Origin of the sequence: Streptomyces sp. NPDC058257 (genome assembly GCF_042881845.1) — a bacterium.
Classification (GTDB): Bacteria; Actinomycetota; Actinomycetes; order Streptomycetales; family Streptomycetaceae; genus Streptomyces.
Genome location: NZ_JBHVXJ010000002.1, coordinates 560,677 through 616,529 on the forward strand (window position 1 = coordinate 560,677; position 55,853 = coordinate 616,529).

The following is a 55,853-nucleotide window of genomic DNA, read 5'->3' on the forward strand; positions in this document are numbered from 1 at the left end:
CGCTACGACCCTGCCCCTCGCCGGAGGCATCAAGTGACAGACCTCCTCGACCTCACCCCGCTGTCGGCGATGTACGAGACAGTGCGCCGTCCTCTCTACACCGAGACGACCACCAGCCAGGCCCTGTACCTGCCCATCGCACCGCCCACCCTTGGCACCGCGGGCGCGATCATCGGCCGCGAGTTGTACAGCGGGAAAGCGTTCATCTACTGCCCCTTCAGCGCCTTCGGCGACGGCCTGCCCGGCGGCAACATGATCGTGATGGGCGACACCGGCCGGGGAAAGTCGGCACTGACCAAGACGTACGCAGCCCGGCAGATCCGCCTCGGGCGTCAGGTCGTCGTCCTCGACACCAAGGAACAGAAGGAGCGGGAGGAGGGCGAGTGGGCCGCGCTCGGCCGCTCGCTGACCGGCAAGGCCCCGGTGAAGTTCGCGCCCGGCGGCGGCCGGGCGGCCTCGTGCATCAACCCGATGGACCCGGCCATCGCGGGCAAGCGGCAAGTCGAGCTGGTGCGCACGATCGTTGAACTGGGTCTCGGCAAAGCCCTGGACGAGTTCGCCGGCTCGGCCCTGCGGATCGCGATCCGCAGGGCCCACCAGCGGGCGGGAGACCTCGGCCGCACCCCGGTGCTGGCCGATGTCGCCGCCGCGCTGCGGTCCCCGGAGGAGTCCGACGCGACGGCCAAGAAGCGTACGCGGGACGAACTTCTCGGTGACGGCCTGGAGGCGTCCTACGTCCTGGACCGGCTGTGCGGCAGCGAACAGGACGCGACCGGCGACCTGACGGGCATGCTCGACGGCCCGACCAGCCTGGGCGTGGACCTCGACGCCGACATGATCGTTTTCGACCTGACCAAGGTCCCGTCCGGCGGCGTCGCCATGACCATCCTCGTTGCCGTGATCTCGGTCTTCCTCGAAGAGGTCTGGCTGCGCCCGCTGTGCGAGTGCGGGACGGAGCCGGGGCAGCACAACCGCGTCGTGGTCGACGCGAATTCCGGAGCCTGGGAGCTGGGGCCGAACCCCGCCTCCAGCTGCCGCCGCTACACCCAGCGCAAGCGAATCCTCGTATGCGAGGAAGCCTGGCACATCCTAGGCACGCCCCAACTCGCCTCGCTGCTTGAGAAGTTCCTCAAATTCGCGAGGGGGTACGGGCTGTCCTGCATCTTCATCGTCCATCACCTGTCGGACATCGACGACAGCCCGGAGACCCAAGCAGCGCTGAAGATGGCCGACACCATCGTGATCTACAGCCAGAAGAAGGCCGAGGCGGAGGCGACGGTCGCCCGGCTGGGCCTGCCGTCCTGGACGGCCGAGCACATCATGCGTCTGCGCCGCGGAATCGCGCTGTGGAAGGTCGGCGAAGTGATCTACCCGGGCGTCCAGCACTTGTTGGTGGAAGCCGAACAACACCTGTGCTTCTCCTCCGGCTCGATGACCGACCTGACCAGCACCTCCCCGGACTCCGAATGAGCGGATACCGCCACCTCTACGCCGCCGACTCCTTCCAAGCAGATTCGGAACGAAGCCTCGCTATGACCGTCACCACCGACCACACCACGCTGCCCGCCGACGAACGCGCGGTGCGACTGGACATCGACCAGCTGCACGCCGAAGCGCTCGACCTCGCCCGACGTATGAAGACGCTGGCCACCGTGCTGGACCGCGGCGACTACTCCGCCGCCGGAGGACGCGTACGTACGGCTGTCACCCACACCTGGCGAGCCGCCGAGGACCTGCACAGCGCCTTCCACACCGCGCCTCCGCGCTGCGCCGGGCCCGACGCTTCGATGTCGCGGCTGTGCGGCCGGCGGATGCGCTACCTGGCAGCCCGGGTCGCCCGGAGGGCCGAGTAATGGACATCATGCCCGGCGGAATCTCGCTGGTCCTGTACGCCGTGACCGCCGTGTTGGCGCTGGCTCTGGTGACGCTCTGGTTCCTGCTGAACCGCGGACGGCGCAACGCCGGATTCGCGAGCAAGGGACAGCTCAAGCGCCAGATGTCGGCCAAAGCAGTCCTCAAGGCCACCGAGATCAGGCCCTCCCTCACCAGCGACGACGGCCACCACAGCCGCGCAGCCGGGGTGAGCTTCACGAAGAAGCGCCCCGCCACTCGCTGACCCTCTCGCCTCGTCGCCCACCTCGCTCCGGAGTACGTCATGCACCACCCCCTCGATCCTCACGATTTCGGCTACTCGCTGGGCACCTCGCAACGCCCGAAGGGCGTCGATCTCTGGTCCCGCGCCGACAAGGCATGCCGGGTCATCGGCCCGATGGGCAGCGGTAAAACGATGAGGTTCTTCGCCCCACTCGTCCGCCGCTGGGCCGGTCCGGTCTTGGCCACCTCGACCAAGCCCGATCTGGTCGAACTGACCCTCGACGCGCGGCAGCGGGACGACCGCCCCGTCGCGGTCTTCGACCCGCAGAACATCGCTCCGAGCCTCCCGCGCTTCCGGTGGACGCCGATCAACGGCGCAGCTGACACGGAGGTGGCGATGATGCGCGGGAAGGCGTTCGTCGCGGGCTCGCGCACCCCCAACGGCGCGGCACAGTCCAGCGAGGGCAGCGCCTTCTACAAGGGGCAGGCTTCCAAGATCCTCGCTGCCTTCTTCCACGCCGCCGCCCTCGACGGCGCCTCCCTCGACTGGGTGCTGCGGTGGGCCCGCAAGCTGACCGACCCGGCACCGCTCGGCATCCTCAACGCCCACTCCGGCGCGGGCCCCGGCTGGGCGGACATGCTCCGCACGGCTACCACCGGCGACAGCCGCACCGTCGGCAACACCGCCTCGACCCTCGACGCGGCTCTCGAACCCTTCATGCACCAGTCGGTGATCAACGCCCTCCAGGGAGACGGAGAGGACCCCACGGACTTCGGAGCGTTCCTCGACGCCGGGGGCACCCTCTATCTCCTCGGCAAGGACTCGGAGGTGAACAGCGTCGCGCCGCTGACCACCGCGATAGCCGAAGACCTCCTGGATCTCGCGGAGGCGCACGCCCTCGCCTCCCCGTCCGGGCGGCTCGACCCCGCTCTCCTCGCGGCCCTGGACGAAGCGCCGAACATCGCGCCGATCCCCTCTCTCCGCCAACGCGTCGCCGACGGCCGGGGCCGTGGCATCACGGTCGTCTACGGCCTCCAGGCGTGGGCGTCTGCTCGCGCCCGTTTCGGCGAGGACACCGCCAAGGAGCTGGCGGCCTTCACCAACAACGTCATGGTCCTGCCCGGGGACAAGGACCCCGACTTCCTAAAGGACATGTCCGACCTGTGCGGTCAGGTCGAGCGAGAGCGCACGACGAAGACCACGGCCGGCGGAGACCGCGGCGGCCACTCGACAGCCACACACATGGCGCTCGAACCCGTCCTTCGAGGAGATGAGATCAGGGGACTGCCCGAGGGGCACGCCCTGGTCCTCGCGGACAACCTCCCGCCGATCGTCACCCGGCTCGACGGCATGTGGACCTGGGATTCCTGGTCCGAGATCGAGGGCCACGTCCGTGACCTGCGAGCCGCCAACGAAGCTGAGCGGAACCGGCGGGCCACCGAGAAGAAGAACCAGGCCAAGGCCCACGCGGCGGCATGGGCCGACCGTGAAGGAGCGGCTGCCGCATGACCAAGACCCTGACCCGCTTCGAGCCCTTCCCCGATCCGCCGGCACTGATCCTGGAGTACATCGCGGAGCGGAGCACAGAGGAGTCTGTGGCTGCCGACGGTCCCACTCCCTGGGACATCGGCGCCCTGTCAGCGGAGCTGATCGAGCCGATGCCTGCGTGGCTCGATTCCGTGTGCCGCTGGCTGAACAGGACGTACGCCTGGCAGCCTCAGGACGTCATCCCGCCCTGCTGGGCGAAGCACGAGGGCCTGGTCTATGAGATCGCGGCCCTGGCCTTCGCCAGGGGAGACGCATATGCGGAGGCGGGCTCGTCCGTGATCTGGCACGAGCAGTACGACCGCTTCCTCACCCGAATGAACAAGACGTTGGGCAAGGCAGGCGACGAATGCCGCGTCGGCCAGCACGACGAGCGTCCGGCGCGTTTCCAGCTCGCGGCCTGGCCCGCGGCCAAGGACGAGGAGACGGGATCTGCGGGACGAGTCGAGGAGATGGCCGGATGATGATGGACCCGAACATGGTCTTCTCGACGGACCCTCGTCACGGACTGGTGGCGCGGAGCGGCTGGGAGCAGGAGGAAGCCCGGACCGTGCTTCGTGATCTCGGTTGGGAGTGGGCGGAGGAACTGCACGCCCTCGTCCCACCGGATGACGTGCCGGAGGTCGACGCAGGCCTTCAGGCAGTGGAGGAACTGCACCTGCACGGGCACCGGACCGGGTACGCCGTGGGGCCTTATGGCACGATGCGGTTGACCCTGGATCGCGCGGAGCAGGTGTTCACGAAGGTCGCCGCTCGGGAGCCTGGTGAGGTCACCCTCGACGCGGGCGCGAAGAATGATCAGCCTGCAAGAGCGGAGACCAGGCGGCCTACGTACGGGGGCGTATCCGCTTCAGAAGGGCCGGGTGAACCCGACGGGCCCGAGTCCCCAGCCATCTAGAACGCCCGCCAGCAAGAGCCCATACCTGCCCTTCAGCGTTCGAGGAGCCCTAGAGGTTCCTCGAACCGGGCGTGTGTGTCACTGGCGTAGAGGAAATGCGCTGTCCCCGCCCGTTCTGTCCCCTGCCGGGGGAGGAGGGTGGGGGGTAGGACGTTCCGGCCGTGTCGAGCTCCCCTCCATAGCCGGTGCAGTCCGACCGTGGGTGTCGACGTCGCGGGAATGCGCCGACACCCACGGACTAGGGACGGGGCAAGGACAGGAGCGGGGGCCCAGACCGTGTCCGCTTACCCGCTTTCACCTGCTGAGCTCGGCTGCGGAAGCGGCTCAGCGCATCGTCAACGCGGCAGCGCGTGAACCGGAAAGTCCGACCGTGGTCTCGGAGTTCGATGATCGGGCCGGGGTGCAACAGGGTGAATCCGCAACCCGGATATGGCATCGCGCGGACATGAGACAGCGGCGGTGGGACGCTTCTTGTGCCCGGCCGCCGCCGCACCTGTGCGGCGGCGGCCGGGGCGCGAGGGACCGAGGCTCCCCTCGATCGGCCTCTCGCGAGGTGCCCTCCGGGCGGCAGTGGCTGCGGGAGTAGCCCTGTTGGCCGTCACGCCCGGAAGGGCGGCGGCTGGAGCTGTGTTGTCGGCGATACGGCTCCAGCCGGGCTCGTGAAAGCGTGCGAGTCTGTCACGGCTCGGGGGCTGGGAGCCTGGGTGTGGGCCAGAGCCCAACTTCACCTGGTCTGATGGTAGAGGGCGACCCGGGTTGAGCGGAACCCGTGCCAGGAGCCGACGTGGGCAGTTCGCCGGTGCCGCCCCCAGCGGGGGCAGTACACCTCATAGCCCCACCGCACCCCCCGACTGACGTTGCAAACAAGGGCTCTTGGCCACTTCGTGTGGAGCCGGCCGAAGCTACGGTGCCCGGGCGGCAGGCAACTCAGTACCACGCAGGTCAGGCGCCTTCGTCAGAAGCACACGACAGCGCGCCAGGCTGGCACCACACGAAGTGGACCAGAACCCCAACTGACGTTCATAGCCAGCGTGATGTCCCCGGCGAGCTGTTTCGCTCTGTTCGTTCAGGCGGGAGCGGGGTCGAGGAGAAGCGAGTCGAGGATGGCAGCTGTACCGGTGGGATCGGTCGTGTGGTGCACAGTGCGGATGCCCAGGGTTTCGGCGGGCGGCAGGTTCTCCGCATGGTCATCAACGAAGACGCACTCAGGGCCGGTCAGGTCCAGGGCGTCAAGCGCGCGCTGATAGATGAGCGGGGACGGCTTCCGCGCGCCCTCCAGCTCCGACAAGATCACGGCATCGAAGAAGTCCGTCCACATGCCCTTGTCCTCGTACGGGTTGTAGGGCTCGATTCCGAACGAGTTGCTGAGCATGGCCACCTTGATCCCTGCCGCGCGAGCGCGCTTCGCGGCAGCGACGATCTGAGGCTCCGGGTGGAGATTGGCCAGAGCGCGCCGCATCAGGTCGGTGGAGTCGATACCGAGGATGCCGCCGATGACACGGTTCCAGTCCTCCTGGGTTGCCTCACCGACCTCCAGCGCTGCGTAGATCGCGACGCCGTCGGGATGCTCATTCAGCGCCGCGAAATACGCGCCTGGAGTCAGTCCCTCCGTCCTCTCGAACGCCTGCCCGTTCAGTCGCATCCGCGTGGTGAGCACACCACCGAAGTCGAGAATCAGGCCACGGTATGGGGCTGGCAAAGCGGCCTCCTTGCCGATCTTTCCTACGTGTACGCGGTCCCCCGGCCGCAGGGCGACAGGGGGACCGTTGAGTGCCCTCCCCAGAGGGAGAGACCCCCAGTATCGCCCCTCCCCGAAGCACCTGGGCCTACGCTTGACACGAGTGCCCTGTCCACTACGGCGAACGGTCAACCCATGGTGTATGACGGAGAGTTGTTCAGCATCGGCCAACGGATCAAGTGGTGGCGTGAGCGCCGGGGCTTGTCCCAAAGGATGCTGGGAGACCTAATCGGCAGGTCAGAGAACTGGGTCTACAAGATTGAGAACGACCGGATGCCCCTGGACCGGCTTCCGATCCTGATCGCCCTGAGTAAGCAGCTGCGATGCAGTCTGGAGGACCTGACGGGCGGCTACGTGTCCGGAATCGTTACGGCGGGCACGGAGCACGAGCACGTTCCGCTCATCCGACAGGCCCTGTCGCTGCCCGCCTCTCTCCTTCCGCAACGGATCGGGGCGGTCACCTCCGACGACTTCGAGGCGTCGGTTACGGACGCCTGGAAGGTCTACGAGACGCAGGCTGATGACCGGTACCGCGATGTCGGCGAGCGGCTTCCCACCCTGCTGCGGCAGGGACACGCCGCTCTGCGCGACGCCTCGCCTGAGCAGGAGGCCACCGTTCTCCGGCAGCTCATCAGCCTCTACGGCCTGCACCAGATCTGGCTTCGTCGCGTCGGTGAACCGACCCTCGCCCGCATTGCGGCCGACCGCGGCCTCTCCCTCGCGGACAGCGCCGGTGACCCGGCCCTCCTCGCCGCTGCGGCATGGAACCTGGCCTGCGTTCTCACCTCCGCTGGAGATGTGGAAGACAGCTACGAACTCGCCCAGCAGACCATCGCCCAGTGCCGGCCGCACGACGACTCCAACCCGGAGTACTGGTCCGCGTACGGCGCACTACACCTGCAAGGTGCCGTCGCCGCCGTACGCGCTACAAAGGGACCGAGGGCGTGGGACCTGTACAACGGGGCACAGCAGGCCGTAGACCGGGTCGGCGCGGACCTCAACCACTGGCACACGTGCTTCGGTCCGACCAACTTCGCCATGCACGAGGTGCACCTGAAGGCGGAGGAGGGCGACACCAGCGAAGCGCTTCGCGCCGCCGATCACGTCCTCGTCAACGAAGAGGTCCCGCTCGAACGTCGGACCCGGTACCTCATCGAGGTAATGAACCTCAACCGCATCCAGCGAGACGACTACGCGACGGTGCACATTCTCGGCAAGCTGCTGAAGCAGTCTCCGGAGGAGATCGTGTTCTCTCCCCTGGTCAGGGAGGCGGTGGCCGACCTGCTGAAGCGCGAGAAGCCGATGTGGCGCGACGATCTTCGTGCGGTAGCGAAGCACATCGGGCTCGCCGCATAGGCATATGCCAACCCTGAGCGTTACTCAGCCCTGATTTTTTCTCAGGGGTGGGGTTCCGAAGTGGCTCTACGTTTACGGGTCATGACGACAAGTCACGCTCAGACGGAAGCTGGCGCGGCGCCCTTACCGCCCGCCAAGCGCCACCTCCGCCTTGCTCGTGAGGCCGAGGTCGCGCACACGGAGGCCGGTCGTTTCGCGGTCCCCCTCGATCTGCACGAGGGGGATGCGGAGCCCGCGACCATTCCGCTGGTCCTGACGGCCGATGAAGCGGTTGCTTTGCACGGCAGGCTCGGGGCCCTCTTCCCGTTCGCGGAAGGGGACACCCGATGACCGCACGAACTCCCGCTGATCGTCAGCGCCGCCGCAGCCTCGCGGACGCTTCGAACACACCATTGCCCGCCTTTGCCGGGCTGCTCCGGCACGTCCCGGGCCAGCAGCGCCGGACGGACCCGCTCGCTCCGCTCGACGACCGGGACGCCCCTGAACACGGGGCCTCACAGATCGGGACGGAGCGGTGATCGGCCCGGCGTCGCAGCGCCCGACCGCAACTCGTACCGGCGGCCTGGTGGAGGAGCGCTTCCCCATCACCAAGCATTCCCCGGGTGAGAGCCCCCCTCCCTTAGACGAGTCCCGCGTCCGCGCCATGAGGCTCGTGACCCGCGAACGTCTCACCTCCCGCGGTCTGACCTGCGTCGCCGACGACGCAACACTCGTTGTCTCTGAGCTGATCACTAACGCCATCGTGCACAGCGGTGGCAGGCAAATCCGGCTGACCCTTGACGTGTGCGATGGCGTCCTGTGCATCCGTGTCCATGACGGCATGCCCGGACCTCGCCCCACTGCTCAGTGCCCCGGGAACGACGACGAGCACGGGCGCGGCCTGGTGCTCGTGCAGGAGATCGCTCGAAACAGACAGGGTGGGTGGGGTGTCAGCGACGACGGCGCCACCACGTGGTGCGAGCTGAGTTTGGTGGCGTGCTGATGACGAACACCGCATTACGTGAGGAGACGACGAGCCCGGAGATTATGCCGGTCCGCGTCAAGGACCCGACGGTCCCAACGACCCCCTGGTCAACGCCGCTCGGCAGACTGGGGCTCCATGACCTGTTGAGCGCAGTGCGCAATTGGGAGCCTGTGGACTGGGACTCGGTCTACGACGGCCTCGACACCGTCCTGAACGAGGAAGTCAGCCACCACGCGGCAGGTGCAAGCGGCAGCGGCCGGCCCGGGGCCGCTGGGCTCGGGTACGACGAGACCGAAGAACTCGTCCAGCGCTTCCGCGGGGCCCTCATGCAGCTCGTGAACCGAGGTCTGCGCGACGACGCCCACAAGAAGCATCCGGACATCGCCGACCTGATCGAGCGAGCCCGTACGTTGCGTTCTCAAGAGCTGCCCGGCGACGAGCGCCAGTCCCTGACGTTCCTGCGGAAGCTGGGCCGCGTCACCTTGGAACTCGCGGAGCGCCTAGACGAAGTCGGCATCGTGAAGGGGCTGGTCGAATGCTGACCACCACCACAACGCTGACGGGTCCTCCCACCATCTCCCTTCGCCCCGCTGCCGAAGCGTACGACTACGAGTACTTCCGCAGCCGTCTCGCCGAGCCCTCTCTTCTTGCTGACGCCGTAGCAGTCCGTGTCTTTCGGGCGCCTCTCCTCGCCGTTCCCGTCGGCGGGCCGCGCCGCGGCGGATACATGTCCTTCGACCTGCTGACTCTGGCGACGGCAGCGGGCTTCCTCCTCGCGGATCAACCCGGATTCCCGGACCTGCGCGTTCGCTGGTCGCCGTACCGCGACACCCGCCACACGGTCGAGTGGGGGGACGCCGCTCCCGAGTGTTGGGAGGACGACGCGGTCTTCGGCCGCTTCTACGGCTACTGCGAGTCCGCCATCACCTCGTTCATACGTGAACGCCCACAGACACCCTCTTCGGCAGCCTCCGCTCCGTGTTCCCCCACGGCTTCGTAGTCGCCGAAGAGGGCCCGACTTCCCCGCACTGCCTTGAGAGGACGACGAGTACGATGTGCCAGCACACCCCGCTGTGTCCCACGGCCGAGGCTTCCGACCGAGAGGCCGCCCGCCCCACGGCGGCCCGCCCTGAACAGGGCTGGAGCCTGCTGTGCAACGGGGTGCTGCTCTTCGAGGACACCGGCGAGCTGTTGCCGGACGGCCAGATCGTGGCTCCGCACCGGCCGGTCGCGCTCGCCACCGGGAGCACCGCGTGACCATCGCTCCCGAGATCGTCGTGCCTTACATCACCGCCCGGGAGGGTGCAGAGGCCGACTCATTCTTCAACCTGCGCATGGGCCGCAGGCCGGACGGCCGGCCACGTCTCCGATACGTGGATGAGGCGCCGCCGGACCGGGACCTCAAGGACGTGCTTTGGGCCCGCTACTCCACGTCGCTCGACACCTTCGGGCAGCCCTGCGGGACGCCGCGCTGGCGGATGGTGCACTCGCACCGCCAGCGCGTGACGATTGCGCTGCTGCCAGTGCCAGGTGTGCACCGTCCACTTGAAGCGAACCAACGGCACCTTCTCCCCTACAGGCACCCCCAGATCGGCATGTTCCTCGCCTCCCACCTCGTACGGGAACTGCGGGACCACAAGGTCGTCAACCTGGATGATCTCGTGCCCGCCGCCTAGACGGCCGCCCGGCGGACCGGATGTGACGGGCCGGTCCGTCGGGCGGTTAACCACCCCGGCGCGGCGCCCCGCGCCGGTCCGTAAATCCGCTCAACCAGCCCGGCGCAAACTCGCCGAGGAGGAGAACCCGCGTGGATAACGTCCCCGACATGACGACCAACACCGATGTCCAAGAGGCCCCAACGGAACAGCAGTTGCGCGACACCTTGGCGGAAAAGCTCATCGAGATCGGAGCGGCCCGCAGCCCCCGTGTCGTGGCCGCATTTCGTACGGTCCGCCGACACCTGGCCACGCCCGAGGCGGACATGGCCTCGACGTACAACGCCGAGGTCGCGACGATCACCAAGACCGACGAGCACGGGGTAGACATCAGCTCCGTCTCCGCGCCCCGCGTCCAGGCCATGCAGATGGAGCAGGGTGACATCGAGCCTGGGATGTCCGTGCTGGAGATCGGGTCCGGCGGCCCGAACGCCGCACTACTCGCCGAAGTCGTCGGCGAGGACGGCCGCGTGGTCACCGTGGACATCGACCCGGAGGTGACCAGCCGCGCCACGGCCTTCCTGAAGGAGACCGGCTACCGCAACGTCACCGTGCTCACTGCCGACGCGGAGCACGGCGCCCCCGACCACGCGCCGTTCGACCGGATCGTGGTCACCGTCCAGGCCGCCGATATCCCGCCGCCCTGGATCGCCCAGCTCAAGGACGGCGGACGCCTCGTCGTTCCGCTCCGGATGCGCGGCCTGACGCGCACGGTGGCCTTCGTCCGCGACGGTGACCGGCTCATCAGCGACGGGTTCGAGCTGTGCGGTTTCGTTCCCATGCAGGGCGTCGGAGAGAACCGGGTGCGCCTCGCGGTCCTGCACGACGAGGAAGGCGCGGAGGTCGGCCTGCGCATCGATGGGCACCCCGAGCCGGACACCGCCGCCCTCACCAAGGCACTGGCGATGGCGCGGAACGAGCAGTGGTCCGGCGTGACGCTCGGAGGCAGCGAGTCCAACGAACACCTCGACATGTGGCTGACCACCGCGCTGGACAACCTCCCGTTGCTGGCTGCGAAGCCCGGTGCGCGCTCGCGCGGGTTGGTGGCCTCGGCCTCGCCGCTCGGCATCCCCACGCTCGTGGACAGCGACAGCTTCGCCTACCGCACCGTACGGGCCACCGACCAGGAGGACCGTTACGAGCTGGGTGCCATCGGACACGGCCCGCGCGGGCAGCAGCTCGCCGAGCGCCTGGTCGAGGAGATCCGCACCTGGGACCGCGACCACCGTGGTGATCGGGCACACATCGAGGTCTACCCGGCGAGCACGCCGGACGACCGTCTTCCCCCTGACGGCCGGCGCATCGAGCGACGGCACTCGCGGGTCACGATCACCTGGCCCTAGCCACATCGGCCACCGGCCAGGTTGCACAGCGCATCCCTACAACCTCCCTGGAGGAGAGCGAGATGGCACAGCAGATCAGCTCCAAGTCCGGCACCGTGCTGAAGGCGGCAACGGACTTCCGTTCCGACGGCGGGGACTTCGACCTGAACATCGAGACAGTCTCCTCGGCCCCCGTCCTCGGGGCGCTGCTGAACGACACCAGCGACAACTGCACGTCCACCTGCGCGTCGGCCTGCTCGAACAGCACCTGCATCGGCGGCTGACCTGCGGCACCACCACCCGTATTTGACGGGACCCGGGGGCGAGCGGTCGGCCGCCCGCCCCCGGGGGCGCCGCGATCTGAAGGAGTACGGATGTACCGTCACGTTGACGCGAACATGATCAGAGCGTCGATCTTTCCGCTCGCCTCCCCCACTCCCGTATGGCCGGGGGAGAACACCGGTGTCGAGCAGGTCCGCGCATGGGTGGAACAGGTCTGGACGGACGACCCCAGGGCCGAGGCGATCGGCCACGCCTCCCCGCTGCTCGCCTCCGCTGTCTTGGAGGTGGTGGACGGGACCGCCAAGCCTTCCCGTATCCGCCGGACCGGTCGAGCCCTGGCCCGCTACCTGCTGAGGATGCGATACCGGGCGACACCGTTCGGGCTGTTCGCCGGCCCGATGGTCGCGCACACCGGGCAGGAGACGCACGTCCACTGGGGCCCCACAAACCGAGCCTTCGCGCACGCCGACGCCTCATGGCTGCACGACATCACCACCGCCCTGGAGGGCGACCTCGCCGTCCTGCGGTATCTGACGGTGGTCGCCGACCCCGCCCACGTCGTGCGCGGCTCCCGCATCTTCGTCATGAACCAACCCGGCAAGGACGGCCCCACGGACACCACCCTCCGGCGCACCCGGCCCGCCGAGGACGCGCTGAAGCTGGCCCGCTCTCCGATTTCGGCCCACGTCCTGGTGGCGAAGCTCGGCATCGAGTACCCCGAGGCCCCGAAGGCCGCCATCGAGGAGATGGTGCGCAACCTCGTCGCGCACCGAGTCCTGCTGACCGAACTCCAGTCGCCGATGACCTGCCCGGATGCCCTGGGCCACCTCGTTGCCCGACTCGATGAGACCGGCGCCGACGTACCGAAGGCGGCCCGGCTCCGCACCATCCACGGCTTGCTGGACTGTCATGACCGCGCGCTCCCCGCGGAGCAACCGGATCTGCGGGCGAAGGCCACCGAGGCAATGACCGCGCTGTCCGGGGTCGCCGTGCACACCCTCGTGGTCAACGTCCACCCGGACGGCGACATCATCCTGCCCCACGCGGTTGTCCGCGAGGCCGAACGCGCCCTGAGCCTGATGGCAAGGATCACGCCCTACCCGCACGGTTCCGCCGCCTGGAAGGACTACCGGACGCGGTTCCTGGAGCGCTACAGCATGGGCACCGTCGTCCCCGTCCTCGAACTCACCGACCCGGACACCGGTCTCGGCTTCCCCGTCGGCTACCGCGGCACCGTACTGCCCCGGCCGATTCTCGCCACGACGCCCCGCGACGAACACCTTCTCGCCCTCGCGCAGGACGCGGCCCTCACCGACCGGCGAGAGATCGTCCTCACCGAGGAGGACATCGAGGCCCTGTCCCTCGGGGAGCCAACGGCGGTCCCGGCTCACGTCGAGCTGTGCTTCAGCGTGTTCGCGCAGTCCACCCGCGCGCTGACGGAGGGCCGATTCATTCTGTCCACCGTCGGTCTGTCCCTCGCCGCCGGCACTCTCGCTGGCCGCTTCCTGCCGATGCTGGAACCCGCTGACCAGGCTCGGATGGCGGCTGAGTACGCCGCCCTGCCCACTCTGACCGAAGGCGCGGTGCGCGCTCAAATCTCCGCGCCCCCGTTGCGCCGCAAGACCTACAACGTCGGGCGGGCCCCCGTCGTCGCTCCCGAGACGCTGGCCGTCGGTGAGCACAACCCCAACGCCACCCTTGCCCTGGAGGACCTGGGCGTCGTCGCTGACGCGGGGCGCCTCTACCTCGTGTCCCTCTCCTCCGGCCGTTGCCTCGAACCGTCCGTGATGAGCGCCGTCGAACTGAGCACGGCGACGCATCCCCTGGTGCGGTTCCTGACCGAGGTGCACCGCTCCCATGCAGCCATCCTTGCCCCCTTCGCCTGGGGCGCCGCGGGCCGCCTGCCGTTCCTGCCGGAAGTCCGCTACGGCCGCACCGTCCTGTCGGCGGCGTGCTGGAGACTGCGAGCCCGTGACCTCTCAGACCCTGAACGCTGGGTGGAGGACTTCACCAACTGGCGCATCCGCTACGGCGTCCCGCGCACCGTGTACGTCGGCTCCGCCGACCAGCAGCTCCGCCTCGACCTCGACCTGCCTACTCACCTCGACCTGCTTCGGGCCGAGCTGGACCATCACTTCGTCCTCGCCCTGCACGAGGCTCCGGAAGAGAGTGCCTACGGCTGGATCGGGCGCGCGCACGAGGTGACTATGTCCTTTGCCGCAGACCAGCAACCCGTACCGGCCCCAGCTCGCCGGGCGGTGGCCCGGCGGACCGCCGGCCGCCTGCCGGGCGCCTCGGACTGGACGCACCTGAAGGTCTACGGCAGCGAGGCCCGCGCCACCGAAATCCTCACCAGCCATCTGCCCCGCCTGCTGGACGAACTGGCGACGGCGTCGGAGGCGTGGTTCATCCGGTACGCGGACCCCGAGGCGCACCTGCGCGTCCGGCTGCGCCTGCTATCCCCGGACGCGTTCGGCGCCGTGGCGGGCACGGTCGCTGAGTGGGCGGACGAACTGCGCGAGGAGGGCCTGATCCAACGCGTGCAGTGGGACACCGACGAGCCGGAGACGGGCCGATACGGTACCGGCGCGGTGCTGGCCACCGCGGAGCGATACTTCTCCGCCGACACCGCCGCAGCCCTGGCACAGATGCGGCTCGCTCTTCCTGCGGACCTCTGTCCGGGGGTTACTGCCGCGTCGTACGTGGACATCGCCACCGGCTTCCTCGGCTCCCCCGGCGACGGGCGCACCTGGCTGACCCAGCACCTTCTTCGCGGCGACGGCGCTTCGGCCCCCCGCCCCACGCAGGCCCTCGTGCTCCGGCTTACCGACAGCGACGATGCAGGCCCAGCCCTGGCCGACTTCGCCGGGGGCGACGCCGTCCGGGATGCCTGGCAGCACCGGCGAGAAGCCCTCGTCCACTACCGCCACGCGCTCGACACCGCCGGACTCGATCCTTCCGGCGTCCTGCCCTCCCTGCTGCACATGCACCACAACCGCGTCGCGGGCATCGACCCCGACGCCGAAGCCCTCTGCCGGCGCATGGCCCGCGCCGCAGCTCTGTCATGGACCGTCCGACCCCAAGGAGCCGTGCGGTGATCACCGCCCCACCGTCCCCCGACACCGCCCTGTCCTCCCGGCAGTCTCTCGCCCACGGCCCCCTGGGCTCCGCTCTGCTGCATGTCGAGCGGGCCCGCCGCAGCACCGGAGACTGGAGCGAGGTGCACCGTGCCCTCTCGGAGATCGGGCCGCTGATCGACGGAAGAGACGCCAACCTGTTCCTCGGCGCCCCCGCGATGACCCTCGTCCTTCACCTGGCCGCCGACGGCACCGATCGCTACGCGGGCGCGCTTCACACGCTCGACGGTGTCGTGGCCGCGCACACCCGGCAGCGCCTCACCGCCGCGCACGCCCGCATCGACGCCGGCCGCCGCCCCGCCTTCGCCGAGTACGACCTGTTCCGTGGCCTGACCGGGATTGGCGCGCTGCTGCTGCGCCGCCAACCCCGTGGTGCGGAGCTGAAGGGCGTCCTGGAGTACCTGGTGCGCCTCACCGAGCCCATCACCGCGGCGGGCGAGGCCCTGCCCGGCTGGTGGGTCGGCCACGCCCCGGCCAGTGACACGACAGCCACCCCGGGCGGACACGCGAACGCGGGGCTGGCGCATGGCATCACCGGCCCCCTCGCCCTTCTCGCCCTCGCCCTTCGCGCGGGTGTCAGCGTGGACGGCCATCGGGCCGCTATGTTGCGCATCTGTCGGTGGCTCGACCAGATACGGCAGAGCGACTACCGCGGAACCCGCTGGCCGCGCTGGATCAGCCATCGCGGACCCGCGCCCGCGCTACCAGCCACCCCCTCGTGGTGCTACGGCACCCCAGGCCTGGCCCGTGCCCAGCAGCTCGCCGGCATCGTTCTCGAAGACGGCGACCGGAAGCGGATGGCCGAGCGGGCCCTTCTACTCTGCCTGAGCGACCCGGGTCAGCTCGACAAGGTTGCCGACCGCGGCCTGTGCCACGGGTTCGGCGGTCTTCTCCGCACTGTGCAGCGTGTTGCCCAGGACGCCGAAGCGCCGGTCATCTTCCGCGACCGGGTCAACCTCATCACCAACAGGGTTCTGACCGTGGATGCCCCGGACGAGATGGGGTTCCTCACCGGGAAGACCGGTGCCGCCCTCGCCTTCCAGGACGCAGAATCGGGCACCGAGCCCCAAGGGCAGTGGGACATCTGCCTCCTGCTGACGTGAGGGGAACGCCCGTGCCGGACGACGCCGACCGCATCGAGGACGCCGTCCTGGCTGTCCTCGGCGGTGCGGCCGTCGAAGAAGCCGCTCGCGCCGCCAGCATCGCGCCTGACCGCCTCGCCGAGGCAATCGAAAGGTACCGGGCTGCGGGCCGGGCCGCACTGGACGCCCCGCCCTCCGGCTGGCACCAGGTCAACATTCGCTTCGCTGACTACCCGACCGCGGAACGCGCCTTCCGCGCCTACCTCGCGCCCGCCCTGCGCGCCGGGCCGGTCGGCACCTGGTGGTTCGTGCGCAAGCACCCGCACTGGCGCCTGCGCTACTTCCCCGCCCCGGGCACCGATCCCGAGAAGGCCGTCACGCACGTCACCGAAGCACTCGACAGTTCCGTCTCCTGGGGGGTGGCTGTGGACTGGAGACCCGCCCGGTACGAACCGGAGACCGTAGCCTTCGGCGGGCCGGCCGGGATGACACTCACGCACGAGCTGTTCCACACCGACAGCGTCGGCGTGCTCGACTACTTCCGCGCCGCAGCCCAGGAACTTCCCGGAAGGCCCGACGCCAAGACAACATCCCTCCTGGCCATGTCCCAGTTGATGCGCGCTGCGCGGCTGGAGTACGGCGAACAGGGTGACGTATGGGGGAAAGTCGAGGAGCGCCGCCCGCTCACGGACGACGTGACCCCAGAGCAGGTCAGCACCATGGCCGAACCCATGCGACGTCTCCTGCTGACCGATGTCCACCCGCTCGACTCCGGCCCCCTCGCCCACGTACGCGACTGGGCCGAAGGGCTGGAGCGCAGTGGCCGAGCCCTGGAAGAAGCCGCGGATAGCGGAGCGCTCAGTCTCGGTAAGCGCGGCATCCTCGCCCGCCACATCCTCTTCCACTGGAACCGGATGGGCTTCACCGTCCGCCAACAGTCCATCTGGTGCCGTGCAGCCAGGGAGGCCGTCCTTGGTCAGTGAGCCGACCGGAGTATCGCGCCCCGCCGACGCTAACGCCCCTGTCCATCCGACCAGGACAACACGAGAGAAGACATGCCATGACCACCCCTTCACAGCCGAGACGATGGGTAAGCCTCGGGTTGGTGTTCGGGGGCCACTCCCCGGTCTACTCGATTCCACAGCCTTCTTCCGGCCCCCGCGCGCCCCCGTGCTGCCCGTCGGTGAACCCGATGAAGAGGACGCCGAGCAGCTGATGCGTGAGGCGCGCTACAGGCCGAAGGTGCCGTACCCCGGTGCTCGCTCGATGCCTTGGGACAGCGAGTGCATGGACTGCGGGGCACGTCGCCGGCCCTCGCTTCAAGATGTCGAGCGCGGTGTTCGGTGCAAGCACATCCAGCGTAGGTCCGGCGCATGAGGCGGGCCCCCGTGACCGCGCAGGAAACGGTGTTCCAGTGCAAGTTGTGCCCGAACAAGGGGACGGACCGGCAGATCCGAGGTGTCGGCGCGCGGATGGCTGCGTATCGGGTGTGCAGCTCGTGTGACTTCTGGCTGATGTGCCTGGGGTACGCGATGCTCGGCGACCAAGACCCGGACGGACGGCGTGCCCTCCGGATCGACGGCGTCCATTACCTGTCGTGGACCGAGGAGCAGGGGTTTCCGCCGGAGATCGGCTACGTAGGGGACGGGGAGTCCCGCTGCGTCCTGCTCGACGACCCGACAGGCACCGTGCACGTGACGCGCCGCCTCTGGCTCATGGGCACCATCCCGGATGCGTTCCGCGACCGGATGCCGGACAACGCGGTCTTCGCTCCGCCAGCCTAGGAAGGTAGGCCGCTTCTTACACGGGCGGTGCGTCGTGAGCGCTGTCCGGCGGTGCGGGCTGTGTGTGGTCCACCGCGGTTCGGTTGGCGTACGGGGAGTCGGGCTTCGGAGATGAGGGCGCCGCGGACTCATCGGCATCGACGTGCTGACGCCCGTGCTGGGCTCGCAGACTCGACTCCTTCTGGAGGCCGGACATGCGGTGGTCTGCGCCGTGAGCAGTGCTGCGAGCCTTGATGGCCGCGGCCCGGAGCTGCTTGGCTGCCTCGTTGTCCTTGGCCTTGGCCCGCCGAAGCAGCGCGGCCTTCTCCTGCTGCGGCATGTCCGCTTCCGTCAGCACAGCTCCGTGCTCGTTGACGGGTCCGGCCTGCCGGGCAACTTCCTGGAGCCGCGTATCCATCTGCTCCAGCTCCTGGACGGTCTCCTCACGGGTACGAAGGAGTGCTTCCCGGTCCGCCTCGACCGCAGCACGTTCGTCACCGCGGAGTGCCGCCCGCCCGAAACGGCCAGTCGCGGCCAGCTGCTGTTCAAGACCTTCGATACGTGCCTCAGTACCGTTCAGTCGAGCGGTGCGTTCCACGATGGTGCCGTCCAGCAGCCGGACTTCGCGGATGGCCACGGCCCGTTCAGCAACGTCCTGCTGACGGCGTTGGAGCGCGAGTGAATTGGGGCCTGCACCGGCAGCGGCCTCCTGTTCGGCACGATCGGCGGCGGCGTCCGCCTTGTCGGCCGCCGTCGTTGTGGCGCGGGCAGCGATGGCAGCCTTGCGCACGGCGTCACGCAGTGCCGAGTTACTGAGGTGAGCGTATGGACGGTCAGCCGTCGGCGCGGGTCCCGAGGGTGTGGCCGGCTCCGTGGTCGGCTCGGCGTTCGCCGGTGCGGGGCGGTCCTCGTGCTCCGGAGCCTCTTCGGGAGTGTCGGCGTCGTGGGGCTCGGCGGCGCCGGGGGCGCGCGGGATCGGGAGGTCCGCCACGACCTGGCGGACGTGTGCGGGGACCGCGTTCTTCGGGAGTTCGGTGAGGATCATGCGTTCCTCGGTGCCGTTCTCGATCTCGCGGATGAGACCCGCGACGGCGCGGTCAAGCTGTTCCTGATCGGTGACTGCGTCGCCGTGGCGGGCGCGGTCGGCGTCGGTCTCGTAGACGGAGAGCGGCAGGAAGAGGTGGGACTCCTTCTTATCGCGGCTCATCATCGTGTAGAGGGCGTTCGCCTGAGCGCCGGGTCCGTAGACCAGAGCCTCTTGGACGGTGAGGCCCTGCGACTTGTGGCCGGTGATCGCGTATCCGAGGCTGAGCCCGCCCTGTGCGATGTAGTCGGCGTCCACCCATTCGGCAACGTCACGGTGGCCGTCCTCGGTCTTCTCCCGCCACTCGACCAGCACCCGGCGTTCCTCGTCCACGGCGCGCACGATTCCGCGGTAGCCGTTCAGGACGTCTTCGTTCTGCCCTCGGCTCTTCTTGCCCCGGTAGTCGTTGACCCTAAGGAGGACCTGGTCACCGACGGACAGGGTCAGCTCGCCTCCACCGGGCAGCGCGTATGCGTGCTCGGGACCGGTGAGGTCGCCGTTCTCCTTCCGCAGTGCGCGGGCGCCGGTGTTCAGCTCTTCCACGATCTCGTTGGTGGCGGCGAGCATGAGGAGCTGCTGCACGGCGGTGTGGTCGTCGGTGTGCGCGGCCCGCTTGTCGGCCCAGACGGTGAGCATCGCGGCGAGGGTGGCGTCCTTGTCCGCGAGAGCGTGCACGCGACCGGTCCCGGCAAAGGTACGGAGCGATTCCACGCGGTTGTCGTCGCGCCACAGCTCCAGGGCCCGGCGCTCGACCATGTCCTTCTGGCGGAAATTCTGGCTGAGGGTGAGCCCGCCCACGATGTGGTGCACGGCGGCGAAGCTGCCGCCGATGCCGGGCGAGTGGAGCTGCTTGGGGTCACCGATACCGACGACCTTCGTGCCGGTTTCCGCGGCGTGGGTGAGAAGTTCAGCGACGTCGCGGTCATCGCACATCGCGGCTTCGTCCACGACCAACACGTCCACGCCGGTGAGGCCGGAGCCTCCGTTGCGGATGCCGGTCAACCAGGACGCGAGGGTTCGGGACTCGATGCCCGCCTCGGCCTTCAGGTTCGCGGCGGCGACGGCGGCCGTACTCGCGCCGGCGATGACGAGACCGTGCGCCTCCCATGCCTGCCGCGCGGTGTCCATGATCGTGGTCTTGCCCGATCCGGCGATGCCCACGACGGCGTCGATTCCGTGCCCGGCCGTGAGCAGCCGTTCGAGGACGGCACGCTGTTCGTCGGAGAACGTGAAGCTGCCACCGTGTTGAGCCTCGACGGTGGACAGCGTCATGTCGACCGTGTCGCTGCTGACGACGGCGGCCTGAGTCCCGAGCCGGTTCGTGGCCTCGGAGACGATCAGCGCTTCGGCCGCCACGACATCCGCCGTGGTGTACCGGTCGGCGTGCGCGAAGTGCTGGGCGCCCTTCGGGTTGAGCTGGACCGCGTATCCGGCGTGCCGGAGTACGGAGTTGGTGAGCTGTTCGGCTTCGGCGGCGTCCGCGACGCCGTAGGGGAGGGCGTCCAGCACGGCGGCGATGGCGGCGGCGTGGGTGAACTCCTTGGAGTGGCTGGTCAAGCCGGTCTTGGGGTCGAAGACCTGGGCGCACAGCTCGTCCCGGGTGGGGTTCTGGTCTGCTCGATCCTGTTCCATCGCGCTAGCGGCGATGGCGTCGGGGTCGTCTCCGGCCGCACGGCCTTCGGCCTGCCAGTAGGCGCGGAGGACATCGTCCCCGACCCCGGCGGCCTCGCCGTTCTTCGCCGCTTTGGACGCGGTGGAGGCGGCGGTGCGCTCGCGGGTCGTAGCGCTGTCGTAGTCGATGCCGAGTTTCGTCAGCAGGTCCCGGACCTGGCTGTCGCGCTTGCTGAACAGCCGGATTGTGGCCTCGGGAATCGCTGCGATCTCCCAGGCTCCGGTCCGTTCCTCTCGGCGGAAGCTGATGCCGAACTCGTTGGTCAGCTCGCGGCGGATGCGGGCGTTCATGAGGGACTGGGTCGCGCGGGTGTGCCGGTGGAGGTCGCGGCCCCCGCTGGCCATCGTGGACCACTTGCCGTCGGCGCCCTTGACCATGTTGGCGAGGGTGAAGTGCAGGTGGAAGTGGGGATCTCCGTACGGGGCGCCGTCGACGGGGCGGGCGGCGCGGTGGACCATCATCCAGCCGGAGAACCCGCTCGTCTTCACGGTCTCGGCCTCGTCGCCGTCGCCGTGGTGGCCGCGCATGGCGTACGCGGTCCACCGCTCCAGGGCGCCGATGGACTCGCGGCCAGCGGCCGTGTAGATGCCCTCGACCTGGGCGGCGATCTCCTCGGGCGCGTAGGCGAGGAACGCGGACTTCGACTTCGCCAAGTCCAAGGTGACGTCGGCACCGAAGTTGCCGACCTGCACGCGGCCTTCGAGGAGAGCGGCCTTTATCTCCTCGGCGTCCCACACGTCCTCGGGCGCGAGTCCCGCTGCCTTGGCCATCGCGACGGCTTCACGCACGTCCATCGGCAGGTCCCGAAGACGACGTGCACCTTCGCCCTCTGTCTGGACGTACCGGCGCTTCATGGACGCGGCGGCGAACAGGTCGGCGGGCTGCTGGCCGGTCTCGGCGGCGCGGACCTCGACCGCGCGCAGGAGCGCACGGGCGTCCAGGTGGCCGCCCGCCTCTGCGGCCACGGCCTTCTCCACCAGGTCCTCGCCGTACAGGTCGACGGCGTCAATGCCGACGGCGTCGGCGAGCTTCAGCACCGTCGAGACAGGGACGCGGTGCGACTCCCCGAACCGCTTGAGCTGGCTCTCCATCCGGCGGAAGGCGTCCTGCTTGCGCATGGAGTCCAGCAGCGAGGCGGGGTTCACGCTGCGTTCGGCGGCGGCGCGGCGGATGGCGCGGGCCAGTGGGGCGGCGGGGAGCTTGGCGGCCGGCGCGATGGCCAGCTTGGGTTCCACGAGGGACTGCCCGGTCCGGGGGTCTTCGCCGTGCATGAGGCGCCGGGCAGCCGGGAACTGCTCGGGGGCGAGGATGCTGCCCGGCGTGATGTCGAACTCGGTGAGCCCGCCGCCGATCCAGACCAGGGGCCGTTCGCTGGCATCCAGGTGGTAGTCCACCTGTCCGTCGGCGGGCCGTGGGGGAAGGGCCTGTTCACCGTAGAGTTCGCGCGCGTCAAGCCCGACTGCGGCGGCGACTTCGACAGCGTCGAACCCGGTGAACCGCGCCGTGCCCTTGCTGCGGAGGAGTCCGCGGGCGCGGAAGAAGGCGCGCTTGGCCTCGCGGTTGGCGAGCAGGGAGGCGACGGGTGCACCGGCGGCTTCGGCCTTGGCCTCGATGGCAGCGACGAGAGGGGCCGCGTCGACCGCCACGGACTTCCCGCAGCCGTGGCCACCGGTAAGGCGGTACTCAACCTGCTCGTCGGACGGGCCGATCATGGTCACCCACCCCACCGGCCCGCTCACCCCCCGCTCTCATCCGGTCAGATTCGGTCGTCTTGGCTGATTGTATCGTCACGAAGTGACGATACCTTGGTCCTCTCAAATCAAGATCATGATCAACGAGGGGGAACCTCGGGCACTCGGAATGCCTGGTTGGTCCCGCGGATCAGGCACCTGGAGCCTGATGTCCTGTTGGACTGTTACCTGCGGGCAGAAGCCGGGGCGCCGAGGTGAGATGTCGCCAGGCGTGCCGAATTCCGTTGTCAGAGGGGGTGCCTACCGTAGGGCCCAGCCATGCAACGAAGGGGCCCATCGATGATCCGCTACATACGTGCTGCCGAGAGCTTGCCAACTCCTAAGCGAGCCGTCGTGGGTGGAGCCGTCTTCCTGGGCAGCACGGTGGCCTTGTCCTCAGCAATGATCCACGGCGGTTTCTGGCCGCCGCTCGTCCTCGCCCTGGTCGTCGTGCCGATCCTGTGGGGCGGCTGGCTGATGAACAACTGGTTCCGATTGCTCTCTCCGCTCTGGCAGAAGAGAGGCACCGCGGCCCCGCTCTTCCTGTACGCGCTGTGGGTGAGTGCGATGAGCGCCTATGCCGTGGCGTCCGCTCATACGGACCGTGCTTCGGGCAGCTTGGTGCTCCTGATCCTGTGGGGCACGCACTCCGTCTACGCCGCGAGCTTCGAGCCGGAGGAGTTTCCTTGGGATCGCTTGCGCTGGCGTTTGGGGAGAGCCATCCACCTGCGCGTATTGATGTTGTGGTTCGGCATCGTCGGGCTGGTCCTCCTGGTCCGCGCGACGTTCGACGTCGATACGTACCGAGTGTTTGTCAACGGGACCACGTTCACCCTCCTTGTAGGTGGAGTGGCTGCGTCGCTGAAGACCTACGCCCGTTTCCGGAAGGTCTGCACGGGGGTCAACCGGCACGCTCAGGTCCTGGTTCGTTCCCTGGAAGAACTCCACGAAGCGACAGACGACGAGGTCAAGAAGCTCCAGCAGGCGGCCCGTAGGTCGTGGGACGCCCTGGCAGAAAACCTCGTGACTCGGGTGGACACCGGCTTCAGTGTGCCGGGGGTGTCCGTGTTGCCGTCGGCAGCGGTCGAAGAACTTCAGGAATCGGTGGAGAGGGCACTGCTTGCCGTCCCGGTGACCACCGGCCCAGCAGAGGCGGTTGGGCTCCGTCTCGCTCAGATCAAAGCAGCTGTCCGCGGCCGCATCGATACAGCGGCATGACGAAGCCCCGGTCGTCAGGGGGAGGTGCCCTGGCGACCGAGGCTCTAGTACATCGTTCGCGCCCTATTGACGGGCGGCCCAATCACCGAACGGCAGCGGTGACTGATGATTGGCTGCGCGGACAGCCTCGTCCGTGCCGCACGGGGTGCAGATGAAGACCTCGCGGTCAACGGTCAGCCGGGAACGTGCGGGTCGTTCACCAAGCGGGCCGCCGCAGCGCGGACAGCGGGCGTCGGGCACGGGTCACTCCTCGGGGTGCTCGCGGGCGGACTTGAGGATGAGGTTCCAGGTGGGACGGGAGTAGGTCTTCTCCGTCTGGCCCTGGAGCTGGGGGATCAGGTCGGCGTTCTTCGCGCCGGGGTTCGCCTCGATGGCCTGCCGGGCGAGGGTCAGCCGCTCGTCTCCCTGGTAGGGGTAGGCCAGTCCGCGGCGGCCGGTGGGCCGTCCGCCGGCGTGGCCGCGGCCCTTGCGGTCCGCGAGGTACTGCCACAGCCTCCAGCGCTTCCATTTCGGGCGCCGCCGGGTCGGAAGCTCGTCCCAGTCGTCGGGCTCGGGCCACCCCTCGGGCGGGTTCTTGACGTAGTGGGAGACGGTGGTGGAGTCGGCGAACCCGCAGACCTTCGCCGCTTCGGCGGGGCCGACCATCTCTTCGGGGTCGCCGTCGAGCTTCGGCGGGTTGGTGGTGCTGGCGGCGGCGCGCTGCCGCTGAAGCTCGTGGTGCCACGTCACCCATGCGTCGCCGTCCCAGTGCATGACGCCGTCGATGGTGTCCGCGACGGGCGGGTGCCCGTTGTTCTCCCGGTCGGTCCAGAGGTTCTGAAGGGTGGGCTCGCTGATGCCGTGGACCTTGCGCAGGTCCGCGCGTGAGTAGAGCGTGCGGCCGGTCTTGCGGGGCACGGTCGCCTCCTGTTCTTGGTCGGGGTCGTGACCGCTCGGCGCGGTCACTGGATGTCGTCCGGGTCTGGGGCCGGCGCCCACGTACGGCTGCCCGCCGGTTCGAGCCGGGTGAGCTGGGCGATGTCGGCCAGGGGGACGGCGGCGGCCCAGTCGGCGCGGCCGGGGTGGTGGCACGGGAGGTTGAGCACGAGGTGCCGGCCGGTCGGAGGGAAGTCCTCGACGATGACGAAGCTGTCGGCGGGATCGGCGCCGATGCTGTTACCCCTGGCGAGCTGGGCGATGTCGCCGGGCTGGGGGCAGTCGGGGTGTCGGTCACATAGCATGGTGGGGTTCTTTCTGGTGAGAGAACACTGACGGCCAGCGCCTTGTTGCCCTTGTGCGCTGGCCGTCGTCTGTTGTCTGGTGTGCGTGCGCCCTGTGGGACGCGTGGCCGGTCGGAGGTTGCCCGCTCCGCTGACGGCGGGGTAATTAAACCACCTTTGGGTTGAGCGGGGTGGGGCCCTGATCCAGACGACGGCGGTCATCAAAAGAGGGCTCCCTGATCTGCGGGGTGTCGGCCCCGGTCGATCGGTGGCCGGGGGACGCGGAGTTCATAGCGGGGGCGTCCCGCGTGCGCGGGAGCGTGCGCTTCGCGGCGGTACCGACGCCAGGTCACGACGGGGGCGCCCTGGTCCACCCACCCCGCCAGGTACTGGGCGGTGAGTTGAGTCCAGCGGCTCCGGCTCCGCGGGACGGCCGACCGGTCCTCGACCGTGGTGATCGGCGGCAGCGTCCTCCAGCCAGGGAACGCGTGGTCGTGCGCGTCCTCCACCGCATCGTTGTCGCCGTGCCCGAACCCGTCGCCGGAGCGCACGGCGCCTTCCCATTCGCACGCGAGACACCCGCCGCGGAACTCGTGCTCGTCCCCCCGGCGGCCGGTCGGCCGGCTGCGGGAGAGCAGGGTCGGGGTGTGGTGTGCGGGCGGGTCCAGTTCGTGGCCGAGATCGCTGTACGCGCCGCCGGGGTGTCCGGGCTGGATGTGCCACGCCGGGCCGCGCTCTCGGGTCGGTGGCGTGTGCGTCCGTTGCGCACTCGCCAGTGGTACGTCTGCCGTGTGCGTGCTCCGGTCGGCTCGGCGACGGTGCTGGTCACGGCGTCCTGCTTCCGGCGGCGAGTACTTCGCGGAGTGGGTCAGCGAGCACGGCCTGTTCGTCGGGGGCGTCGAGGAACCGGGGCCCGTACGCGCGGCGCACGGCGCGGCGGGCGTCCTGGTGGCGGTCGAGCTCCGGGTAGTACGGCGACCGGTCGAGCACGTCATAGCCGTGTTGGGTGAGCACGTCGGCGATGAGGGACCGGACCTGTACGGGGTCGAGGGCGGAGAGGTCGGTTTCCCCGGGGGCCGCGAGGAGTACGCGGATCAGCTCGGTCGCGCTGAGCCGGGGGTGGAGGGGGACGCTGAGCCGGTGGACGCCGTCCCGGCTGGGGGTGGCGGCTCCTCGGCGGCTCGGCGTCCTGGTGGTGCTGCGGTCTTCTGTCGTCTCGTCCATCGTGTGGGCCTTCGATGACTCGGGATGCTGGCGGGCGGCGAGGGTCAGAGCAGGGCGTGTTCGGCGCGGGCGGTGGCGGTGCGGAACGCGCGGGCGGCGTCGGCGGCGGTACGTCCGGGCTCGGCGCTCCACCGGTCGATGGCCTGGCGGTGCAGGGCCTTGGCGGCGGCGGGGTCGTCCGCATTGACGGGGTGCCCGGCGAGGGTTTCCGCGAGGATGGCGAACGCCTGGTCGCGGGCGCGGTCGATGCGGTTCCAGTCGTACGTCCGGCCGGCGGCTCCCCGCCCGTGGCCGGCGGCGACTTGAAGGGCGCCGCGCGGCCAGCACGGCAACGTGGCGGTGCGGCCGGGACCGGCGAACAGGCGCGGGCCCTGGTGGATGCCGACGTGTTCGATGTGGCGGGCGGCCCATTCCAGGATCGCGCCCGGGGTGTCCGCGATGACGATGCTTTCAGGGGTGTGGCGGGTCGGCACGGTGCTGTCCTCGGGAGAGCGGGGGCGGCGGGCTGCCGTCGCCACCCCCGTATGGGCTGCTAGTGGTAGGCGGGGATCAGTCGGCGGACCTTTTCCTCTCCGATGCACCCGCCCTTGTGGCGGCGTGCGCTCGGCGGCTCTCCGTTGCGCCCGCGCAAGTGGCTCCAGAACTTCGGCCCTTGCCAGTTGCACAATTCACAGGTGAGGAACCAGTGGTTATCGCTGCCAGGGAACCCGGTGAGGACTGCCCGCCAGTGGTGGGCCGCGAGTCCCGCGAACGCGATCTCGGCGCCCTCGGTGTTGCGGTCGTTGACCGGCATCCGCGGGTGCAGGAGGGGCACCGGCCCGACCAGCGGCGCGGGGGCCTCGGCGAGGACCTGTTCCAGAGGGACCGCCCCGATCCGACCGGCGGCGTACTCCTCGGCGAGATGGGCGGCGGCCATCTCGGTGCCGGGCTTTCCCTTGGGCGGGCGGCGGAGGTTGCGTTCGCCTGCGGTGGTGAGGACGAGCCAGTCACGGTGCCACCGGAAGGCGCGGCCGATGACCTGGTCTTCGCCGACGATCACGGGGTATCGGCACTGGATGTCGGGGGTGCCGACGCGGTACGTCGGGACGGTGGCGCTGCTCTCGGCCGCGGGGACGATGAGCCTGCCTGCGTCGGGGACGGTGATGGTCGCGGGTCGTTCGAGGAGTTGCGTGGTCATGGTGGTGCCCGTTCTGGTGAGAGAGGGGCCCGCCCCGGCGCGCTCGGCCGCTGGGGCGGACGGGGGCGTGGTTACGCGGCCTCGGCGGCCGGGGCCTGCGGGGCGGCGGCCCACTCACGGCGCGGAGTGATGCTCAGCTCGGCGAGGACCGGGGCGTGGCTGCCGTTGTCCGCCACCCATTCCCAGTCGGCGCCCTCGGTGCCGGGCCGGTCGGTCCAGGTGAGCATGTAGGAGCGGCCGGAGGTGCGGGAGTCGCCGCACACGGCCTGTGCCTCGCGACGGGTCATCGCCCACAGAGCGCGCTTGCGGGAGCGGTGGGAGTTCTTTGAGGTGATGAGCACCAGCACCATGCCCTCCTGTCGGTCCTCCCCTGTGGCGGGGGCCGACGCGGGGGTCGGCCCTTCTTCGGTGGCGTGGTGGCAGTGAGCCCAGCGACGCCCTTCCGCGTGCCACGGACTGGAGTGGTGTATCTCGGCCGCCGGTGCCAGATCTTCGACCGGCGGGGACTGCTCGGCCTGCTTCTGGTCTTCGGCGGCCTCGGCCTGGGGTGGCTGCTGCATCTCGTCGGCGCTCTTGCGCCCGGATACGTCGTCGTAGGGGGCGGTCCAGGTCCAGCCGTCGCGCCGGTTGTCCGTCGCGCGGACGATGTGCTGGCCGGTGCCGTTGTGGATGTGCGGGATGGTCACGGACTTCGGGTTGACGCGCAGGACCTCGTACCAGGTGCCGCGGTAGAGAACGAAGTCTCCGCGGGTGAAGTCCGTTTTCGACCAGACCTTGAAGCCGTTGGCTTCGGCGTCCTTGATGACCTGCTGCCAGTGCTCGATTTCCTCGGTCAGCTCTTGGTGCCGGATCGTCAGCTCGGGGTCGTCGGGGTTGCGGGAGTAGCCCTTGGCTGACTTGCTCGCCTGCCACTTCTCGACGGCGCGGAGGTCGGCCCGCAGCGTGTCGAGTCGACGCAGCGTGCGGCCAGGGTCTTTGCGGAACCGCTCGTAATGGCTAGCGGCCTGCGCCCGGCCGCTCCAGTGCTCGGCGCGGTCGTGCTCGCTGATGCTCTTGCGCATCGCGTTGTCCATCCGCGCGTGATCACGGCGGGCGCGGCCCTCGGAGTGGTGGCCGATGAGGATGGGCTGACCGAAAGCGAACCGCTCGGATATTTCGTGGCTCGACTTCCACGCGGCCTCGGAGTTCCGGGCGGCGGTGTCGGCGTATCCGCCGAACCTTGCAGCGCGGCCCTCGGCCCGCTCGACGCGGTCTTGCTCGGCCTCGGCGAACGAACGGCGGTCGGTCTCGTCGATGGTGACGGTGACCTCGAACTCCTCCGCGCGGAGACGCTCGGCGAGGGCTTCCAGCATCGGCGGGGAGGTGCGCTTGTCGCGGCTGTAGGGGAGGTACCAGCACCCGAGGTCGCGCGACCACTTGGCGAGCGTGGTGTAGCCGGATGCGTAGTGGCGAGTCCGGAGAATTTCCTTCGAGCCATCGTTCCGGCTCGTACCCTCGATCAGGGTTCCTTCTCGGCGGGTATGGGTGATCTTGATAGTCACTGAACTGGTCTTCTCTGGTGAGAGTTTGTGGTCCGTCCGCAGGGCGGACCTTGCGTTGGCAGCGGCGCTGCACCACCGGCGCGGGCCGTGAGGGACGATCGGCTCGCGGGTCGTCGCGCCTGCGCGACGACAGGGGCTGTCGCGCCCCCGCGGGGCGCGTCCGCTGCGGTCCGGTGCCCGTCGTCGGTCGGCGGAGCCGCCTGCGGCGGAGTCGGCCGGCGGCGGTGAACGCACCGGACCTGTCCTGCCGCCCCGAAGGGGTGTCCGCTGGAGTGCTGGGGGCCTGCCGGTCCGGAGGTGTTGCCCTCCCCCGGACCGGCGGGGCCTGTAGGTCAGCTGCGGTGGAGCGTGTGCCGCGCGGCCAGGTCGGCGTCGGCAAGTCCGGCCCGCTCGCGCCATGCCTGGCGGACGGCGGCGCGGAGTGCGTCCCCGTCGTCGTAGGCGAACCGGCCCCGGCGCAGACCGCACACGATGTCGCGGAAGACGTCCGGGTTCATCGTGGTGAGGGAGTCGTCAAGCGGCGTCAGCTCGTGCGGGAACATCGCCTGGACGCTGTCCCCCGGCTCCGGGGCACCGAGGGTGAAGAACCAGACCACCACCATGTTTGCTTCGCCCGCGAACTCCGGCCCGCCGAACGGGCCGACGACGACGGCCGGGCGGGGGTCGAGCTGGTGGCCCCGGGACCAGGGGCCGCCGATCACGAGCGTCGCGGTGGGGAACTCCTGGGCGGTGGGGGCCTGGCGGGTGGAGAGCATGTCGTGTCCTGTCTGGTGAGAGGTTCCGCCGGGGCCGGTGGGCCCCGGCGGGGGTGTCGGTCGGGGGGTTGCCCTCCCCCTTCCGACACCATTAATTAAACCATGTTCTTGGGTTCGGGTCAACCGGTCACGGCGAGTTCGCGGCGATGTTCGGCGGCGGCCCTGACGGCGCGGGCGATGGCGCGGCCGGTCTCGATGGCCCGTACTGCGGACTCGTGAACCGGGGGCTTCTTGTCGTGGGTGATGATGCCCGCGAGCGGCGGCATGACGGCAGGGCCGGGAGTGATTCCGAGGATGAGCGCAGCCACGTGCGCGGCTGAGGCGACTTCAGCGGCGTGCTGACCAGGAAGGGGCGCGTCCGCCTCGGTGATGCGTCGCCATGCATGGCCGTACAGGAGGATGCGAACGGCGTTGTCGGGGGCTTCCTGGGCGAACTCGAACCCCCCGGCCTGCTCGGGGTCCTCGTGGTACTGCTCGCGGTACTGGTTCACCAGGACATCGCGGATGGCCTCGGCGGCGAGCGGGGCGGCGGCGGGCGGCTCGTAGGCGTCGCCGTCAGTCTGGCTGATGTCGAAAACCGGCCCGGCCTTGAAGCCGGACACCTTGCGCGCCTCACCCCCGGCGGTCTCGTCGGCGGCCTCTCGCTGTACGCCGTCGGTGGCTGCGGCCTTGGCCTCCTGCCCCCCATCGGGCCGCCGCTTGATCGGCGTCCAGATGCGGAGAGAGGTAGAGCCCTTGGCCGGAAAGCGGCCGAGCTTTCGCCAGTCACCGGAGCTGAGTATGTGGGTGGCGTTGGGGTGCTGGGCGGCTACGGCGATGCAGTTGGTGGGGCTGCGGTCGTCGCGGTCCGTGTGGGTGAGGTTCGCGGCCGTGCGCATGACGGCGGCCCAGAAGTCTTCGCGGGCGACCATCGCGCCGTACGCACGATCCATGACGGCTTCGAGTTCACCGCGCATCTTGGCGGAGTAGGCCCGGCGCTCTTCGTCGGTCATCTTCGGCTTACGGGGCATGTCGCGGTCCTCCTGGTGAGAGATACGTTCGGGGCCGGCTGACCCTCGGGGGTGCCGGTCGGGGGGTTGCCCTCCCCCTTCCGACACCATTAATTAAACCATGTTCTAGGGTGATCGGCAACCCTTAAATCCAGTACAAGCCTGCTTCGTTGCTCACGGCGCGGTATGCGGCTATGACCTCGTCCTCTATTCGCGTCCAGCGGTCGAGGATATCGGGGGCGGTCTTCTTGTTGCTGGCCTCACGCGTGGCCCTGCGCCATTCAATGGCGATTTTGAGTGTGCGTAGTTGGGAGCGGGTCAGTTCCCAACGGCCGGAATCCGGGAGTTGATCGCCGTAGGCCATCGCCACGGCGTTGTTGATGTGCTCGGCACCGGACCACACATTGTGTGCGGACTGGAGCGCAAGGGCGCGTTTGAGGGTGCACCGAAGGTGGGGGGCCTGCACGATCCACTGCGGTTCGATGATGAATATATCGGCGCTCATCGCGGGGCCTTTCTGACCGGGGCGGCGCGCTACGGAAGCGCGCCGCCCTGAAACATTGGTAATTAGAGGGCGTATCCGTCGACGTATTCGCCGTACTCGTCTTCGGGAGTCTGGACGCTGGGAAGAAAACGACTCACCGCGAACACGACGGCGTCGGCGATAATCCGGGGCACGTCGTTGAGTACGAGGCTCACCGCGTCGCCGTCGAGTCCGATACGGACCTCTCCCGGTTCAAGGTCCATGTAAACGAAAGCGGATGTGCCATCGACTCGGGTCCGGGCTCCGGGGAGGCGGGCGGAGAGATCGCGTGCCGCCTCCTCGACATCCCGCCGCGTCTCGGCCTGTGCGCGGTTGTGATCGGTCACCCGCTCGTGAACGTCACGGTGCGTAGGGATGAGGTCGGCGGCAATCCGGGCCGCGATGTCTGCCGGGTCCTCGGTCATGGCGACTCGGACGGTGTCGCGCTCACCCCTGCGGAACGGGTAGTCGGTGGCGGGGAATGCGCCTCGGATGTGCAGGTGGCCGGGGTCGTCGAACCGCTCGGAGAGGTGAAGCTGTCGGCCGTCCAGGTGAGTGAAGGTGGCGGCGTGGTCCAGCTCCTGGACGCCGTGGCGCGCGGGCTGCGGTCGCCAGTTCCCGCCGAGTTCGAGGGCGATCGGGTGGGCCAGCTCGGCGACGGTCAGAGGCGTGTTCATCGCTTGTCTCCTGGTGAGAGAGGTTGTCGGCGGCCGGTCGGCCTGCCGTTCGCCGGTCGGGGGTTGCCCTCCCCTTCCGACATCACTAATTAAACCACGTTCCAGGGGTTGGGGCAACCCAGATATGGGCTCTGACCTGCCCTTTTCGCACGATCCGCGACCCGCACCCGCCCGGCCGGGCCCGGCCACAACGGGCCTGGGCGGGGTTCCCTCCTCGGTCGGACAGCTCCGCCGTATCAGGGTTCCGGGCGCGGTGTCCTGGCTCGCGTAGCGACCGCGTAGCGGCTTGGCCTGGACGCCGTGCCCGGGTTCCTGGTACGCCCCTTGGGGTGTCCGGCCGAGGAGGGAACCCCGCCTTCACCACCCGCACCACAACGCTCCCGCACCCGACCGACCAGCCCCCACCCCCTCCGAGGAGGACCCGCCGGAGGCAGCCTTTCGCCCTGGCCGGCACCCAACGAAGCTGTTCGCCGGATTGTGGTTGGTCGTGCGGCCTGTCGGATGCGGCACCGTCACCACAGGGCGGGTTGCACTGCGGTGTGCCGGTGGAGGGGCAGGATGATCCGGACGGGCGGGCTCACGACGGAGTCCACCGCGGGGTGCGGAGTGTGCGCGCCGGGGCAGTAGCCGCCCTCGTCCTCCCACCGGTTTGCGGCGTCGCGCTCGGCGCGGGCCTGCTGTTCGGTGAGGGTGACCGGCTTCCGGTACAGGTTCCGGGCGCTGGAATCGAGTGGAGGCAGTACGCGGGCGGCGGCTTTCTGGTCGTCGCGGCGCTTGTGGCGTCGCCGGACCCGGACGAATCGTGCCTCGTAGGCGGCCTGGTCGCTGTCGTGGAGTCCGGCGGGGTGGAGCCGGGCCAGTTCAAGGGCGACTTGACCCATCGGACTGGGGGTCAGTACGCGGGTGCCGTCGTCCTGGCGGACGGCGACGAGGAACCGCGCGGCGAACAGGGCTTCGGTCCGGTCGCGGCTGATCCGCCGACCACCGGTCCACACACCGCGCCGGGCTGCCTGCCGGGCCCGCCTGTCCCGCCAGTACAGGCGCCCGGACTCGGCGGCCTCCAACACACGGACGTGCCCCGCCGTCCAACCGAGTTCGGCCACGTGTCCTTCGGCGAGATACCGGTTCCTCACCACCTGGTCCCGGTTGTCCGCGTCCATGCCAGTGACCGCGCGTTCCTCGGCCTCCCGCTCGGCCTCTTCCCGACGACGTTCGGTCTCCCGCTCGGCGTACTCGGCCGCCGTCAGCTTGCGCTCCAGCTCGGCCCGCAGGTCCTCGGCCGTCGTCTCGGCTCCGGCGGCCGACTGAGCCCGAACAGCGTGGTCGACAGCCGCACGGGCGCAGTACAAGGGGGCGCTGCTCGGCATGGTGGGGTCGGCGGCGTTCTGCTCGGCGCGGTCGGCCCATTTCTCGGCTTCGACGGCTTCCTTGTGGGCCGCGTGCATGGCCGCCTCCAGGCGGGCGGCGGCACCGGATCGGCTGCGGCATATGGCGGTCATGGCGTCGTCGGCTGCGGTGAGGGCGCGGATCGCGGCCTGCCGGGCGACCTGGATACAGGTCTGCGGAGACGGGTCTCCGGGGTGGGCAACCTGATGCGGTGCGGCGGGTGCGTTCTCAGGCATGGGGGTGTTCCTCGGGATTTCGGTGGTGCGGTCGGCGGCGTGCCGTATCGCCGTCGGGGTGGTACCGCCCGTTTCGCGCGGAGCGCGATGGACAGTGCCGTCGTGCCCGAAGGGCACGCCCGTTGGCCCGGCGTCCGGACGGGGCGGGAGGGCCGCCCGCGGCCCGGACGTTCCGGCCGGCTGCGAGCCGGGCCGGGCTGAGCCGTCCCGGAGGGACGTCCTTCGTACGGGGGCCGGTGATCGGCGTCGGCCGCCGACGTGGGCGGCCCGCCGGGTGGTGGGCGCTGCGTGGGGTGGGCGGCTCGATGCCGCCCACCCCACGGCCGGGCGGCCGGGTCCGGCCGGGCGGTGGCTCTCGCCCGGCCGGGGCTGCTGCTATGCGGCGACCGGTTCGCGGGCGGAGACGCGGCACCGGGTGAGCACGGTCTGTGCGGTCTCGCCGTAGATGGAGTGGTCCTTGACCGTGCCGGTCAGCTCGACCTCGTCGCCCTGGTCGGGGACGTCGGCGGCGGAGCTGAACCAGACGAACACGTTGCCGCTCGGGTCCTGGAACTTCACCAGTCGGCGGCGCTGGGTGTGGTAGCCGTACGTCCGGCCCTCCAGCTCGATCACGGTGGTGACGGTGGCGGCGGTGGTGATCCGCTCGCCCACGGTGCCCTGCGGCCGGGAGTTCTGGGCGGCCCGCTCGGTGGCCTCCTTCTCCTGGTCGCGGTACCAACCCGCGATGGCGGACACCAGCGTCGGCAGGTGGCGCGGGTCGACGGTCTCACCCTTCGCCAACTGGCCCACCTTGTGGCGGTAGTCGGAGAGGCTGCCGTATCCCTGGACGGCCCACGCCCGGACGGCGGCGGCGGTCGTCGGCGCGTCGGGGTCGGCGTCGATGCCGTCCTTCCACTCCTGCGGGGCCTTGCGGTCGAAGAAGTACGCTTCGACGCCGTCGGCGGTCGGCATCGTGTTCTTCCACTGCTCGGACCGGCTGTAAAACCGACCTTCGGTCTTCACGATGGCGGCGGTCACCCGCAGGACCTCGATCACCGGGACACGGAGATCGGCCGGGATGCCGCCCTCCTCGCCGTCCCAATCGGAGTCCTTCAGTGTGCCGAACCGCCACAGGGCCTCCAGCCCCTTGATCGGCAGACCGGTGTACGGCTCGACGCACGTCGTGCCCAACTGCCGCATCTCGCCGTTCTCGTGGCGGGCAAGGTAGGTGGCGGTGCGGTGTCGGGCGACGGCGCACCCGTGGCAGAAGTTCTCGATGGCGCGGTACTGGCGGGCGGCCTCGGCGTCCTGCTCGGGCAGGCCAGGGAACAGGCTGGTGATCGTCTCGCCCTCCTCGTCGTGGTCCAGGCGGGCGATGACGGTCCAGCCGTGGTGACGGGGGATGTCGCCGGAGATCGTCACGGTGACGGTGGGACGCTTGCCGATCACGCGGCCGTCAAGGTCGCGGTAGTCGGCAAGGAACGGCTCGGAGATGTCGAGCGCGTACGCGCTGAGGTGGTGGACGGCGGCCCGCGTGTTGGTGGCCTCGACAAGCTGACGGACACGGGACTGGGCGGTCGCGGGGATGGAAAACCGCATGGCTGCGCTGGTCATCGTGGGTGCTCCTGCTGGTGAGAGAGGAATTGCGGGCCCGGCCGGGCGGGTTGCCCTCCGCGTACGGCCGGTCTCGGGCCGGCTGGCGGCCCGTCGTGTTGGAGGGGGGTTGCCCTCCCCCTCCAACACCATTAATTAAACCATGTTTTGAGGTATGGGGCAAGCATCCCGGCCTGGGATGTCGAGTGCGGCGCGGTCCCGCAGGAACGCGGCGAACAGGGCAGCGGTGTAGCTGTCGGCCGTGCCGTACGTGCGGCGGCAGTCCAGCGCTCCGATGCGCTCGCCCCGGTGGCGGACGGGGAACGGCTGGCCGGGGGCCGGGATGGCGAGCGCGTACAGTCCGCGCGGGGTGTCCACGCGCAGGACGACGGCGGCGGCCTGGTGGTCGTAGGCGGCCGACCAGCGGCGGGGCCCGATGCCGAACTCTGCGAGTCCGGACGCGATGGCGCGGGCCTGCATGATGTCGGCGGTGGTGCCGGGGTCGGGCTCGGCGGGGGCGGGAACGCATCCGCAACCGTGGTCGTCGGCGTGGGTCTGGGGCAGAGCTGTACGGGTCACTGGGGGCTCCTGGGGTGGCCGGGGGCGGGAGGGTTCCCGCCCCCGGCGTCGGGCGGCGAGGTGGTTAGGCGGCGGCTTCGTCGTCGCTGTCGCTGGCCGGGTCTTCGGCCTCCTCGGCCTCCGGCTCACCCCTCTCCTCGTCGGTGCCGGGCTCCTGCTCGGCCTCCGGTTCACCGCCCGACGTGATCGCGCGGGGCTTCTTCTTCGACGGGTCGTAGGGCTCCTCGTCCACGACCGACTGCTCAATGGGCGTAAGCGGGTACCCGAGGGACGCGAGCACCTGGAACCAGCGGCCGGTGGGCTTCCGGGTCCACGGCGCGTGCTGGCTGTCCGTCCTCCACGCGGACCGGTTCGCGCACTTCTCCCGTACGGCGGCGATGGCAGCGAACTGGAGTTGCGGGGCCCTGCGGGGGTCCTTGGCGACGTGCCCGGCGAAGCTGCCCCGGTCCTTGGCCTGCTCGGTACTCAGCCCCAGGAAGGCGGCCAGGATCTCGGTCGTCGGCTCCTTGATCAGCTCGTCAAGACCCCAACTGCCGTTCAACAGCGCATTGTTCACGTGCCCGATCAGGGTGTTGGTGGTGGCCTTCGGGAGGTTGCGCCGCTTGATCAGGTCAGTGATCCACTTTCGGCGCAGCGCCTCGGCCGCATCCCAGTCGATGTTGCCCTTCTTGACGGCGGCGCGGGCGGCGCGCTCGGCCTCCACCTCGGCGGCGGTCTTCGTGCCGCCGCTGCCGCCGCTGCCCTCGGGCACCGTGTGCCCGTACAGGCCGGGGGCGGAGCAGTAGGGCTCGTACCGGTCTGCCCGCCGCTCATCGAACACCCACACCAGGCCCTTGCACTCGGCGTGCTCCTCGGTGCTGATGCCGCGCAGTCGCCATACGGGCATGGCGCGCTCGGACAGCTCCTCGGCATCCCTGATCTTCTGCCCGACCGCCTCCAGCTCGGCGCGGTGGGCCTCGGCCTTGGTCCGCTTGTCGCGCTTGGTCCGCTCGACGGCGATGACCCAGTCAACGTCTCCCTCGTCGGCGTCGTCGTCGGCGGCTGCCTCGGTGATCGCGGCGAGTGCTTCGGCGTCGTCCGCGAACTCCGACAGCGCGGCCAGGTGCTCGAACGTCCACTCGTAGCTGCTCGCGCCGCTGACGGCGGCCGACAGCTTCTCGTCGGACCGAACCTTGACCAGCGTCTTGACGTCCTTCTGCCGCACGCCTGCGGCCTTGGCGATGCGGCCCACCTGCGCGCCCGCTTCGGCGGCGCTGAACATGGCCTGGTTCATCTCTGAGGGGCTGAGGCTTTTTCGGTGCTGAGCGGTCGTGATCATGTCGAGGAACTGGCCCGCCGCGTCGCGGTCGTCGTCCTCCCACTCGTACGGGAGGTGGGTGAGGCCCGCGTCCGTCGCGGCGTGGTAGCGGCGGTTTCCGTCGTTGACCTGGAGGACTCCGCCGTCGAGTCGCTGGATCTTGACGGGGATACGGCACCCCTCGGTACGGAGCGATTCCACGAACGGCGCGTTCAGGTCCAGGTCTTCGCGGGCGTTCTTCGGGTGCGGGGTGAGCGCGTCGATCCGGATCACGGGGTGCGGAGTTACCGGAACGGTCTCCAGCCCTGCGGCGACGGCGGCGGCCAGCCGCTGGAACCCGTCGATGACCTGCGGCACGTCGCCGTTGGTCCGCACGACGTACAGCGGCTCCACGACGCCGTTGTCCTTCACGTCGGCCAGCAGATCGGCCGGGGCCTCGATGTCGCGGACGTTGCCGGGGTGCTCGGCCAGCTCGGCGACGGTGAGGGTCGGCCACGGGGAAGGCACGGTCTGGACGCCGGCCTGGGTCTTGGTGTTCGTCATCAGTCCTTCTTCTTCCTGGTGAGAGTTCGTCGGGCCGCGCGGCCCGGTGGGGTGTCGGTCGGGGGGTTGCCCTCCCCCTTCCGGCACCATTAATTAAACCATGTTCTTGTTCGTGGGGCAACCAGAAATACTGTGACCGCCGTCACTCGGGTACAGGGCTGCGGCGGCACGGATCATGGCGGCGGCCTCGGCGGTGGTGCGCTCGGGCTCGTCCCCCCAGCACCAAAGGAGGGTGCGCCGGTAGGCGTCCTCCGTGAGCCGCAGCTTTCGCCACCGGACGCCGGGCACGGGGCGGCCGTTGGCGTGGTTGGTGAGCACCACAAGGGAGTCGAACAGGGCGCGTTGGAAGGTGTCCCACGGTTCACCGCGTACGGACCAGCGGGGCCGGACGGAGCGCACGCCGCGTTCCCATGCGTGCAGCACGGTGCACGGGGCGGTGTCGCCCATCCGGCCGGGCTGCCAGAGGTGGTCACCCTGGTAGAGCCCTACGCGCTCGATGTGGTCGGCGGCGGCGGTGAGGATGCGGGCGGGAGTGGCGTGCGGCTTCCGGGACGGCATCGTGTCCTCCTGGCGGTAGTCGGTGACGTTCAACTGGCGGCGTACTGGGCGGACTTGGCCGTGATGGTGCACTCGACGCAGTGACACGACGTCTGCCACTGCCACCCGGACATGGAGATGATCGAGTAGGCAAGGGCGGCGGCTTCGCTGATCCGGCCGGTGCCGGGTTCCTTGGGCGTCGCGGCGGCCCACGTGTAGGGGAAGCCGTAGGTCTGGAAGTAGTGGCGGCCGTTCTCGTCGGTCTTGTGGAATCGGGCCCATTCCATGTACATGCGTGGCTCCTCGGCGCTTCGAGCGGGGGCCGGGGCGGCGAGCTGCCGCCCCGGCCGGGACGGACGGTCAGACTGCGAGCGCTCCGGCAGTCTGGGCACCAATGCGGCGGGTGCCTCCGATGTCGGCGCGGTTGCCTGCGGCGGCTCCGTCGCCGTATCCGCTGCCGCTGTACGAGCCGCGCGTTTGCCGGATGTGCGGGTGCTCCTCGCGGTAGAGGGCCTCCACCAGCGCGTCGCGGTCGGCCAGCACGAGCTCACCGCTGCGGCCCGTGGCCGACGTTTCCCCGCTGGCGGCGGCGCGGGCTGCCTGCTCGATCGCCTTGAGCCGTTCTATGACGCGCTCGATGAATCCGACGGTCCACGAGTTGCGCCAGGCTCGCGCACTACGGACGCCGTAGGGGACGACCTGCGCGTTGAGCCCGCCGAGCATCTGGATCAGGAGAGAGGCGTAAAGGACCTCGGCACGCTGGATGTCGGACTCGTGGCCAACGACGTGAACACGGCGCACACTGCCCCGGACGCCCATGTGCACTGCTTTGCAGCCGACGTTCTGAGCGATGAAGCAGATGAGGCGGACGCGGGACATGGACCACGGGTTGGGGAGGTCGACGTACTTCGCGGTGACCGCGTCCCGCGACGGCTGCCCATCGCTCAGCATGGCCTCTTCGACGCCGTACTTAGCCATCATTTCGAACGCCCGCTTCCGGGCCAGCTCCGCCTCCGACTCCGGCGTACGGGGGTCCTCCGCCGTGGCGAGCAGGGCGCGGATGGTGTCGAGCTTTCCGGGGGCCTTCGTGGTGCTCACGTTCGTTCTCCTGGTGAGAGAGGTTGTCGGCGGCCGGTCGGCCTGCCGTTCGCCGGTCGGGGGTTGCCCTCCCCTTCCGACATCACTAATTAAACCACGTTCCAGGGGTTGGGGCAACCCAGATATGGGCTCTGACCTGCCCTTTTCGCACGATCCGCGACCCGCACCCGCCCGGCCGGGCCCGGCCACAACGGGCCTGGGCGGGGTTCCCTCCTCGGTCGGACAGCTCCGCCGTATCAGGGTTCCGGGCGCGGTGTCCTGGCTCGCGTAGCGACCGCGTAGCGGCTTGGCCTGGACGCCGTGCCCGGGTTCCTGGTACGCCCCTTGGGGTGTCCGGCCGAGGAGGGAACCCCGCCTTCACCACCCGCACCACAACGCTCCCGCACCCGACCGACCAGCCCCCACCCCCTCCGAGGAGGACCCGCCGGAGGCACAGAATCGCTGACGTCGGCACCGACTGAGCGTCGGTGTCCCCCTCTGTGTTTCCTCATCGCGCTTCGATGGCTCGGCCGGATATGACGCTCTAGGCAGTCTTCCGCGGTGGCGCCACCAGTTCCGTGAACCGCAGGACTGTCGAGTTCGCCCTGCTATGCCGAGGCCGTTCAGACCGTCTTACCGGCGCGCTCGTATCTGCCCTGCACCTACCGGCGACGACGAGGTCAGTGGCCGCAGTTCGGGCATCGTCCGCTGCGGCGTCCTCGTGTCTCTACGACTACTCCCCGCTCACGCATGCGCATCACCTGGTAGTGGGCCGATGAGGGCGAAGAGAGGCCCGCTGCCTCTGCGAGTTCCCGAAGTGAGGGAGCCTCGCCGTACTCGGCGACCCATTCCCGTGCGCTGCGCACGATCCGGACCTGGCGCTCGGTGAGGCTCACGAACGCGCCTTCGCGCGGGCGAGTTCCTTGAGTGCGACCCGGGCCGCTGGCGTTCCTGCTGCGGTTTCCCAATAGGGGTGGGCGGCGATCAGCCGGGAGAGGTTCAGCAGCCGCCTCCGGTGCGCGGCTGTCCCGTCCGCCGCTGCGAGGGCGAGCTGCTCGTATGTGGCGTACCAGGCCGTTTGGGCCTCCATGAGGTCCGAGGGGAAGTCGGTTCGATCCATACCCCAATTAGAGCGCATGTTCGAATTAACTCGCAAACACCAGACTGCCCACCTGGCGCGCAAGGTGTGACGGAGTGCTCCGTTGGCCAGTGAGCGTCCGAACTGGCCAGTTGAGCATCAGCTTCCCCCTGCCACGGCATCCGCCCTGGTCGTAGGGTCACGACATGCAGATCGACGAGTTGACGGGCCAGATGACAACCCTGCACGGGGAGCTCGTGACCGGGGCGTGGCTGTCGGCTGATCGAGAACGGTCCCTCGCCGAACACATCGTGGGAGCCGTCGGGCAGCCTTCCGCCAAGGCCCTTGAGGAGTCCTTCAGTGCGGTGACCCTCGCGATTCGCGAGGGTCTGCGCACGGTTGGTCCCGATGTGGCGCCCGCAGGCACAGATTGCCGGTGGGCGGCCGTGTTGGTGAGGTGCGCCGCGATCTTGGAACCGCACCGCGTAGCCGACAGCCCAGAGGGCCAGACTCTCTCCCGCCAACTCCTGAGCTTGTGCACCGATGTGCTCAGGCATCGGCAACCGCCGTCGACTCAACTGGCCGACTGAAGCGCTTAGTCACACAAGGAGGGCCTTGGGCCAAGGAGGCATAGCTGCCTCACGCGTCCAGACATCTCCTGCTGGCGCCGCCGAGATCGCCGGACCCTGGTTCGAGATGTCCGCGGACCTGTGTCTACGGTGCGCGCGATGAGCAGTGATTTCGAGCAGAACTGGGGGCACGGGTGAGCACCAATTCGGCAGGACCGGTGAGCGCGTCGGAGCTGCGGCGGCGGGTTCGCGCTGCTGAAGCGCTGAAGGTGAAGACGCGGGAGATGGCTGCTGCGAACGCGTTGACCGCGCGTGAGGCTGCGGTGAAGGCGGCCAAGGCGAAGGAGGAGGCTGACGTCAATGCGCGGGAAGCTGCTGCTGTAGTTCTGCGGCTGTTCGACAACGACGCCGAGTTGGTCTCGGAACTGCTGGGTGTGCCAGCGGAGGAGCTGGAAAGAGAGGCGAAGCCTGTTACCGCCGCTCGTGCGAAGGAGATCATCGAATCGCTGCGGGCCCGCGCCGAGCGCCCTCGGCCCACCCGGGCCCGGAAGCCTCGGGCCGATGCGGCGGAAGCGGCTTCCTCAGCCTCGGACATCCCGGCCCCGGACGTCATAGCGGACGGCAGCCGGGCTGATGCCGCCTGAGAACGACCTCGGGCCCTGGCTCTTCCCGCTCGCGGCGGTGAACGAGTCCGGGCCTGTTCACGTTGATGAGCAACTTGCCCTCATCGGCGAGCCAACGCCCGTGCGCATACCAGCTGTTGAGTGGTCGGCCTGGCTGGCCAACGAGTCTGTTCAAGCCCGGTACTGGGCAAAGGTCTACCGAACAGGGTCAACCGAGGACTGCTGGTTCTTCTTCGGTGGGATCTCCAGCACCGGCCACGCCAGCTTCAGGGCGGCGTCGCGGCCGGGCAGGACGCGACGCGGCACGGTGCCGGGCCACCTCTACGGGTACCAGCTCGCGCACGGTGTCATCCCTCGGCTCGGATGGGGTACCGACAGCCCGACCGTCTGCCATACCTGCGATAACCACTCCTGCCAACAGCCGACGCACCTGCGACTGGGGACAGCGGCGGAGAACCGGGCCGAATGGCTGGCCCGCCGCAGGGACCCGGGTAGCCCCCTCGCAGACCTTCGCGGCCCGGCCGGACGCTCCCGCGCCATAGGCGCCGCTATCCGGGCCGGCCGGAACGGCGGGGAGTCCGAGGCGGAGATCGCAGCACGCATCCGTTCGGCGATTGCGGTGGGCCGCCCCCTCAGCCTCTGGTGACGACTGACCACCACCGACCGATCCACCTCTGGAGGGAACGTGACACCCGCTGGACCACACCGCGCCCTCGTATACGTGCTGAACGGGCGCTGGCACCTGATCGTGGCACCGCTTGCCTCCGAGGAACGGGAGGTTCGTGTCAAGGACCCCAACCCTGTGCGGCAACTCGTCGCCCGTGATCTGGGGACGGTGAACTCGGGCTTCACCCCCGCGTCGTTCGGCCATCGTCTGATCGAGAACGGGTTCATCATCGACCCCGCCGAGCGGGCAAAGCCTGACACCGTCAACGGCTGGTCGCGGACCGACGTACCCGACCGGTGGCAGACGGTCTGCTACCCGATTTCGGAGGTCGTGGGCTGAGCCCGCTATCGATTCCCCCGCTGCGAAGCACGTACGAGTTCGGCCCGCTCCCCGTCGGGGAGCGGGCCGAAGTCACGTGAAGGGCAGACTCCTTCGAGTGGCGGGCCGGACCTGGCACATCACGCCTCGGTGCTCGTGAGGTCGGTATCCGGATGCTTGGCGCACACCTCCAGAGCCTCCATTCGGGCCTCCTCGAAGGCCCGGACGACGGCCGACTTGTTGATTCCCCGAGCGTGCGCCTCTGTGGTGCCGTGGGGGCGGAACTCGGTCCGGAACTCTGCAGCCCGCGTGGTGAAGCCGACGTACTCGAACTCCCACGTCCACCGACTACTCACCGGAAGCGGCTCGTACGTCAGGGTGCCGTCGGCCTCGTACGAGGCCAAGGCGTAGTGGACGAACTGCCGCTCCGGCACCCGGGACCAGACGGAGCCGCCTCCGGTCCATCGCTCGCGTTCCTCTGGGCCGAGGGCTCCGCGACGGGCGATCTTCTCCTCTGGCCAACCGTCTGCCCGCATAGTCGCGATCTCTTCCTCGTGGTCGTCGTTCCACTGGTCGGCGACGTCCTGTGCGTGCTCGCGGTCCGCGAACGGCACCTCCCGGCCCCCCAGCGTGACGACAAAGACCGAGTCGTTCTCGTGCTCTTCATCGTCCTGCGGCATGTCGCTGGCGTCCTTCCACGTTTCCTGGGCCAGTCCGGAGAGCTGGCGAGGAACGTGGGGGAGTCCGTCCGTAGCGGCGGCCAGGCCGGAGCGCTCCAGGAAGCCGGGAAGCGGGGCCGTCGGATCCATAGCCCACTCGATGGCGGCCATGACCTCGTCGTCCAAGGCGTCCAGGAGGTGGCCGTAGCGGTCCACGGTCGTGGTGATGGACTCGTGGCCAAGTCGTCCCTGGATGGCCGGCAGCGGCACCTTCGCTGCGATCAGCCATGATGCGTGGGAGTGGCGGAGGTCATGGATGCGCGGTCGCTTGATCAGGCCGTACTTCTCTGCGGCCAACTCGATCGCGGGTATCCAGCGCAGACGCCGGAAGGTACCGGGGTCCCACTTGCCACCTTCGGGGCCGGTGAAGATCAGATCGTTGGGAGCCAGGCCCTTCGCGCGGCGACGAAGCATCCGGTCGAGCTTGTGCGTGATGACGACGGTGCGGCGCGACTTCCGGGTCTTCGGGGGGCCGAGGATGGATTTACCGTCCTCGTCCTTCTTCCAGGCCCTCTGTACGCGGATAGCCGGGCGCCCGTTGCGACGCCGGAGGTCTCGCGGCTGAAGCGCGGTGGCCTCGCCCCACCGGAAGCCGGTCTCCGCGATGGTCTCGCCAAGATCCTTGGCGTCGTCGCGAAGGCACTCGTAGATCCAGGCCCATTCCTCGCGTTCGAGGAAGACCATCTCCTCTTCGTCCTCGGCTCCGTCGAGCCGGGGCAGACGGGTCTTCGCGCACGGGTTGGACGCCCGCAGTGACGGTTCTGCATCGACAGCGGACTGCATGATCGCGCTGAGGAGACCGTGCTTGTTCTGGACGGTCTTCGGCGCGTAGGCAGTCCGGGCCTTCCGATCACGCGGGTCGAGCGGGGCGAGGCGTCCGGCTTCGAGGTCGTTGACCCAGTCCTGGACCATCGTCCGGACAATGCTGCCCTCGCCGTCCTCCACGGAGTACGGGCCGAACCAGGGAGCCATGTTCTCCCTGATCTCCTTCTTGTACTTGCTCCGCGTGTCGCCCTGGATACCGGTGAGGCGGTCAACATAGGCGAGCGCGAAGGGCTCGAACATGGTGTCCGCCCGCCGCCGGTCCGCAACAAAACCGTGACCTCGGGTCCAGCCCGGAGGCCACTGTTGACCGTGTCCGTTCACCAGATCACGGAAGCGCTCGGCGGCTGTCTCGTCCTCGAAAACCTCGGACTCCTGCTTGCCGCCACGGGCTCCGCCAGCCCTCCACATCACCGTGAAGCTGGCCGTTCCGTCGCGCTTGTCCCGTTTCTTGATGTACGCCATGCGAGGCACCGTAAATCAGATCGGTGCTGACACGGTGCTGACGTTATAAATACAGAGAGGTCCCCTGACCTGCGTTTCCGCAGGTCAGGGGACCTCTACTGTTGTGGAGCCTAGGAGATTCGAACTCCTGACATCTGCCTTGCAAAGGCAGCGCTCTACCAACTGAGCTAAGGCCCCGAAAACGGTGCACCCAGCCGGAAGAACCTCGCTCCGGTGGGCAACGCAGACCAGAGTACCGGGTCACCCCCCAGATCTCGCAAAAGGATTGGGGGTCCCGGTGAACGACCACGCTCCGTAAGATGCTCGGCGTGGTTCGCGGCAGCGAACCACGGTTTTTGGGGAAGCGATGGGGAGACGCAATGGACGCCGCACAACAAGAGACCACCGCGAGAGCACGAGAGCTCCAGCGGAACTGGTACGGGGAGCCGCTGGGGGCGCTCTTCCGTCGTCTCATCGATGATCTGGGCCTCAACCAGGCACGCCTAGCCGGCGTCCTCGGTCTGTCCGCGCCCATGCTGTCCCAGCTGATGAGCGGGCAGCGCGCGAAGATCGGAAACCCCGCGGTCGTCCAGCGCGTCCAGCTCCTTCAGGAGCTGGCGGGCCAGGTCGCCGACGGCAGTGTGAGCGCCGCCGAGGCCACCGACCGCATGGACGAGATCAAGAAGTCCCAGGGCGGCTCCGTCCTGACGAACACCTCGCAGTCGACGACGAGTTCGGGTGCGCCCACGGTGAAGCGTGTGGTGCGCGAGATCCAGTCACTGCTGCGCTCCGTCGCGGCGGCGGGCGACATCATAGATGCCGCGGACTCCCTCGCCCCGACCCATCCGGAACTGGCAGAGTTCCTCCGGGTCTACGGCGCCGGACGCACCGCGGACGCGGTCGCCCACTACGAGGCGCACCAGAACTGAGCCGTCGGCCGGGCCACCGGGCGGCCCGGAGGGGGAGCAATGCGCGACCATGGGTGAGATATTCGCCGGCCGCTACGAACTCGTCGACCCGGTCGGACGCGGGGGAGTCGGAGCGGTCTGGCGCGCCTGGGACCACCGGCGGCGCCGGTATGTGGCCGCCAAGGTCCTGCAACAGAGCGACGCGCACGCCCTGTTGCGCTTCGTACGGGAGCAGGCGCTCCGGATCGACCACCCTCATGTGCTCGCGCCCGCCAGTTGGGCCGCCGACGACGACAAGGTCCTGTTCACCATGGCCCTGGTCGCCGGCGGCTCGCTGGCTCATGTGATCGGGGACTACGGCCCGCTGCCGCCCCGCCTGGTCTGCACGCTCCTGGACCAGCTGCTCTCCGGCCTCGCGGCGGTGCACGCCGAGGGGGTCGTGCACCGTGACATCAAGCCCGCCAACATCCTGCTCGAGGCCACCGGCATCGCGCGTCCGCATCTGCGGCTCTCCGACTTCGGCATCTCGATGCGGCTGGGCGAGCCGCGGCTGACCGAGACGAACCATGTGGTGGGGACGCCCGGCTACTTCGCGCCCGAGCAAATGATGGGCGCCGAGCCGGACTTCACCGCCGACCTCTTCGCCGTCGGCCTGGTGGCCCTGTATCTGCTGGAGGGCGCCAAGCCGGACGCCAAGGCCTTGATCGAGTATTTCGCCGCGCACGGCACGCCTGGGGCGCCACAGGGCGTGCCTGAGCCTCTGTGGCAGGTCGTCTCCACGCTTCTCCAGCCGGATCCGCACGCGCGGTTCCGCACCGCCACGGGTGCGCGCAAGGCGTTGACGTCGGCCGTCGAGCTGCTTCCCGAGCCGGGGCCCGACGACGAGGTAGTCGAGATCTTCGACCAACTGGGTCCGCTTCCCGCTGGGTTCGGCCCCCACGGCCCTCTCGCGACCCCGCGGCAGCCGGCCTTCGCTCCCCCTTCGGTTCCACCGCCGCCCCTGGCCGCCCCACAGACGGGAAGCTTCCCGCCGGCTCAGCAGCCGCAGGGCACACCGCAATCGGGCCAGCCGGTACAGCACGTACAGCCTCAACCCCAGTCCCAGTCCCAGCCCCATCCCCAGCCCACACCGCCGCCACCGCCGCCACCGCCTCCGCCGCAGGAGCCGACGACGCCACCCCCGCTCCCCGCTCAGTCCCCGCATGTCCCCTCCCCCCACCACATCCCGACACCGATCCCGGTTCAGGCAGCGGCGCAGTCCCCCACGTATCTACCCACTCACGAGTCATCACACTCCGTGACTTCACCAGTGCACCGGGTATTCACCCCTACTTACCCGTACACCGCCCACTCCCCGCAGGCCCCGCAGGCCCCGCAGGCCCCGCAGGCCCCGCTCCAGAGTCGGCCTGTTCAACATCGGCAGAAGAAACGACCGGGACCGCCCCCGAAAGTGGCGATCCCGATGCTGCTGGCCGCGCTGGCGTGCTTCACGCTGGGCTTCTGGGCCCTCACCCAGGTCTGAGTCAGACCAGGGCCAGATCAGGGCCAGTTCAGGGCCAGTTCAGGGCCAGACCAAGGCCAGACCCGAGTCAGACCTGACCCGCAGCCCGTCGCCGCCCGATCAGCGTCCACACGCCCAGGACCGCGAGCAGCAAGGTTCCAGCCCCGATCCCACCGGCGGCGACCACCCTCATGACATCCCCGTTGCCACTGCCGCTCCCCCCGCCGTCCCCACCGCTGTCCCCGGCAGCCGTCTCGCCCCGTGCCGCGGCGTCCTTGTCCTGACCGGTGACGCTGAACTGATCGGCGGGCCGCGCCGTCCCCACGTACGAGGGCCCCGCCTTCGCGCTGCCGTCGACGTTCACCCGCAGCGTCAGATCCAGCGGCCCCCCGCCGAACTGCCGGGCGACCTGTGGATTGAGATGGACCGAGAGGTAGTACCACCCGGCGAACCGTGTTCCGGCCACGCCGTCGATCGGGGAGTAACGGTTCTCGTACGCGATGGGGGCCAGCGGTTCCAGCGCGGTCGTTCTCTGTTTGCCGTCGTATGCCGTGTCGGCGTCGTCGATGCGAGCGCGCACCGGATTGGACAGTGACATGACGAACGCCGACGTCACGTAGTCGCCCTGCCCCCCGCTCGCGCTGCCCAGTTCGGCACTGGCGGAGATCTGCTGCCCCCAGTCGACCGGCACGCGGTAGAAGAGTGTCTGGCCGGGCTCGATCCGGTCGCCCCAGACGCCCGTCCGCAGCGCACGGGCGTCATTGAAGCCCGTACCGCCCCTGCGTTCCTTGCGCTCACCACCGGGAGGCGTGGGCGGGGCGGAGTTCCACGACTCGGGCGGCGTCGTGGTGGCGCCCTTGGCCACCCCGGGCTCCGAGACGACCCGGAGCTCGGTGTCCCACGTCTCCGTGCTCGATCCGGGTCGGGTGTTCCGCTCGACCACCGCGTAGTACGTGCCGGCCGCCTTGCACCTGTTCCCGGTGGGGCCCACCTCCCGTACCGCCCAGGCGGTGATGGGCCGCGGGCTCTGCGACGTACCGAATCGCGCGTCCTGGGAGTTGCAGTTGTTGCCGTTCGCATCCTGCAAGGACACCTTGACGCCGTCCCCGTAGACGACATGGGCGTCGAGCCCGGGGGCGGCGGTGGCCGAGACGTACGCGGTCTCTCTGGCGTCGAGTTGAAGCTGGTAGTAGAGCTTGTCGCCGCGCGCGAGGGAGCTCTTGTACGTCGATCCGGGCGTGAGTTTCGCACTGCCCATGCTGCTCTTGGCGCCTTCGACCGGTACGGCCCGGTCGGCGAAGACGTAGGGACTCGGTGTACCGGCCGCCGCGGCCTGTCCCGGCAGCGCCATCAACGCGCACATCGCCGCTCCCGCGGCCAGCGTCGCCCGGCCTCTGCGCAGCCGCCCCATCACGTGCACCCCTCCCCGACGAACCAGCCGTCCCGGCCGCTCATGTCCGTGTGGATACTCGACAGCCTTTGCCCACGCAAGGCAATAGCTTGCGGGCGCAAAGATCAGGGTCCGGAGACGTCCGGACAGCACAGGGCCCCGGCCGCATAAGCGGCCGGGGCCCTGTGAAGAGACTGTTGTCTGTACTCACGAACCCGTGGGCACGGAGTCAGTCGCCTCCGTCCACAGATCCTGCTCGGCGCGATCCGCCTGGATCTGGCGGTACACGAGGAGCCCGCCGATGGCGGCCAGTGCGACCAGGAGAAGCTTCTTCACCGCGCGACCTCGTCTTTCTTGACGTAAGGGACCTCTTGGCGCCCGACTATACACACCGACCGATACCGATCGGTGACCTGGATCCACGCCAACTCCCGCCCCGAACACAGCAGTCGAATCGGGCATCGCCGCCCCTTTGGCGCCTCACGGCCCGCCGGGAGTTTGACCGCTCCTGACCTCACCTGGCCCCCTCCCAGGCCCCTCAGGCGCCTTTTACGGCCATCCGGGTGGTGTTCATCTGAACATCGACGCGCCACGAGCGTCGGTCCCCCACTCTCGGCCCCACATACACATCATGAGGAAAGTACGCAAATCGCCCAACCCGAAAGTGAGACGCCATGACCGGCACCAAGGCCATGAAGCTGTGGACCACGCTCATCACCGCCTTCCTCGCACTCTTCGCCACGCTTGGATTCACCACGACGGCAGCGGCGGCCACGCCGGTGCAGCAGGCCACGGAAACATGCAAGAGCGCGCCGACCATGACGGCACCACTGGCGGCCTACTGGGCAGCGGCGTACGAACGGTCCTTGCCGCCCACGATGAAGCAGCGCATCCGCGCGGAGGCACACGGATCATCCCCCAGCTGCCGCCATCTCCCCACTGACGACACGGAGACGGCCGTCGAGGCCGAGGCCCATCCGGGCGGGCTCGCCGCGGAGCCGTAGTCACGGCCCCCGGCCGACTCGGCCACCGTCCCCCAGGGGCCCCACAGACACGAAGAAGACCCCCAGCCGATACGGGCTGGGGGTCTTCTTCGTGTCTGTGGGGCTAACAGGATTTGAACCTGTGGCCTCATCCTTATCAGGGATGCGCTCTAACCAACTGAGCTATAGCCCCGCCGCGCTGCGGTATGTCCCGCGCGCTGACCTCTGAAGATTAGCGCACGTGCGGGCCAGTCCCAAAATCGATACCCCCGCGGGCGCCGGACGGGCCCTGCGGGACCGGATCGGCCGGGAACATGCGGCCGTGGGAGGGGGACGGGAAAGCAGAGAGGGGGCCGGGAAAGCAGAACAGGGCCCCACCCCCTACGGGCGGGACCCTGGACTACGTAGACCTAAGGAAGCGAGGAGAGCGGAAGCGAGGAAGAGCGGAAGAAAGAGCGGAGGCGAGCAGGAGTAAGTACTACTCGTCCTCGGCCAGCGTCAGCTCCACGCCGCCCACGAAGGCCGCGGAGAGGTTGTAGATGAAGGCGCCGAGCGTGGCGAGCGCCGTGGCGAGGACCACGTCGATGACCGCGATGATCGTCGTGAACATCAGGACGCGCGGCAGCGACAGGAAGGACTGCAGGTCGAATCCGTTGGACTCGTTCGAGCCCGTCGCCTCCGAGATCGTGCCGCCCACCGTCGAGAAGACACCCATGGCGTCCATGACCATCCACAGCACGGAAGCCGCGACGATCGTGCAGATGCCGAGGGCGATGGAGAGCAGGAAGCTGACCTTCATCACCGACCACGGGTCGGCCTTGGCCACCCGCAGCCGCGCCTTGCGCGTACGAGGCGTCGTGCGTGCCCCGGTCCGCGGCCTGCGCACGGAACCCGTCTGGGGCCCCTGCTGATAGGCCTGCGGCGGGTGGTACGCCCCGCTCTCCTGCTGCTGGGGCTGCCGCTCTCCGGGCAGTGCGCCTGTAGCCCCCTGGGACCCTTGGGCGCCGCCTTCGTAGGACCCGCCGTACTGCGCTGACTGAGCCGACTGCGGCCCTCGGGTATCGGTCACGGTTCCCCCCTGGGATCCACGGGACTCATGCGAGTCTTGAGAATCAGTGGCGGAGCCACGGACACCGTCTGTACCGGCGGATTGGCCGGTTCCACTCGCTCCGGCGCCCGTGGCTCCACTCACGATGACTCTCTCCTCGCGCTACTCGGCCGTGGACTCCGTGCCCTCGTCCGTACCGACGACCGGCTCACCGTCGGCAGATTCGTCGACGACGATGTCACCGTCGACTTCCTCCGCCTCGCGTCCGGCCTCGGCGTTACGAGCGATACCGACCACGGCATCGCGCTTGCCCAGGTTGATCAGTTGGACGCCCATGGTGTCACGGCCTGTCTCCCTGACCTCGTTGACTCGCGTACGAATCACACCGCCGCCCAGGGTGATGGCGAGGATCTCGTCGGTCTCCTCCGTCACCAGGGCGCCCACGAGTTCGCCGCGGTCCTCCACGATCTTGGCGGCCTTGATGCCGAGGCCGCCACGGCCCTGGACGCGGTACTCGTCGACGTTGGTCCGCTTGGCGTACCCACCGTCGGTTGCGGTGAAGACGAAAGTACCCGGCCTGACGACATTCATCGAGAGCAGTTCGTCGCCGCCGCGGAAACTCATGCCCTTGACGCCCGAGGTCGCGCGGCCCATGGGACGCAGCGCATCGTCCGTTGCGGTGAACCTGATCGACTGCGCCTTCTTACTGATGAGCAGCAGATCGTCCTCGGACGAGACAAGCTCGGCGCCGATCAGCTCGTCGTCCTTGCCATCGTCCGTCTCGCGGAGGTTGATGGCGATGACGCCACCGGCGCGAGGCGAGTCGTAGTCCTTGAGCGGCGTCTTCTTCACGAGGCCGCCCTTGGTGGCGAGCACCAGGTAGGGCACCGCTTCGTAGTCGCGGATCGCGAGGATCTCGGCGATCTTCTCGTCCGGCTGGAAAGCGAGCAGGTTCGCCACGTGCTGGCCGCGGGCGTCGCGTCCGGCGTCGGGGAGCTCGTACGCCTTCGCGCGGTAGACCCGGCCCTTGTTGGTGAAGAACAGCAGCCAGTGGTGGGTCGTCGACACGAAGAAGTGGTCGACGATGTCGTCTTCCTTGAGCTTCGTGCCGCGGACGCCCTTGCCGCCGCGCTTCTGCGAGCGGTAGTCGACCGTCTTCGTGCGCTTGACGTAACCGCCGCGCGTGATCGTGACGACGATGTCGTCCTCGGCGATCAGGTCCTCCATGGACATGTCGCCGTCGAACGGCACGAGCGCCGAGCGACGGTCCTCGCCGAACTTGTCGACGATCGCCGCGAGCTCCTCGCTGATGATCTGGCGCTGCCGCTCGGGCGAGGCCAGGATCGCGTTGTACTCGTTGATCTTCGCCTGCAGTTCGTCGTGCTCGGCGACGATCTTCTGGCGCTCCAGGGCGGCCAGGCGGCGCAGCTGCATCTCGAGGATGGCGTTGGCCTGGATCTCGTCGATCGAGAGCAGGCCCATCAGGCCCTCACGCGCGACGTCGACCGTCTGGCTGGCGCGGATGAGCGCGATGACCTCGTCGATCGCGTCCAGGGCCTTCAGCAGGCCGCGCAGGATGTGGGCCCGCTCCTCGGCCTTGCGCAGCCTGTACTTCGTACGCCGGACGATGACCTCGACCTGGTGCGTCACCCAGTGGCGGATGAAGGCGTCAAGGGAGAGGGTGCGCGGCACACCGTCGACCAGGGCCAGCATGTTGGCGCTGAAGTTCGACTGCAGGTCGGTGTGCTTGTAGAGGTTGTTCAGTACGACCTTGGCGACCGCGTCCCTCTTCAGGACGACGACGAGGCGCTGGCCCGTGCGCGAGGACGTCTCGTCGCGGACGTCGGCGATGCCGCCGACCCTGCCGTCCTTGACCAGGTCGGCGATCTTCTGCGCGAGGTTGTCGGGGTTGGTCTGGTAGGGGAGCTCGGTGACCACCAGGCACTGGCGGTTCTGGATCTCCTCGACCGCGACGACCGCGCGCATCGTGATGGAGCCACGACCCGTGCGGTACGCCTCCTCGATGCCCTTGCGGCCCACTACTAGTGCGCCGGTGGGGAAATCGGGGCCCTTGATGCGCTCGATCAGCGCGTCGAGCAGTTCCTCGTGCGAGGCGTCCGGGTGCTCCAGGGCCCACTGCGCGCCCGCCGCGACCTCGCGGAGGTTGTGCGGCGGGATGTTGGTGGCCATGCCGACCGCGATGCCCGCCGAGCCGTTGATCAGCAGGTTCGGGAAGCGCGCCGGCAGGACCGTCGGCTCCTGGTTGCGGCCGTCGTAGTTGTCCGTGAAGTCGACGGTCTCCTCGTCGATGTCACGGACCATCTCCATGGCCAGCGGCGCCATCTTGCACTCGGTGTACCGCATGGCGGCCGCCGGGTCGTTGCCCGGAGAGCCGAAGTTTCCGTTGGAGTCCACCAGGGGCATCCGCATCGACCACGGCTGGGCCAGGCGGACCAGGGCGTCGTAGATGGAGGAGTCGCCGTGCGGGTGGTAGGTGCCCATGACGTCGCCGACGACGCGGGCGCACTTGTAGAAGCCCTTCTCGGGGCGGTATCCGCCGTCGTACATCGCGTACAGGACGCGGCGGTGTACGGGCTTCAGACCGTCCCGTACGTCGGGCAGCGCGCGCGACACGATGACGGACATCGCGTAGTCGAGGTATGAGCGCTGCATCTCCGTCTCGAGCCCGACGGGCTCGACACGCATGCCCACGCCGGGAACGGCGGGCTCCTCTTCGGGCATCACAGGGGTGTTCTCGTCGGCCATTGCTGGTCAAAGTCCTTTCGAGGTGCGGCTCGTACGGCCGACTCAGATGTCGAGGAAACGAACGTCCTTGGCATTGCGCTGAATGAACGAGCGCCGTGCCTCCACGTCCTCTCCCATCAGCACCGAGAAGAGGTCGTCGGCCTGCGCCGCGTCGTCCAGGGTGACCTGGCCGAGAACGCGGTGGTCCTGGTCCATCGTCGTGATGCGCAGCTCCTCGGCGTTCATCTCACCGAGACCCTTGAAGCGCTGGACCGAGTCGTCCCTGAAGCGCTTGCCGGCCTGACGGCCGAGCTCGACCAGGGCGTCGCGCTCCCGGTCGGAGTAGGCGTACTGGAAGTCGTCCCGGGACCACTTGATCTTGTAGAGCGGCGGACGCGAGAGGTAGACGTGCCCGGACTCGACGAGCGGCCGCATGAAGCGGAACAGGAACGTCAGGAGCAGGGTGTTGATGTGCTGGCCGTCGACGTCGGCGTCCGCCATCAAGATGATCTTGTGATAGCGGAGCTTCTCGATGTCGAAGTCCTCGTGCACACCCGTGCCGAAGGCCGAGATCAGGGCCTGGACTTCCTGGTTCTGCAGGATCTTGTCGATCCGCGCCTTCTCGACGTTCAGGATCTTGCCTCGGATGGGCAGGATCGCCTGGTACATCGGGTTACGGCCGGACTTCGCCGAACCACCGGCGGAGTCACCCTCGACGATGAAGATCTCGCACTTCGTCGGGTCGTTCGACTGGCAGTCGCTCAGCTTTCCGGGCAGCGACGCCGATTCCAGCAGTCCCTTGCGACGGGTCAGGTCGCGCGCCTTGCGGGCGGCGACGCGGGCCGTGGCGGCCTGGATGCCCTTGCGGATGATGTCCGAGGCCTCGTTCGGGTTCCGGTCGAACCAGTCCGTGAGGTGCTCGTGCACGACCTTCTGTACGAAGGTCTTCGCCTCCGTGTTGCCCAGCTTGGTCTTGGTCTGGCCCTCGAACTGCGGCTCGCCCAGCTTCACCGAGATGATCGCCGTCAGACCCTCGCGGATGTCCTCACCCGTGAGGTTGTCGTCCTTCTCGCGCAGCAGCTTCTTCTCGCGCGCGTACCGGTTGACCAGGCCCGTCAGCGCGGCCCTGAAGCCCTCCTCGTGCGTACCGCCCTCATGCGTGTGGATCGTGTTCGCGAAGGAGTAGACCCCTTCGGTGTACTGCGAGTTCCACTGCATGGCGATCTCGGCCGAGAGCATGCGCTCCTTGTCCTCGGCCTCGACGTCGATGACGGTCGGGTGAATCATCTCTCCCTTACGGGAGTTGAGGTACTTCACGAAGTCGACGATGCCGCCTTCGTAGTAGTACGTCACCGTGCGGGCCTCGTCGACGGCGTCGTCCTTCGCCTCGACCGAGTCCGCACCCGCCGTCGCCTTCGCCGACTCGCGCTCATCAGTGAGTTTGATGGTCAAACCCTTGTTGAGGAACGCCATCTCCTGGAAGCGCCGTGCCAGCGTCTCGAAGGAGTATTCGGTCGTCTCGAAGACGTCCGGGTCTGCCCAGAAGGTGACCGTGGTGCCCGTGTCCTTGGTCGCCTCGTGCTTGGCGAGCGGGGCCGTCGGCACACCCAGCTTATAGTCCTGGGTCCAGCGGTAGCCGTCGGTCTTGATGTCGACGGCGAGCTTCGTCGACAGTGCGTTCACGACGGAGACACCGACGCCGTGCAGACCACCGGAGACCGCGTATCCGCCGCCGCCGAACTTGCCGCCCGCGTGCAGCACGGTGAGCACGACCTCGACGGCCGGCTTCTTCTCGACGGGGTGGATGCCCACCGGGATGCCTCGGCCGTTGTCGACGACGCGTACGCCGCCGTCGGCGAGGATCGTGACGTCGATGGTGTCCGCGTGCCCGGCGAGGGCCTCGTCGACGGAGTTGTCGACAACCTCTTGCACGAGGTGATGCAGGCCACGCTCACCGGTCGACCCGATGTACATGCCAGGTCGCTTGCGAACCGCGTCCAGACCCTCGAGGACGGTGATCGCGCTGGCGTCGTACAAGGCTGTCACCTCGCCGTGCTCACCAGCGACGGTAGACGGGATGTTCTCGTTGGGGTTGCCGGAATCGGCCACGAAGCGCCCTTTCTGGCACAGCACAAGCCAAGCACCCGGCGGTGGCCGGAGCGGCTGCGTCGTTCAGCGATAGTCAGCGTTGCTCGGTGCGTCCCACAAGTGGGGCGGGATTAGCTTCCAGTCTACCGGTAGCGCCGACAGTGATGGGGGTTTGCCGGTACCTGAGTCCGCATGTGCCGTCCTGAACCGGCCTCGCCCGACTCCCCATATGCGGCCCGGGGCCCTAAGAGGCTCACAGCGGCACTCAGCGCTTTGGAGTGTCAACCCCGAGCTACTGCCCGGTACGGCCTCATCCGTAGGTGTCGCCGGGGCCCGTGCTGCCCGGTGCGCGCAAGGGTCCGAAGCGCCGCGAGGGGCCTTGGGGGCCAAGGACTTTGATGAGGCGCACGGTGCCGTGACCCAGGTCCTCGTTGAGGCGCGCGACCAGCTGCGGGGCCAGGAGGCGCAGGTTCGTCGCCCACGCCGTGGAGTCGCACTGGACGGTCAGGATCCGCTCGTTCTCGTCGTACCTCTGCGGGACGCAGTGGTTGGCCAGGTCCTCGCCGACGATCTGCGGCCAGCGGCCCATCACCCCGCCGACGGCGGCAGGCGTCTCCCAGCCCCGCTCGGTGATCAAGCGGTTGATCGCGGAGCCGAGCGGCTGCGGGTCACGCCCGTCGGCGCGCGCACCGGACCGAAGACCGCCCCTGCGGGCCTGCTTCTTCTGCTGCGCGGCGTCGCCACGCGCGCGTGCCTGCTCCTTGGCGGCCCGGAGGGCGACGCGGGCGAGGTCGACGCCGGAGGGCTCGGGCACCTTCGGTGTGTCCTTGGCCGAGTCCTGGGGGGTGTCCTTGGCGGGCTCTTCGGCGCTCATACGTACTCCCGGCTCAGGCGCGTCGTCATACGCGCTCCACCGCGCCGTCCGACACGGCGAACCGCGCCCCGGCGAGCACGCCCGGCACGTCGTCGTCCACCGCGGCGGTCACAAGGACCTGCTCGCCCGGCGCCACCAGCTCCGCGAGACGCTCCCTGCGGCG

58 protein-coding genes and 2 tRNA genes (2 of these 60 only partly in view) are annotated in these 55,853 nt (G+C 69.0%); 28 read left to right on the top strand and 32 right to left on the bottom strand.

From position 1 onward, the window contains the following. From ACFVXC_RS07940 to ACFVXC_RS07970, 7 genes are all read left to right on the top strand, one after another. Positions 1-37, top strand: the 3' end of a protein-coding gene (locus ACFVXC_RS07940; RefSeq protein ID WP_389902624.1) for an SCO6880 family protein. Its footprint begins 1,490 nt before the window's first position; the window shows 37 of its 1,527 coding nt (coding positions 1,491-1,527); its start codon lies off the left edge, out of view; the stop codon is at positions 35-37. Next, a complete protein-coding gene (locus tag ACFVXC_RS07945) occupies positions 34-1,470 on the top strand; it encodes an ATP/GTP-binding protein (protein WP_389902626.1) in 1,437 nt (478 codons plus the stop codon). The genes ACFVXC_RS07940 and ACFVXC_RS07945 overlap by 4 nt, the downstream gene beginning before the upstream one ends. A 62-nt stretch (positions 1,471-1,532) precedes the next feature. Continuing rightward, positions 1,533-1,853, top strand: coding sequence for a DUF6238 family protein (locus ACFVXC_RS07950; protein WP_389902628.1), 321 nt, complete (start codon positions 1,533-1,535; stop codon positions 1,851-1,853). Further along, positions 1,853-2,116: a hypothetical protein gene (locus ACFVXC_RS07955; protein ID WP_389902631.1), complete on the top strand. Its 264-nt coding sequence runs from the start codon at positions 1,853-1,855 to the stop codon at positions 2,114-2,116. Before ACFVXC_RS07950 ends, ACFVXC_RS07955 begins: the two co-directional genes overlap by 1 nt. Positions 2,117-2,155: 39 nt before the next feature. Next, positions 2,156-3,604 carry a type IV secretory system conjugative DNA transfer family protein gene (locus tag ACFVXC_RS07960; RefSeq protein ID WP_389902633.1) on the top strand — a complete coding sequence of 483 codons (1,449 nt, stop codon included), beginning with the start codon at positions 2,156-2,158 and terminating at the stop codon, positions 3,602-3,604. Beyond that, positions 3,601-4,104 (top strand): hypothetical protein, encoded by a 504-nt coding sequence (locus ACFVXC_RS07965; RefSeq protein WP_389902634.1) that lies wholly within the window; start codon positions 3,601-3,603, stop codon positions 4,102-4,104. The genes ACFVXC_RS07960 and ACFVXC_RS07965 overlap by 4 nt, the downstream gene beginning before the upstream one ends. After that, a complete protein-coding gene (locus ACFVXC_RS07970; protein ID WP_389902636.1) occupies positions 4,101-4,538 on the top strand; it encodes a hypothetical protein in 438 nt (145 codons plus the stop codon). The genes ACFVXC_RS07965 and ACFVXC_RS07970 overlap by 4 nt, the downstream gene beginning before the upstream one ends. A 1,066-nt stretch (positions 4,539-5,604) precedes the next feature. Here the strand turns inward: ACFVXC_RS07970 and ACFVXC_RS07975 are convergent. Next, positions 5,605-6,237 (bottom strand): HAD-IA family hydrolase, encoded by a 633-nt coding sequence (locus ACFVXC_RS07975; RefSeq protein WP_389902639.1) that lies wholly within the window; start codon positions 6,235-6,237, stop codon positions 5,605-5,607. Positions 6,238-6,411: 174 nt separating this feature from the next. On the opposite strand from ACFVXC_RS07975, the gene ACFVXC_RS07980 reads away from it, so the two are divergent. The 14 genes from ACFVXC_RS07980 (at position 6,412) to ACFVXC_RS08045 (ending at position 17,918) form a co-directional block, all read left to right on the top strand. Continuing rightward, positions 6,412-7,632, top strand: a complete 1,221-nt coding sequence (locus ACFVXC_RS07980; RefSeq protein ID WP_389902640.1) for a helix-turn-helix domain-containing protein — start codon at positions 6,412-6,414, stop codon at positions 7,630-7,632. A gap of 81 nt (positions 7,633-7,713) precedes the next feature. Beyond that, positions 7,714-7,962, top strand: a complete 249-nt coding sequence (locus tag ACFVXC_RS07985; RefSeq protein ID WP_389902643.1) for a hypothetical protein — start codon at positions 7,714-7,716, stop codon at positions 7,960-7,962. After that, complete coding sequence (locus tag ACFVXC_RS07990; protein ID WP_389902644.1) at positions 7,959-8,150, top strand: hypothetical protein; 192 nt, start codon at positions 7,959-7,961, stop codon at positions 8,148-8,150. The genes ACFVXC_RS07985 and ACFVXC_RS07990 overlap by 4 nt, the downstream gene beginning before the upstream one ends. A 47-nt stretch (positions 8,151-8,197) precedes the next feature. Beyond that, positions 8,198-8,614, top strand: coding sequence for an ATP-binding protein (locus tag ACFVXC_RS07995; RefSeq protein ID WP_389903021.1), 417 nt, complete (start codon positions 8,198-8,200; stop codon positions 8,612-8,614). Beyond that, entirely contained in the window at positions 8,614-9,138 is a 525-nt protein-coding gene (locus ACFVXC_RS08000; RefSeq protein ID WP_389903024.1) for a DUF6415 family natural product biosynthesis protein, read from the top strand. Before ACFVXC_RS07995 ends, ACFVXC_RS08000 begins: the two co-directional genes overlap by 1 nt. Next, positions 9,132-9,596, top strand: a complete 465-nt coding sequence (locus ACFVXC_RS08005; protein WP_389902646.1) for a DUF6302 family protein — start codon at positions 9,132-9,134, stop codon at positions 9,594-9,596. The genes ACFVXC_RS08000 and ACFVXC_RS08005 overlap by 7 nt, the downstream gene beginning before the upstream one ends. Before the next feature lie 53 nt (positions 9,597-9,649). Continuing rightward, complete coding sequence (locus ACFVXC_RS08010; protein ID WP_389902649.1) at positions 9,650-9,853, top strand: DUF5999 family protein; 204 nt, start codon at positions 9,650-9,652, stop codon at positions 9,851-9,853. Further along, on the top strand, positions 9,850-10,272 hold the full coding sequence (locus ACFVXC_RS08015) for a hypothetical protein (protein ID WP_389902652.1): 423 nt from the start codon (positions 9,850-9,852) through the stop codon (positions 10,270-10,272). Before ACFVXC_RS08010 ends, ACFVXC_RS08015 begins: the two co-directional genes overlap by 4 nt. Before the next feature lie 149 nt (positions 10,273-10,421). Next, positions 10,422-11,654, top strand: a complete 1,233-nt coding sequence (gene fxlM, locus ACFVXC_RS08020; RefSeq protein ID WP_389902653.1) for a methyltransferase, FxLD system — start codon at positions 10,422-10,424, stop codon at positions 11,652-11,654. Between the two features lie 62 nt (positions 11,655-11,716). Further along, complete coding sequence (locus tag ACFVXC_RS08025) at positions 11,717-11,917, top strand: FxLD family lanthipeptide (protein WP_389902656.1); 201 nt, start codon at positions 11,717-11,719, stop codon at positions 11,915-11,917. Positions 11,918-12,007: 90 nt separating this feature from the next. After that, positions 12,008-15,013: a lantibiotic dehydratase gene (locus ACFVXC_RS08030; protein ID WP_389902659.1), complete on the top strand. Its 3,006-nt coding sequence runs from the start codon at positions 12,008-12,010 to the stop codon at positions 15,011-15,013. After that, entirely contained in the window at positions 15,010-16,155 is a 1,146-nt protein-coding gene (locus ACFVXC_RS08035; protein ID WP_389902660.1) for a lanthionine synthetase C family protein, read from the top strand. The genes ACFVXC_RS08030 and ACFVXC_RS08035 overlap by 4 nt, the downstream gene beginning before the upstream one ends. Before the next feature lie 11 nt (positions 16,156-16,166). Next, positions 16,167-17,117 carry a thiopeptide-type bacteriocin biosynthesis protein gene (locus ACFVXC_RS08040; RefSeq protein ID WP_389902663.1) on the top strand — a complete coding sequence of 317 codons (951 nt, stop codon included), beginning with the start codon at positions 16,167-16,169 and terminating at the stop codon, positions 17,115-17,117. A gap of 405 nt (positions 17,118-17,522) precedes the next feature. Next, positions 17,523-17,918, top strand: a complete 396-nt coding sequence (locus tag ACFVXC_RS08045) for a hypothetical protein (protein WP_389902665.1) — start codon at positions 17,523-17,525, stop codon at positions 17,916-17,918. A 16-nt stretch (positions 17,919-17,934) separates the two neighbouring features. Here the strand turns inward: ACFVXC_RS08045 and mobF are convergent, their stop codons facing one another. Next, positions 17,935-22,365 (bottom strand): MobF family relaxase, encoded by a 4,431-nt coding sequence (mobF, locus tag ACFVXC_RS08050; RefSeq protein ID WP_389902666.1) that lies wholly within the window; start codon positions 22,363-22,365, stop codon positions 17,935-17,937. Between the two features lie 318 nt (positions 22,366-22,683). Here mobF and ACFVXC_RS08055 point away from each other — a divergent pair, with 318 nt between their 5' ends. Continuing rightward, complete coding sequence (locus ACFVXC_RS08055; protein ID WP_389902669.1) at positions 22,684-23,601, top strand: hypothetical protein; 918 nt, start codon at positions 22,684-22,686, stop codon at positions 23,599-23,601. Positions 23,602-23,844: 243 nt separating this feature from the next. On the opposite strand, the gene ACFVXC_RS08060 is transcribed toward ACFVXC_RS08055, so the two are convergent. The 20 genes from ACFVXC_RS08060 to ACFVXC_RS08155 all read right to left on the bottom strand — a co-directional run bounded on the left by ACFVXC_RS08060 (position 23,845) and on the right by ACFVXC_RS08155 (position 40,033). Further along, on the bottom strand, positions 23,845-24,498 hold the full coding sequence (locus tag ACFVXC_RS08060; RefSeq protein ID WP_389902671.1) for a hypothetical protein: 654 nt from the start codon (positions 24,496-24,498) through the stop codon (positions 23,845-23,847). Positions 24,499-24,542: 44 nt separating this feature from the next. Further along, positions 24,543-24,821 (bottom strand): DUF6211 family protein, encoded by a 279-nt coding sequence (locus ACFVXC_RS08065; RefSeq protein WP_389902672.1) that lies wholly within the window; start codon positions 24,819-24,821, stop codon positions 24,543-24,545. Positions 24,822-25,021: 200 nt separating this feature from the next. After that, the gene (locus ACFVXC_RS08070; RefSeq protein ID WP_389903027.1) at positions 25,022-25,672 is read right to left on the bottom strand and encodes a DUF6349 family protein; all 651 of its coding nucleotides are present in this window, start codon (positions 25,670-25,672) and stop codon (positions 25,022-25,024) included. Beyond that, positions 25,626-26,024: a DUF6181 family protein gene (locus tag ACFVXC_RS08075; RefSeq protein WP_389902675.1), complete on the bottom strand. Its 399-nt coding sequence runs from the start codon at positions 26,022-26,024 to the stop codon at positions 25,626-25,628. Before ACFVXC_RS08075 ends, ACFVXC_RS08070 begins: the two co-directional genes overlap by 47 nt. Before the next feature lie 44 nt (positions 26,025-26,068). Next, positions 26,069-26,542, bottom strand: coding sequence for a DUF6197 family protein (locus ACFVXC_RS08080; protein WP_389902677.1), 474 nt, complete (start codon positions 26,540-26,542; stop codon positions 26,069-26,071). A 14-nt stretch (positions 26,543-26,556) separates the two neighbouring features. After that, entirely contained in the window at positions 26,557-27,201 is a 645-nt protein-coding gene (locus tag ACFVXC_RS08085) for a hypothetical protein (protein ID WP_389902679.1), read from the bottom strand. A gap of 71 nt (positions 27,202-27,272) precedes the next feature. Then, positions 27,273-28,742 carry a DUF3560 domain-containing protein gene (locus ACFVXC_RS08090; RefSeq protein WP_389902680.1) on the bottom strand — a complete coding sequence of 490 codons (1,470 nt, stop codon included), beginning with the start codon at positions 28,740-28,742 and terminating at the stop codon, positions 27,273-27,275. Positions 28,743-29,074: 332 nt separating this feature from the next. Further along, positions 29,075-29,497, bottom strand: a complete 423-nt coding sequence (locus ACFVXC_RS08095; RefSeq protein ID WP_389902682.1) for a DUF6409 family protein — start codon at positions 29,495-29,497, stop codon at positions 29,075-29,077. Positions 29,498-29,616: 119 nt separating this feature from the next. Beyond that, complete coding sequence (locus tag ACFVXC_RS08100; protein ID WP_389902683.1) at positions 29,617-30,507, bottom strand: hypothetical protein; 891 nt, start codon at positions 30,505-30,507, stop codon at positions 29,617-29,619. A 124-nt stretch (positions 30,508-30,631) separates the two neighbouring features. Further along, complete coding sequence (locus ACFVXC_RS08105; protein WP_389902685.1) at positions 30,632-30,991, bottom strand: hypothetical protein; 360 nt, start codon at positions 30,989-30,991, stop codon at positions 30,632-30,634. Positions 30,992-31,053: 62 nt separating this feature from the next. Next, entirely contained in the window at positions 31,054-31,686 is a 633-nt protein-coding gene (locus tag ACFVXC_RS08110) for a hypothetical protein (RefSeq protein ID WP_389902687.1), read from the bottom strand. A 512-nt stretch (positions 31,687-32,198) separates the two neighbouring features. After that, on the bottom strand, positions 32,199-33,308 hold the full coding sequence (locus ACFVXC_RS08115) for a hypothetical protein (protein ID WP_389902690.1): 1,110 nt from the start codon (positions 33,306-33,308) through the stop codon (positions 32,199-32,201). A 375-nt stretch (positions 33,309-33,683) separates the two neighbouring features. Then, positions 33,684-34,901: a hypothetical protein gene (locus ACFVXC_RS08120; RefSeq protein WP_389902692.1), complete on the bottom strand. Its 1,218-nt coding sequence runs from the start codon at positions 34,899-34,901 to the stop codon at positions 33,684-33,686. A 135-nt stretch (positions 34,902-35,036) separates the two neighbouring features. Continuing rightward, positions 35,037-35,459, bottom strand: a complete 423-nt coding sequence (locus ACFVXC_RS08125; protein ID WP_389902693.1) for a hypothetical protein — start codon at positions 35,457-35,459, stop codon at positions 35,037-35,039. 64 nt (positions 35,460-35,523) lie between these two features. Beyond that, complete coding sequence (locus ACFVXC_RS08130; protein ID WP_389902695.1) at positions 35,524-37,299, bottom strand: ParB N-terminal domain-containing protein; 1,776 nt, start codon at positions 37,297-37,299, stop codon at positions 35,524-35,526. A 93-nt stretch (positions 37,300-37,392) separates the two neighbouring features. Then, positions 37,393-37,857 carry a DUF6197 family protein gene (locus ACFVXC_RS08135; protein WP_389902697.1) on the bottom strand — a complete coding sequence of 155 codons (465 nt, stop codon included), beginning with the start codon at positions 37,855-37,857 and terminating at the stop codon, positions 37,393-37,395. Between the two features lie 29 nt (positions 37,858-37,886). Further along, entirely contained in the window at positions 37,887-38,129 is a 243-nt protein-coding gene (locus ACFVXC_RS08140; protein ID WP_389902699.1) for a hypothetical protein, read from the bottom strand. A gap of 67 nt (positions 38,130-38,196) precedes the next feature. Next, the gene (locus ACFVXC_RS08145) at positions 38,197-38,934 is read right to left on the bottom strand and encodes a DUF2786 domain-containing protein (RefSeq protein ID WP_389902701.1); all 738 of its coding nucleotides are present in this window, start codon (positions 38,932-38,934) and stop codon (positions 38,197-38,199) included. Between the two features lie 659 nt (positions 38,935-39,593). Continuing rightward, positions 39,594-39,809: a hypothetical protein gene (locus ACFVXC_RS08150; RefSeq protein ID WP_389902703.1), complete on the bottom strand. Its 216-nt coding sequence runs from the start codon at positions 39,807-39,809 to the stop codon at positions 39,594-39,596. Beyond that, positions 39,806-40,033, bottom strand: coding sequence for a hypothetical protein (locus ACFVXC_RS08155; RefSeq protein WP_389902706.1), 228 nt, complete (start codon positions 40,031-40,033; stop codon positions 39,806-39,808). Before ACFVXC_RS08155 ends, ACFVXC_RS08150 begins: the two co-directional genes overlap by 4 nt. Before the next feature lie 164 nt (positions 40,034-40,197). Here ACFVXC_RS08155 and ACFVXC_RS08160 point away from each other — a divergent pair, with 164 nt between their 5' ends. The 3 genes from ACFVXC_RS08160 to ACFVXC_RS08170 all read left to right on the top strand — a co-directional run bounded on the left by ACFVXC_RS08160 (position 40,198) and on the right by ACFVXC_RS08170 (position 42,189). Next, positions 40,198-40,581 carry a hypothetical protein gene (locus ACFVXC_RS08160; protein WP_389902708.1) on the top strand — a complete coding sequence of 128 codons (384 nt, stop codon included), beginning with the start codon at positions 40,198-40,200 and terminating at the stop codon, positions 40,579-40,581. A 173-nt stretch (positions 40,582-40,754) separates the two neighbouring features. After that, positions 40,755-41,204, top strand: a complete 450-nt coding sequence (locus ACFVXC_RS08165) for a hypothetical protein (protein WP_389902710.1) — start codon at positions 40,755-40,757, stop codon at positions 41,202-41,204. A 664-nt stretch (positions 41,205-41,868) separates the two neighbouring features. After that, positions 41,869-42,189, top strand: a complete 321-nt coding sequence (locus tag ACFVXC_RS08170; RefSeq protein ID WP_389902713.1) for a hypothetical protein — start codon at positions 41,869-41,871, stop codon at positions 42,187-42,189. Positions 42,190-42,308: 119 nt separating this feature from the next. Here the strand turns inward: ACFVXC_RS08170 and ACFVXC_RS08175 are convergent, their stop codons facing one another. Together ACFVXC_RS08175 and ACFVXC_RS08180 are read right to left on the bottom strand one after the other, a co-directional pair. Then, positions 42,309-44,174, bottom strand: a complete 1,866-nt coding sequence (locus tag ACFVXC_RS08175; protein WP_389902714.1) for a tyrosine-type recombinase/integrase — start codon at positions 44,172-44,174, stop codon at positions 42,309-42,311. Positions 44,175-44,278: 104 nt separating this feature from the next. Continuing rightward, positions 44,279-44,351: transfer RNA gene (locus ACFVXC_RS08180), tRNA-Ala, on the bottom strand. A gap of 182 nt (positions 44,352-44,533) precedes the next feature. On the opposite strand from ACFVXC_RS08180, the gene ACFVXC_RS08185 reads away from it, so the two are divergent. Beyond that, positions 44,534-45,082, top strand: a complete 549-nt coding sequence (locus ACFVXC_RS08185; protein ID WP_160506124.1) for a DNA-binding protein — start codon at positions 44,534-44,536, stop codon at positions 45,080-45,082. Positions 45,083-45,131: 49 nt separating this feature from the next. Beyond that, the gene (locus tag ACFVXC_RS08190) at positions 45,132-46,583 is read left to right on the top strand and encodes a serine/threonine-protein kinase (RefSeq protein WP_389902717.1); all 1,452 of its coding nucleotides are present in this window, start codon (positions 45,132-45,134) and stop codon (positions 46,581-46,583) included. Positions 46,584-46,650: 67 nt separating this feature from the next. Here the strand turns inward: ACFVXC_RS08190 and ACFVXC_RS08195 are convergent, their stop codons facing one another. Beyond that, positions 46,651-47,973 carry a hypothetical protein gene (locus ACFVXC_RS08195; RefSeq protein WP_389903029.1) on the bottom strand — a complete coding sequence of 441 codons (1,323 nt, stop codon included), beginning with the start codon at positions 47,971-47,973 and terminating at the stop codon, positions 46,651-46,653. Positions 47,974-48,159: 186 nt separating this feature from the next. Continuing rightward, complete coding sequence (locus ACFVXC_RS08200) at positions 48,160-48,288, bottom strand: DLW-39 family protein (RefSeq protein WP_003999697.1); 129 nt, start codon at positions 48,286-48,288, stop codon at positions 48,160-48,162. Between the two features lie 338 nt (positions 48,289-48,626). On the opposite strand from ACFVXC_RS08200, the gene ACFVXC_RS08205 reads away from it, so the two are divergent. Next, positions 48,627-48,956 carry a DUF6344 domain-containing protein gene (locus ACFVXC_RS08205; protein WP_389902720.1) on the top strand — a complete coding sequence of 110 codons (330 nt, stop codon included), beginning with the start codon at positions 48,627-48,629 and terminating at the stop codon, positions 48,954-48,956. A gap of 98 nt (positions 48,957-49,054) precedes the next feature. Here the strand turns inward: ACFVXC_RS08205 and ACFVXC_RS08210 are convergent. The 6 genes from ACFVXC_RS08210 to recF form a co-directional block, all read right to left on the bottom strand. Further along, positions 49,055-49,128: transfer RNA gene (locus ACFVXC_RS08210), tRNA-Ile, on the bottom strand. Between the two features lie 285 nt (positions 49,129-49,413). Beyond that, a complete protein-coding gene (locus ACFVXC_RS08215) occupies positions 49,414-50,127 on the bottom strand; it encodes a DUF3566 domain-containing protein (RefSeq protein WP_389902723.1) in 714 nt (237 codons plus the stop codon). Between the two features lie 18 nt (positions 50,128-50,145). Next, positions 50,146-52,749 (bottom strand): DNA gyrase subunit A, encoded by a 2,604-nt coding sequence (gyrA, locus tag ACFVXC_RS08220; protein WP_389902725.1) that lies wholly within the window; start codon positions 52,747-52,749, stop codon positions 50,146-50,148. Between the two features lie 42 nt (positions 52,750-52,791). Next, positions 52,792-54,861, bottom strand: coding sequence for a DNA topoisomerase (ATP-hydrolyzing) subunit B (gene gyrB, locus ACFVXC_RS08225; RefSeq protein ID WP_389902727.1), 2,070 nt, complete (start codon positions 54,859-54,861; stop codon positions 52,792-52,794). Positions 54,862-55,126: 265 nt separating this feature from the next. Then, entirely contained in the window at positions 55,127-55,690 is a 564-nt protein-coding gene (locus ACFVXC_RS08230) for a DUF721 domain-containing protein (protein ID WP_389902729.1), read from the bottom strand. 25 nt (positions 55,691-55,715) lie between these two features. Continuing rightward, positions 55,716-55,853 carry the 3' portion of a DNA replication/repair protein RecF gene (gene recF / locus ACFVXC_RS08235; protein WP_389902732.1) on the bottom strand. 984 nt of this gene lie beyond the right edge of the window, so the window shows 138 of its 1,122 coding nt (coding positions 985-1,122); the start codon falls outside the window, past its right edge; it ends in the stop codon at positions 55,716-55,718.

What these genes read in the sequence shown, in the direction of transcription:
- ACFVXC_RS08185 (WP_160506124.1), top strand. Translation starts at nt 44,534, where the DNA reads ATGGACGCCGCACAACAAGAGACCACCGCGAGAGCACGAGAGCTCCAG.
- ACFVXC_RS08110 (WP_389902687.1), bottom strand. Translation starts at nt 31,686, where the DNA reads ATGAACACGCCTCTGACCGTCGCCGAGCTGGCCCACCCGATCGCCCTC.
- ACFVXC_RS08160 (WP_389902708.1), top strand. Translation starts at nt 40,198, where the DNA reads ATGCAGATCGACGAGTTGACGGGCCAGATGACAACCCTGCACGGGGAG.
- ACFVXC_RS08075 (WP_389902675.1), bottom strand. Translation starts at nt 26,024, where the DNA reads ATGGACGAGACGACAGAAGACCGCAGCACCACCAGGACGCCGAGCCGC.
- ACFVXC_RS07950 (WP_389902628.1), top strand. Translation starts at nt 1,533, where the DNA reads ATGACCGTCACCACCGACCACACCACGCTGCCCGCCGACGAACGCGCG.
- ACFVXC_RS08195 (WP_389903029.1), bottom strand. Translation starts at nt 47,973, where the DNA reads ATGGGGCGGCTGCGCAGAGGCCGGGCGACGCTGGCCGCGGGAGCGGCG.
- mobF (WP_389902666.1), bottom strand. Translation starts at nt 22,365, where the DNA reads ATGATCGGCCCGTCCGACGAGCAGGTTGAGTACCGCCTTACCGGTGGC.
- ACFVXC_RS08000 (WP_389903024.1), top strand. Translation starts at nt 8,614, where the DNA reads ATGACGAACACCGCATTACGTGAGGAGACGACGAGCCCGGAGATTATG.
- ACFVXC_RS08105 (WP_389902685.1), bottom strand. Translation starts at nt 30,991, where the DNA reads ATGAGCGCCGATATATTCATCATCGAACCGCAGTGGATCGTGCAGGCC.
- ACFVXC_RS08030 (WP_389902659.1), top strand. Translation starts at nt 12,008, where the DNA reads ATGTACCGTCACGTTGACGCGAACATGATCAGAGCGTCGATCTTTCCG.
- ACFVXC_RS08175 (WP_389902714.1), bottom strand. Translation starts at nt 44,174, where the DNA reads ATGGCGTACATCAAGAAACGGGACAAGCGCGACGGAACGGCCAGCTTC.
- ACFVXC_RS08135 (WP_389902697.1), bottom strand. Translation starts at nt 37,857, where the DNA reads ATGCCGTCCCGGAAGCCGCACGCCACTCCCGCCCGCATCCTCACCGCC.
- ACFVXC_RS08115 (WP_389902690.1), bottom strand. Translation starts at nt 33,308, where the DNA reads ATGCCTGAGAACGCACCCGCCGCACCGCATCAGGTTGCCCACCCCGGA.
- ACFVXC_RS07955 (WP_389902631.1), top strand. Translation starts at nt 1,853, where the DNA reads ATGGACATCATGCCCGGCGGAATCTCGCTGGTCCTGTACGCCGTGACC.
- fxlM (WP_389902653.1), top strand. Translation starts at nt 10,422, where the DNA reads ATGACGACCAACACCGATGTCCAAGAGGCCCCAACGGAACAGCAGTTG.
- ACFVXC_RS07970 (WP_389902636.1), top strand. Translation starts at nt 4,101, where the DNA reads ATGATGATGGACCCGAACATGGTCTTCTCGACGGACCCTCGTCACGGA.
- ACFVXC_RS07985 (WP_389902643.1), top strand. Translation starts at nt 7,714, where the DNA reads ATGACGACAAGTCACGCTCAGACGGAAGCTGGCGCGGCGCCCTTACCG.
- ACFVXC_RS08130 (WP_389902695.1), bottom strand. Translation starts at nt 37,299, where the DNA reads ATGACGAACACCAAGACCCAGGCCGGCGTCCAGACCGTGCCTTCCCCG.
- ACFVXC_RS07965 (WP_389902634.1), top strand. Translation starts at nt 3,601, where the DNA reads ATGACCAAGACCCTGACCCGCTTCGAGCCCTTCCCCGATCCGCCGGCA.
- ACFVXC_RS08100 (WP_389902683.1), bottom strand. Translation starts at nt 30,507, where the DNA reads ATGCCCCGTAAGCCGAAGATGACCGACGAAGAGCGCCGGGCCTACTCC.
- ACFVXC_RS08230 (WP_389902729.1), bottom strand. Translation starts at nt 55,690, where the DNA reads ATGAGCGCCGAAGAGCCCGCCAAGGACACCCCCCAGGACTCGGCCAAG.
- gyrA (WP_389902725.1), bottom strand. Translation starts at nt 52,749, where the DNA reads ATGGCCGACGAGAACACCCCTGTGATGCCCGAAGAGGAGCCCGCCGTT.
- ACFVXC_RS07990 (WP_389902644.1), top strand. Translation starts at nt 7,959, where the DNA reads ATGACCGCACGAACTCCCGCTGATCGTCAGCGCCGCCGCAGCCTCGCG.
- ACFVXC_RS08155 (WP_389902706.1), bottom strand. Translation starts at nt 40,033, where the DNA reads ATGGATCGAACCGACTTCCCCTCGGACCTCATGGAGGCCCAAACGGCC.
- ACFVXC_RS08010 (WP_389902649.1), top strand. Translation starts at nt 9,650, where the DNA reads ATGTGCCAGCACACCCCGCTGTGTCCCACGGCCGAGGCTTCCGACCGA.
- ACFVXC_RS08025 (WP_389902656.1), top strand. Translation starts at nt 11,717, where the DNA reads ATGGCACAGCAGATCAGCTCCAAGTCCGGCACCGTGCTGAAGGCGGCA.
- ACFVXC_RS08065 (WP_389902672.1), bottom strand. Translation starts at nt 24,821, where the DNA reads ATGCTATGTGACCGACACCCCGACTGCCCCCAGCCCGGCGACATCGCC.
- ACFVXC_RS08055 (WP_389902669.1), top strand. Translation starts at nt 22,684, where the DNA reads ATGATCCGCTACATACGTGCTGCCGAGAGCTTGCCAACTCCTAAGCGA.
- ACFVXC_RS07980 (WP_389902640.1), top strand. Translation starts at nt 6,412, where the DNA reads ATGGTGTATGACGGAGAGTTGTTCAGCATCGGCCAACGGATCAAGTGG.
- ACFVXC_RS08005 (WP_389902646.1), top strand. Translation starts at nt 9,132, where the DNA reads ATGCTGACCACCACCACAACGCTGACGGGTCCTCCCACCATCTCCCTT.
- ACFVXC_RS07960 (WP_389902633.1), top strand. Translation starts at nt 2,156, where the DNA reads ATGCACCACCCCCTCGATCCTCACGATTTCGGCTACTCGCTGGGCACC.
- ACFVXC_RS08190 (WP_389902717.1), top strand. Translation starts at nt 45,132, where the DNA reads ATGGGTGAGATATTCGCCGGCCGCTACGAACTCGTCGACCCGGTCGGA.
- ACFVXC_RS08085 (WP_389902679.1), bottom strand. Translation starts at nt 27,201, where the DNA reads ATGACCACGCAACTCCTCGAACGACCCGCGACCATCACCGTCCCCGAC.
- ACFVXC_RS08140 (WP_389902699.1), bottom strand. Translation starts at nt 38,129, where the DNA reads ATGTACATGGAATGGGCCCGATTCCACAAGACCGACGAGAACGGCCGC.
- ACFVXC_RS08095 (WP_389902682.1), bottom strand. Translation starts at nt 29,497, where the DNA reads ATGCTCTCCACCCGCCAGGCCCCCACCGCCCAGGAGTTCCCCACCGCG.
- ACFVXC_RS08120 (WP_389902692.1), bottom strand. Translation starts at nt 34,901, where the DNA reads ATGACCAGCGCAGCCATGCGGTTTTCCATCCCCGCGACCGCCCAGTCC.
- ACFVXC_RS08205 (WP_389902720.1), top strand. Translation starts at nt 48,627, where the DNA reads ATGACCGGCACCAAGGCCATGAAGCTGTGGACCACGCTCATCACCGCC.